Here is a 57,671-nt window from a genome sequence, read left to right as displayed (position 1 = left end):
AGGTATTGCGCTTTTGCCTGCTTTATTGGTATTGGTACTAACACCTGATTTTTTCTTGCCGTTACGTGATTTCTCAAATGACTACCATGCGACTTTAAATGGTGGGAACACCTTAAAGGCAATTTTTCGAATTCTTGATCAAGCAGAACCTAAAAAAATGGCAACATTCCCATTAAGTAAAACCTATGGCAAAGACGATTCAATTGCATTAGAAAAGGCCAGTGTTTCCTATCAAACTAATGAACAAAGAGAGAAAATTGAGACCCTAAAGGACCTCTCTTTTGAGTGGCAGGGTTATGGAAAGGTTGGGGTTGTTGGATTGTCAGGCTCGGGTAAGTCAACTCTCATCAAACTATTGGGTGGATTTTTAGAGCCTACTTCGGATGAAATGGTTACAGTCAATCATCAGTTTGTTGCAAACTTAGCGCAAAAAAGTTGGCAAGAGCAGCTTTTTTATTTGCCGCAAGATCCTTATATTTTTCATGCAAGTTTACGTGAGAATCTTTCTTTTTACGTACCAAACGCCTCAGAAGAAGAAATGATACAAGCGGTAGAGCATGCAGGATTGACAGAGTTGATTTCTGAACTTCCGAAAGGCTTAGATACGGTGATTGGAGAAGGAGGGCAAACACTTAGCGGGGGACAAACCCAAAGAGTTGCATTAGCCCGAATATTTTTAGACCAGTCTAGAAAAATTTTATTATTTGATGAACCAACTGCACATTTGGATATTGAAACAGAAGCAGAACTGAAAAAAACCATGCTGCCATTATTTTCTGAACATCTTGTCTTTTTTGCGACACATCGGCTGCATTGGATGAAAGAAATGGACTATATTTTAGTGATGGATCAAGGGAAGTTGGTCGAAGCTGGAACGTACGAAGAAGTCAGTCAAAATGATGGATTTTACCGCAAACTAGTAAATGGGATGAAAGGAGTAGATTGGGTTTGAAAACATCTAAATATTTGTTGTTGTCACGAAAGGATACCTGGGTTCGTCCTTACTTTAAAAAGTATAAAAAGTTACTCTTGTTAGTTTTATTTTTGGGCATGATGACCTTTTTTTGTGGGAGTGCTCTCATGTTTAACTCGGGCTATCTCATTAGTAAGTCAGCTACACATCCAGTTAATATTTTACTTGTATATGTTCCAATTGTCCTAACTAGAGCTTTTGGGATAGGTCGTCCAGCATTTAGATATGTAGAGCGTTTAGCCAGTCATAACTGGGTGCTTAAGATGACCTCTGATATTCGCTTGAAACTTTATCGTTCATTAGAATCAAAGGCAATGCAAGCGAGAGGAACATTTCAGTCTGGCGACGTTTTAGGGATACTTGCAGAAGACATTGAACATATTCAAAATTTATATTTGCGGACCATTTTTCCAACACTCATTGCTTGGTTACTATATGGCATCATTGTCGTGATATTTGGTGCTTTTTCCCTTGTATTTGCTGGAATAATGCTTTTACTTATTGGGGTCTTAGTCATTGTTTTCCCCCTTGTTTCAGTACTGATGAACCAAGCGAAGATTTATCGAAGAAAAGAAAAAAGACATGAGTTATACGGGAAATTGACTGATTCTATTTTAGGAGTAGGGGACTGGCAGTATAGTGGGCGTTACGAAGAGTTTTTGGACCATTATAATCAAGCTGAAAAAGAAGTCCGTGCCCAAGATGAACCACTAAATCAGGCTACACGAAGACTAAACACTTGTATTCAATTTATATTTGGCGGGGTAGTTATTGCACTATTTATTTGGGCAGGCATGTATTACTATCAAACAGGTCATGCAGGACTGAACTGGATTGCTGCTTTTGTTCTGGCTTTTTTTCCGTTGATGGACGCGTTTGCACCAATTGCAACTGCTGTGACAGAAATGCCAATGTATGAAGACTCAGCCAAAAGATTGGATGCGTTACCTAAACCAAAATCAACTTCCGGAGAAAACGAACGAAATTTCTGCTTAAAAGATACCACCATTCAATTAGAGAATGTTTCTTTTCAGTACGGTGCTCAAGCAAAATGGCTCTTACAAAATTTCAATTGGACGATTGAATCAGGTAAAACAACAGCTGTACTGGGCAAGAGTGGGACGGGGAAGACGACATTGTCCCAATTAATTCATGGTGATTTGTCTCCTACAACAGGTCGTGTGTTAATTGGAGGAACAAGTGTGGAAAAACTTGATACAAACATCCATCAATTGATCGGAGTTCTAAGTCAAAGTCCGCATCTTTTTGATACAACAATTATCAATAATGTTCGTTTAGGAAACATCAAAGCTTCAGACGAAGAAGTTTATGAAGCGATTGTTAGATCAGGGCTACAAGAACTTGTTGAGCGTTTGCCTGATGGAGTCCATACGATGGTAGAAGAAGGTGGGAAACGTTTTTCAGGTGGAGAACAACAGCGGATTGCGCTAGCAAGAATTCTACTACAAGATGTTCCGATTGTGATTATTGATGAGCCAACGATTGGCTTAGATCCTATTACGGAAAGAAAGCTGCTACAAACGGTTTTTGAAGTATTAAAAGAAAAAACAGTAATCTGGATTACGCATCACCTAGTAGGAATAGAAGCTGCAGATGAGGTTCTTTTCTTAGAAAATGGGAATATTGAGATGCATGGTGCGCCAAAAGAATTGAAAAAGACCAACAAGCGATTTCAACAGTTATACTTTTTAGATCAAGCAGAATAATAATGCCGAGAGTATGAAGTAAGCAGCCAAAAGTCTCTATTTTGCCTGTTGATCCTAAAAAAATCGCGTTTTTATGTAGAAATCCCCTTAGTTCGAATGAATTTGGTATACTAAAAGAAAAAACAGGAGGTGTTAGCGATGGCAAGTTATGTCGCTCCAATCCAAACAGCGTTAGTTGTTTTCCCTATTCTTTTATTTCTAGTTTTTGTGCCTGTTTTAATTTATCAGTATCGAAAAAATGGTGCTTTTTTGACGGTGAAAGCTGTTATTTTATACTCGTTTCTATTTTATCTGGTTTGTGCCTATTTTATGACGATATTACCTCTTCCAGATCGAGAGGCAGTGGCACAGTATACCAGAATGAAAATTCAGTTACAGCCGTTTCTGTTCATAAAAGAGTTCATGAGAGACTCTTATCTTAAAATTAATGACCCGCAGACTTACATGGCTAGCTTAAAGCAGTCGGTATTTTTACAGCCTGCGTTTAATGTCTTACTATTGTTTCCATTTGGTGTATATTTGCGGTATTATTTTCGGTGGTCGTTGAAACGTACGATGTTTGCTTCTTTTTTATTTTCCTTATTTTTCGAATTAACCCAGTTGTCTGGTCTATACGGAATATATCCAAGACCGTATCGATTGTTTGATGTAGATGATTTATTCTTAAATACATTAGGTGGAACTATAGGGTATTTAATGGCGCCACTCTGTACCTTTTTTCTGCCGACAATTGAGCAATTGCTGGAAAAGGAGCAAAAAAAAGGAACTTCCATTCCTTTTTTCAGGAGGTTAACAGCGCTAGGTGTGGATTATCTTGTGTTATTATTTTTTATGGGATTAACCGCCTTTTTTGCCAAAATTTTTCGACTAGGCAATGTGTTTGAAAGAGAGATTCTATGGACGATTAGTCTAAATTATGTTCTGTGGGTAATCCTCTATTTTGTTTGCTTTTCGTATTTTTATAAGGGCCAGACATTAGGTAAGGCTTTGGTAAAAGTTAAAGTCATAGCAGAATCGAGTCAACTGCAGTTTAAAGCCCTTTTAGTAAGGTATGGGCTCTTATATCTTGTTTTTTGGCCGCTGATGCTTACACCGTTTACTTTTTTATCTCCTTTTGTGAGTAGTTTGGAAAAAAGTGGAGCAAAACAAGCACAATGGTTAATCATTGTCTATGCAGGCATCTCTTTCGTGCTTTTTTTAGGTTTTCTTTGCATAGTATATGGAGCTTTACGACAAAAGCCACTTTTTTACGAACGCTGGAGTAAAACGAAGTTAGTCAGTCAATTTGAGTATGGAAGCAACCAAGAGAATGAAAAAATAAAAAGCCTTGAAAATTAAAAATTTTCAAGGCTTTTTATTTATGCATCAAAGTTGTAGTAAACATATTGATTTTTAGGAGCGGAGACTTTCTTGATTGCATCAACTTTTAATGTTGGAATACTTGCCTTAAAAGGCGCATAGTAATCGGTGCTAATCACACCTGAAACTTTGACCCACTCATTATTTTTGAATGGCGTAGTACTCGCACTAGTCGAATCAGTGTAGTTGAGTAGGCCAAATACACCAGAATCAGCTACACAGTGAATGACACCAAAGCGGAAAATAAAAATTTTATTTGTTTTTTCAACTGGATCGTTGTAAACAAACCCGGTGTAGTCAATGTGTTTTCCTTGGAATTCACTTGGATAATTGTAAATCAATTCCATGACATTTAAATAATTTGTATCTGTAATATGAATAGTAGAGGCATCTTTGTAATGTTTTAACTCTTTATCCATGCGTTTGCTGTAGTCACTTTGATTGAAATAAATGCTGGTGTTAGGCTTGAGGTATTGGGTATTGACTTCTGGATCTCCAACCGATTCTTTACTGATGGGAAAATGGAATCCTTTGGCAGAAACAATTGTAGCATCTAGGCTAACGGTTGGAAAAAGTAATCCGACAATAATCGGTAAAGTAAGTAGGCAGTAAACAAGTATTTTTTGCCCTTTTTTCTCCATCCCATGATGATGCTCACAGTGATCATCACAACAAGTATGTTTGTGAGGGTGTACATCATCTTGGCGTGTCCAGAGATAGAGTTGGATCAATGCTAGAGCTAATGATAGCACCATAGACAAAATGACTAAATACCGGTAGTGTGTATTAATATACTGATCAATTCTACCAGATATTTGTAGAGACATCATCAATTCAAAATAACCAGCTAATATTAGAAATCGTATCACGTTGTTCGTCTCCTTTCTCTAGACTAAGTAGGCAAAAATGGTTACAGCAATGGCAACAAATACAACAAATTTAAAGATGAATTTTCCTTGGAAATATTGACGCATCATCATCAGATTTTTGATATCAACCATTGGACCAAATACCAAAAAGGCAACAACTGGAGCCGTCCCAAATAAGCTAAGTAAAGAAGAACCAATAAAGGCATCTGCTTCTGAACAAAGTGAAAGTGTAAATGCAAGGACTAACATAATTAGGATACTAATGAGTTTGGTGGATCCTAGTTGTAGCATAAAAGAAGTCGGGAGATAGGTTTGCATGGCAGCTGCAAGAATGGAACCAAAAATGAGATAGCGACCGGTATCGAAAAACTCATCAATAGAGTGCGCAAAGAAAGAGAGCATCTTTTCTTTTTTAGAAACGGATGGTTCAGCATCAAAAGAATGCTCGTGCCAAGATTCTTTTAGAACAGGTCCCTTATGTAAATAAGCAATCCAGCTACTAATTAATAAAGAAACAAATAGACTACCGAGTATTCGTAATAATGCAAAACGAAAGGAGTTGCTAAAAGCAATAAAGGTTGAAAAGATCACAATTGGATTAATAATGGGAGCAGTCATCATGAAAGCAAACGCAGTATATGTGGGTACCCCTTTTCTCATAAACTGATTGACGATAGGGACAATGCCACATTCGCACGAAGGAAAGAAAAATCCAAGGAGCGACCCTACAATAATCGAAAGAAATTTATTTTTGGGTAAAATCTTTTTGACACGTGCAGGAGTAAGAAAAGTTTGCAGTGCCCCAGAAATTAGGCAACCTAATAAGACAAAAGGTAAGGCTTCGATAATAATTGATAAAAAAATAGTACTCATTTGAAGTACTGAACTAGGTAAAAAATTAAACATATGAGTCCTCTTCTCTTTTTAAAACTGAATTTAGCGTACGCTTTTTCTAAAAAAAAAGCAATTTAAATTCCTATTTTTAATGATTTTACAAGAATTAAAAGAGGGGAAAACAAAAGTCGCATATTCCAAGAAATGAGCAGGAATCTGGGGGAAGTTTTCTTCAAATTTGTGTTGATTCTAGCTTATTACTAAAAGAATTATTTTTGCTCTAACCGCTTATTCGGATACTAAGAGCCTGAGACATAACGTTGCGTTATATCTCAGGCTCTTTTTAATCTTGACGATTTAATAGATGTTTGGTGATTTCTGTTAGGATATCTCGTTCGGGCGTTTGCGGTAATTTTTTGATATCCGCCAAAGCTTTGTTGGTGAAACGATCGGCTATTTTTTGGGCAAGATCAATACCGTTATAGGTGTGAATATGTTGGACGAGCGTACGGAGCTCGTCTGGATTTAACGCTTGTTTTTTTTCAAGTAGAGGTAAAAAAACAGCACGATTTTCTTGCATCGCTAAAATCAAAGGTAACGTATAATTGCCTAATTGAACATCTTCTAAAACGGGTTTATGTAAGCTATCTTCACTGGAAGAGTAATCTAAAATGTCATCTAATATCTGAAAAGCCATTCCAATATTATGACCAATACGTTGACTAATGTGTTGGATGTAAATAGAACACTTTGAAAACTTCGCTCCTTCATAACAGCTTAATTGAAATAATTGAGCTGTTTTGCCTTTGATATGGCGGAGATACTGTTTTACGGTAATATCAGTATTGTATTGTAAATCCATCTGGTCAAGCTCCCCCACTAAAATCTTTCTCATATTGGAAGCATTTAACTCAATAACTGAGAAATCATCTGCTGCTTGTGCAAGTAACTGAAAATAAACTGTGAATAAAAAATCTCCTGCGTAGACAGCGATATCTTTTCCATAAAGAGCTTGGATAGAAGGTTTATCACGACGAAGTGGAGAATCATCGATAATGTCATCATGGATTAGCGTTGCTGCATGTAATATTTCTAATGAAGCTGCAAATTTATATCTTTTTTCACTAGAGGAAAGTGAACCAAAAGAAGAAAAAAGTAAAAAATAGGCGGGACGAAGCAACTTCCCTCCCGACTGAAAAAATAATTGTAAAGCGCTGGTCATTTCTTCATTGCGTATTTTAACAGCTTTGGTCATAACTTTTTGAGTTTCATTTAATTGTTTTTGTATCGTTGGATAATTGTTCCAAAGTGGGTGAATCGCCATAAGTGGCCTCCTACATTTATAATTACACTAATTACAATGTAGCGTAAAATAAAGAAAGTGTCAATGAATTAACTTTTTATAAAAATCGAGTATAATAGGAAAGGAATAAATTTAATAAGAAAGTTGTGTATATTAAAATGAATTGGAAAATTTTTGCGGAATTAGTAGAGTTTAAGGCCAAAGCAGCGAGTGTTTTTCCTTTTGTAATAGGGATGGCATATGCGTGGTTTCATTATAAACATATTGAGCTTATGAATATGTTTTTATTCTTTGTTGCGATGTTTTTATTTAATATGGCAGTGGATATCTTAGATAACTATATGGATTATCACCATGCAACAGAGGTACATGATTATAGGGAGAAAACAAATATTATCGGGCGTGAGGGTTTATCCCTACGACTTGTCCGCAACATGATCATTGGATTCATAGGTATTGCGGCAATATTGGGACTATATTTAACCATTAGAACAAATGGGATTGTTTTAATACTTGGGATAATCAGTTTCAGCGTTGGGATTTTCTACTCTTCAGGACCAAAACCATTGTCAGGTTTACCTGTGGGCGAAGTATTGTCAGGTGTGACGATGGGCTTTTTGATTCCGTTAATTTGTGTGTATTTAAATGTTTCTCATTTAGTCCAATTTAGTTTCAGTTTTTTTGGCAATATTTTTCTCATGTCCCTCCCAGCAGTTTTCGCGATTGCGAATCTAATGCTTGCTAATAATACATGTGATTTAGAAGAAGATGTACTAAATAAGCGGTTTACACTGGTTTACTATATGGGAAAACCAGCAGCGGTTCGTCTGTTTCAATTGCTTGCTATTTTACCGTTTATTACTACAACTTTTTCCGTATTTTTAGGGGTTGTCCCTAGACTACTATTATTTTTATGGGTGATTGCGCCTATTATTTGGAGAAATACAAAACAATATTCACAAAGGCAAATCAAATTAGAAACATTCCCACTTGCAATCAAAAACTTAATTTTGACGGTCTCTGTTTTTTCTGTTTTATTTGTTTTAGGCCTATTTATTTACTAATTAAAACCCATGAAGGAGGACTTTATAGTGAGAAGTGAAAAAGAAAAAATGTTAGCAGAGGGACTGTATAATCCTGGAGATGCAGAGCTTGTAAGCATACGAAAAAATGCCCGGAAGTTAGTGAGAGAAATTAATCAGACTCACGAAGATGAATATGAAAAGCGGGCTACTTTAGTTAAACAACTATTTGGAGGACACAAAAAAGCTGTCTATGTGGAGCCGCCTTTTCACTGTGATTACGGAGAAAATATCACGGTTGGTGACAACTTTTATGCCAATTTCGATTGCATTATGTTGGATGTTGCATCAATCACAATTGGCGACAATGTGATGTTTGGCCCAAGAGCAACGCTATGTACAGCGACTCATCCAATTGATGCAGCAGTTAGAAATAGTGATGTCGAACTCGCAAAGGCAATTCATATTGGCAACAATGTCTGGTTTGGTGCAAATGTTACGGTAAATCCTGGTGTTAGCATTGGCGATAATGTGGTAGTAGGTTCGGGAGCAGTGGTGACAAAAAATATCCCTAGTAACGTTGTTGCTGCTGGAAATCCATGTAAAATTTTGCGTGACATCACCTCAGAAGAACGAGCGTATTGGCAAAGGCAACACCAAGAGTATTTGGAAGAATGTAAATAATTTTTTTGTTTCGGGTTGTAGTATTTTTCTTCTCGTTGTATGATGTGTGAGGTATACAAAAATTCATCATCATCGGGGAAGGAGTATGTATTTGTGAATAAAAAAATTTTTTACAACGTAGTAAAAATTTTGTTGGGATCATTTATTTTTGCCATATCGATTAACGTGTTTTCGATTAGCAACAATTTAGGAGAAGGTGGCGTTACAGGGTTAACGATGCTGCTGTATTATGGATTCTCGTGGTCACCAGCCTTAACCAATATTTTGTTTAATTCGGTTTTATTAGTGATTGGATACAAGTTTTTAGGGAAGGACACCATTTACTATACATTGGTCTCAGTTTTTGGAATGTCATTCTTTTTAAAAATCACAAGTACATGGGCTTTTCATACCAATCAAACCATTATCGCAGCAATTAGTGCAGGATTTCTAATGGGCTTAGGTATGGGTGTTATCATGCGAGCTGGGGGAACAACAGCAGGTAGTGCTATTCTTGCTAAGTTGATGAATAAATATTTTGGTTGGAATACTAGTTATGCATTGCTTTTCTTTGATATTTTGGTTGTGGTGCCTTCCATTTTTATGATTGGATTAGAAAATATGTTGTTTACGATAGTTTCTTTATCTGTGTCAACATTTATTTTAAACTTTATCCTAGAAGGTTCCAACCCTAAAAAAGCAATCACGATTATTTCTGACAAACATGAAGAAATTGCTAGTAAAGTAACGAGAGAATTAGATCGTGGTATCACCGTCGTTCCAGGCTACGGCTATTATCAAGGGGCGGATAAAACGATTTTATATATTGTTGTGAGCAATCAACAGTTATTAGAGGTATACAAGATCATTAATGAGTTTGATGAGTATGCTTTTGTGATTGTAAATGAAGTACAACATGTTATAGGAGAAGGCTTTACACGCCAAATATATGAGGATTAGACAATTATTTTTTTAATAAAAAGGTGTTCTTCATTGTAGAATACTTTGACAAAAGACAAATTATGTTCTGAAAGATCCAATCATGACGAATTTGTCTTTTGTTTTACGTTCAAGCAAAAGTTCAGTTCGCGAGAATGAATCCTGTGTTGAACAATAGTATAGGGAAAGCAGGTGTCTGATGAAAATCACCGTTTATGTTGCAAGAGCCTTTAGTAAAAATCATAAAGGTGGGAACAAAGCAGGCGTGGTGCTAATGGAGCAAAAATTGAGCAATGCACAAAAATTAGCAATTGCGCAACAATTAGGCTATTCTGAAACAGCATTTTTATCAAAATCTGAACGGGCAGATTATCAATTAGCATATTTCACACCAAAAGAAGAAGTCGCTTTATGTGGACATGCGACAATTGCTACTTTTTCGATATTGAGGCAGCTCAACCAACTTTACAAAGATCACTATACGATTGAAACAAACAGTGGAATTCTTGAAATTAAAGTGGAAGATGACGTCATATTTATGGAGCAAAACAAACCAGCATTCTATGATGTACTCATGTTGAACGAGCTTATCCATTGTTTTGATAGCCAAGCGATAGATTCTAAGTATCCTATTCAAATTGTCTCTACGGGGCTCAAAGATATCTTAGTTCCTATAAAAAGTGAAGAGCAATTGCGGACTTTGCAGCCTAATTTTGAAGCAATCAAAGCGGTTAGTAAAAAATACAACGTGATAGGAATGCATCTATTTACTTTTAAAGAGGCACACATGTCCTGTAGAAACTTTGCTCCGTTATACGAGATTAATGAAGAAGCAGCGACTGGAACGTCGAATGCCGCACTAGCATGTTATCTTTATGAAAAGGGGTATGCGCAGCGAGAACTCTATGTATTTGAACAAGGAGAATCTTTAAACTCACCTTCTGAGATACTGGTGAAAGTCGCAACGGATGGTCAGAAAAAAATAAAAAATGTCTACGTTGGTGGTAAAGGAGATTACTGTGAAACTCAGAACTTGAATATCTGAACAATTTGTAGCCAAGAAAAAAACGTGTAACCCAAAAGCAAAAGGCTGCTTTTAGATTACACGCTAAATTTTTTAACTTTTTTAAAGGATGTTGCTCGAAGTTAGCTTAGAGTAGCCTCCTTTTTTTTATTTAGGTAGTATACGTAGAAGCTAAAGAGACAGATACCCAAAATAAAACCGATAGTCCCAAGTTTGAAGCCATTTGGTAAGAACCGTAGTTCAATCTTATGTTTACCGGGTGAAACAGGAATGGTAATAAATGCTTCTTTAAAGGATTTAATTGCCACTTTTTTTCCATCAACGTAAGCACTCCAGCCCTTGTCATACGGGATGGTTGTAAAGAGAACCGATTGATTTTTCTTTACAGTAACAGTTGCGGTTGCTTTACGTCCACTTGTTTTAAATGCAACACGCTTGTTTTGAATTTTTTCAGCAGCAGCTTGATAGTTGGCAACATCCATTAAGACAACCGGAGGATCAACGAAGCTAACTGCTGTAGAACCATAAAAAGTGATGGAAAAATTAACCACAGTATCTGCCGCATAGTAACCCAGATTATAATATTGACCCGTAATATTAATTTGGGTTTTCACACTTTGTCCATTTACGGTTATGGTTGCAGACGAACTTTCCAACTGGTTGTAATTAGAGGTAAACAGACTCATATAGGCTTGTTTACCAGCAGGCACGACAACGCTCCAGGATAAAGTCTTAGCTACATTTTTTTGTTGTTCAGCATACTGGACGGTATTGCTTGTTGGATGTGTAATCGTCGTGTTGGCTGAATTGACCAAGGTTGGTTTAACAAAAGAAAAATAGGTAAACGAACTATCCGAGAGTCGATTAAATAAATTGGTTTGTGAACCAAGGTTATCTGTTTTGGGTAACTTTGTTTTGTAAATATTCGTATCTGTTAGTGTACCCAGAGCAGCAGCATTTGTATTTTCATACATTTTATATTGCGTATTACTATAACTTTGGTAGTACCCGTATTTCAATGGATCTATTTTGGACAAATTATATTTGATGCCAAACAAGGAGTCCATCAGTAAGGTATTATTTTGATAGCGCAAATTTAGATTGGTTCCTTTTGAACGATAGCCTAAATCATTTAACAACGAAGAAGAGTTTCGATTACGAATGGATGAAAAGAGTGAGATACCGCTAAACCCATAGTTAATACTGTCATTAGGCGAGATTGGGTCAAGCGTCTCCATTCGATAAAATTCACTCGTGTCTTTCTTCTGTGTTTGAGAAACTGCATCCTGATACTCTTTATAAGGAGCAGAGTAAAGACTGCGTGAAGCATAATTCCAATCAGACAAAATACCATGAATCATGCTGTTGGTATTAAGGGTCGCCTCAGCACCCATTAGTAACAAAAGGACCATTGCTAAGCGTTTGAGTGGAATCTGCTGCCGTTGGTACAACACAATGGTGAGTAAATAAAAGGCTAAGAATAACAGTGTGAAATAAAAAGAGTTGTCTGTTACATAGGCATATTTTCCATCTTGAATGAATCCTTTCGCAAGCGTAAACAAAGCAGCAAGCAAAATGATAATACCGACTAAATACCCTTCATCTGTTGGGCGATACTTTTCAAATCCATAGCCTGCTAGCATAATCACTAAGAATGAGAATGTAAAACTAAAACGGAATAAAAACATATTTGGAGCATGCATTCCTTGCCAAAGTAGATTCAAAGGCTCAATATAAAAACTAATAAAGACAAAGAGCAAAATACAGCCATAAGCTACTTTTTCTTTCAGCGCAATTTTTTTCGTTACGAAAAAGTAAATGCAAAAAACTAGTGGGAAAAGTCCGGCATAAATAAAAGGAATGGAGCCGTATTTCGTTGTATCGAAAACGCCAATCATATTTTTTATAACCACATCCCAAAATCCCGTAGCTTCTGTTTTAAAGCGTACAATTTGAGTCAGTGCTTCTCCGTTTGAACGCAAATCCATCAGTGTCGGCAAAATCATAACCATCGAAGAAATACCTGCAAGAATGGAAGTAATGAAGTAAGGCAAAATATCTTTTTTGTATCTTGTCCAGTTTGTAAAAGTTCGAGCCAAAAAGTATAAGAATGAAAAAACACCAATCATAAAAGCCATGTAGAAATTAGAAATAAATAATAGCAAATAGGAAACAAATAAACAGATTGGCTTTTTCTTGTCCATTAGACGATTAATCCCTAAAATAATTAAAGGCAAATAAATAAAAGCATCCAACCACATGATTAATTCAGAATGAGCAGTAATAAAGGACATCAAAGAATAAGAAATGGCTAGTGAGACCTGAGTCCATTTTGGAATCTTGAACGTCTCTTTGGCATAAAACCAAAAAGCTAGGCTTGCTACGCCGATTTTAAGTAGAGTTAAGACGTACAATGCATCTGGAATGGCACTGTTTGGGAAAAAGAATACCAGTGGCGTGAATAACCCACCTAAATAATAAGCCATCAAAGAAAAATAGTTCAAACCTAAAGCGGCATTCCAAGTATAAAAAATACTTTGCTTTCCATGTAAAACATTATTGAAACTGGCGTGAAAATTAGAGAATTGTGCAAATGCATCGCTGGCTAAAATACTACGATCGCTGCCCCAATAAATTCCGATGCTAAGATAAATAGCAAACATCAAGACAATGGGGATGAAAAATGCAGCACCCATATAAATTTTTTCCCGCTTAAGAAAACGTGTTATTCGTTGTATCATGACTGAGACCTCTCTTTTTTTAAAACTTACTATAATAATAGCACAAAAATGTAAATGAAAAGCAGTGAACTTAACCTTGGGTTAAATCCACTGTTCAATTTTTGTATAACCTCTTCCGATATCTGCTAAATCATGCGAGTCAGATCCATAGACTAGAGGAATATTTAAGGAACGTGCTTTTTTTACTAATTCGGCTGGAGGATAAATGTCATTACAAAATTCTTTGTATAGACCTGCTGTATTTAAGTCTAAACTATACTGTTTTTCTGCAACTTTTAGCAAAATTTCCTCTATAATTTTTTGAGATGTAGGTGAAAATGAACTCTCTTCTTGGAAAAAATCTTGAAATTTTTGACACAAAGAAATATGTCCTAGACGCGTCGGTTTGAAAGGGCCTAAATCAGCTTCTAAGGAGCGTAAAACCATGTCATAATAAGCTTCCTGTGCTTTTTGAAACGACTGATAATAGCGTACAATACCTTCACTGTAATCCTCAGCAGAAAAATCGATACCACGCAAACCATCTATTCCAGGAAGAAAATGAACGGAAAGAATCCCATCATCTGTTTTTGGACCGTATTCGTTTAAAAAATCTTTAGTCCAATCAAGATGAGTATCAAAATAATCGACTTCAAAGCCAATATGTAAACAAAGATCGCTCTTGTATTTTTGCTTCAAACGAGCCATCTTATTTAGATAATGGTCCACATCATTGAACGCCATACCACCGGTAGTAAAGATTTCAGCAGGTCCTGCACCTTCTGAATAAATGCTTTTAGGTAGAGGGGCATGCTCGGTAATACTGTATTCTTGAAAACCTAGGGAAATTGCTTTTTGAATCAATAACTCTACATCATCAACTGTACCATGTGGGCAGTATTCAGTATGTGTATGCCCGTCTCTTTTTCTTAACAAAATGATTTGCACTCCCATTCTTTGATACGCTTAGGGTCTGATTTGCCCATTTCCGTATATAATATATTTGGTCGAGGTAAGAGCCTCTAGTCCCATTGGACCACGTGCATGGAGCTTTTGAGTACTAATGCCGATTTCTGCTCCAAAGCCAAACATAAAGCCATCTGTGAAACGAGTTGAAGCATTGGCATAGACGGCAGCGGCATCCACTTGTTGTAAAAACAATTGAGTGGCAAAATAGTTATCACTAATAATGGCCTCAGAATGTTTGGTGCCGTAGCGTTGGATGTGTTGCATCGCCTCATCTATTGAGTTTACCACTTTTATTGCTAATGTGTAATCTAAAAACTCTAGCTTAAAATCTAATTCAGTCGCAGGTAAAGCATGTTTTAAGTAAGTTAAGGCTGTTTCATCTGCACGAATCTCTACTTGATATTCAGCCAGTGCTTCTTCGAAAATCGGTAAAAAATCCGCAGCGACTTCTTTATGAATTAATAAAGTTTCGGCAGCGTTACAAACAGAAGGGCGTTGGCATTTTGCGTTAATCAGGATATCACGAGCCATCTCCATTTGCGCATCTTTGTCGACATAGATATGGCAGTTTCCGGTACCAGTTTCAATTACTGGAACGGTTGCTTGTTCGACAACGGCTTTGATTAGGCCAGCACCTCCACGAGGAATCAAGACGTCAAGATAGTCGTTTAAACACATCAACGCTTTGGTTGTTTCCCTAGAAGTGTCTTCAACAAATTGAATGAGGTCAGGAGAGAAAGAAGAGCGTTCAAGAACTTTTTTAAGCACCAAGACGAGTGCTTGATTCGAATAAAAGGCTTCTTTCCCACCTTTTAGAATCACGGCATTTCCCGCTTTGAAGCACAGACAAGCGGCATCAGTCGTCACGTTGGGCCTGGACTCGTAGATAATGCCTACCACGCCAAGAGGTACACGCTGCTTTCCAATTAGAAGCTCTTGTTCATTTTTCCACATTTTATCGACAGTACCGATTGGATCTTGAAGAGAGGCGATTTGTTCGATTCCGTTTGCCATTTCTTTGATTCTTTCTGTAGTTAGGGTCAACCGGTCCAACATTGTTGGGCTCATTCCACTTTTTTGGGCAGTGGTCAAATCTTTTTGATTGGCTGCAAGAATCAAAGAGGTTTGAGTGACAACTTCACATGCCATTTCATGTAGTAGCTGATTTTTTTCAGAAGTACTTGCTTGGGCAAGTGCGTAAGACGCCTTTTGTGCCTGCTGGCCAAGAGTAGATAGTTCCATAGAAAATCCTCCTTTTTATAGTCTCTGTGCTTGATTTACAAAGAGTGTTCCAATCGCTTTTCCAGATAAAATTTCAAAGATAATGAGTGGATTGTTCCCATTGGCTAACACCATTTGCTTGTTGTTCGCTAGTAGCTTTTCCGCAGCTTTTAATTTGCTTTGCATGCCACCTGTTCCAAATTTAGTTCCCGTCCCTTTTGAGCATTCGTAGCTAGCTGGCGTGATCTCATGGATTTCTGAAAATAACTGCGCCTGAGGGTTTTTAACAGGATTATCAGAGTAGAAACCGTCAATATCTGATAGCATGATAAGTAAATCAGCATGGCACAGTTGGGTGACTAGTGCTGAAAGTTGATCATTATCCCCAAATTTGGTTTGATGATCTAACTCATCAACTGCAACGGTATCATTCTCATTCACAATTGGGATACAATTCATTTTAATCAGTTGTTCAAGCGTGTTCTTTACATTTGTTCGGCTTTTAGGGTATTCAACGACGTCTCGCGTCAGCAGCAGTTGGCCAATGGTTTGATTGTACAGATGAAATCGTTGAGTATAAATATTCATGAGTTCAAGTTGCCCAATTGCTGCAACTGCTTGCTGTTCGGGAATTGAAACGGGTCGTTTGTCCAACTTTAAAGTATTCATCCCAACGCCAATTGCTCCAGAAGAAACCAATACAATTTCTTTTCCTTGATTTTTCAAGTCACTTAGGACAAATGCAAGCTGGTCAATAGCGTGTAAATTTACTTTTCCATTTGGATAGATTAGGGAACTAGTCCCAATTTTAATCACAATGCGTTGCGCATTTTTTAAATTTTGGCGCATGAAAATTCCCCGTTTCGTTAATAAGTATTCATATATTTGGGTTTATCATAGCGGAAAAAACTTTTTTCATCAAGTTTCTCTAAAGAAAAAGTCGTATCTTTACTTATTTATAGTAAAGATACGCTTAAAAATAGTTATTTTGTTTCAAAATCGTGGACAAATAGCCCACTTAGTAGCTTAGGTTCAAACCATGTTGACTTTGGAGGCATGATGAGTCCGTGATCTGCGACATTTAGCAAATCATCCATAGTTGTTGGAAATAAAGCAAATGCAAGCGTAAAGGTTTGATTGTCTACCAAACGCTCTAACTCATCTAATCCGCGAATTCCTCCAACAAAATCGATGCGTTTGTCGGTACGGATATCCTGAATGTCAAAGAAACGTTCAAATACCTCTTTCTGTAAAATGGTCACATCTAGCTGATCAATTATGTCTTTTGAGCTGGTTGGGTGTTTTGCTGTTAATCGATACCACTGATGATTCAAATAAAGCGCAAAATCGTGCTTAGTTTGTGGTTTGGCTTCCGCTTTTTTGACCTTCTTTAGGAAAAAATGTTGTTCTAATTGCTGAAGAAAATTTGGCGGAATTGGAACGTTTAACACTCGATTATAGTCCAAAATTTTTAATTGCTCTTTTGGGAAGAGGACAGATAAGAACACATTGAATTCAGCGTCAGACGGAGCATCGGGAAACTGTGCTTGTCTTTTTTGGCCGACTTTGACTGCAGATTCTGTCCGGTGATGACCATCTGCAATATAAAGCGCTGGGACATTACGGAATAAACGTTCGAGCTGGGTAATAGTCTCTGTTTGATCAACTAGCCAAACACGGTGGGTGACATTGTGAAAGCTAGTAAAATTGTAAATGGGAGAAAATTGATCTTTCCATTTACAGATGAGTTCATCAATTGCGTCTTGCGCCCGGTAAGTAAGAAAGATAGGACTTGTATTGGCATCACAAACATCACTATGGTTAATTCTGTCTTGTTCCTTTTCAGGGCGAGTATATTCATGTTTTTTGATTTGCCCCTCAAGATACTCTTCAATCGAAGTGCAACAAACAATCCCCGTTTGTACATGGCCAGACATTGTTAACTCATAAAGATAAAGAACAGGCTGGTCTTCTTTTTTTAGCCAGTGCTTTTTTTGGAACGCTGCTAAGTTTTTTCGAGCTTGTTCGTACACCGTGCAATCATAGGGTGATCGAGTTTCTGGCAAATCAATTTCTGCTTTGTCAATGTGCAAGTAGGAATATGGATTTTTTTCTCCGAGTGCTCTTGCTTCATTTGAGTCTAAGACATCATAAGGAAGAGAGGCTATTTTTTCTACCAATTTTTCCTCTGGACGAATGCCCTTGAAAGGTCTAATTTGTACCATATGCTGTGCTCCTTTTTAAGTTAAATTTTGAATCAGACGAGTAGAAAGGATGTGTTCGAGCTGTTGGATTTTCTTTTCAGCATGTTTTGCTTGTTCGTTGGTTACAGTTAAGTCTACCAAGGTGTAAGCAATTTCTTCACGGCTACGATTGATCAGGTTATCTATATTATACCCTAACTCAGCAACCACTGTAGAAATAGCCCCCAACATATTCGGGACATTTTGGTGGACAATAGCTAAGCGAAAAGGAGAGTGGAAAGATATCTCAACAGTTGGGAAATTCACACTGTGACGGATGTTCCCAGTTTCTAGAAAGTTCGCCAGCGTTGTAGCGGCCATGATGGCACAATTTGTTTCAGCTTCTTGTGTGGAGGCACCTAAATGAGGGAGCACTAAGATTTTTTCGTGATGCAATAGTTTTTCATCTGCAAAATCGGTGACATATTTTTGGAAGCCATCTTGTTCCAATATTTCAAGTAGTGCTTGGGCATCAACGAGTTCCCCACGGGCGAAGTTCAGTAAGACGGCATGAGATTGCAGCAAGCTTAATTCTTTTTTGCCAATTAGATGTTTGGTTTTTTCGGTTAAAGGCACATGAATCGTGATAAAATCAGCTGAGCTTAAGACCTCTTCAATGTTTAACGCTCTGTGAACATGACGAGAGATGCTCCAAGCCGTATCTACTGAGACAAAAGGATCATAGCCTACAACATCCATTCCCAAACGGTAGGCATCGTTTGCGACCATCGCCCCAATCGCACCTAATCCAATCACGCCTAGCTTTTTCCCTTCGAGCTCAGTTCCTGCGAATTGTTTTTTATGAGCCTCTGCTTGCTCTTCAGTATTAGGACCAGAAAGTGTCTGAACCCAGTTGGCGCCAGAAAGAATCGGACGGACAGCCAGAAATAAGTTTGCTAAAACTAACTCTTTTACGGCATTTGCATTTGCACCAGGTGTATTAAAAACTACGATGCCTTCTTTTGTACAACGATCAACGGGAATATTGTTTGTTCCAGCACCTGCGCGAGCAATTCCCTTAATGCTTTTAGAAAATTTGGTATCGTGTAGTTTTTGACTTCTTAAAAGAATCGCATCGGGATGCTGCGTTTGATTTAGCGTATAACAGTCCTCGGGTAAACGAGCCAGCCCTTCTTTTGCAATGGCATTAAATGTTTGAATATCATAGCTCATATACTTTGACCTCCTAAATGTTTTGCTTCGAAATTATGCATAAAGTCAATTAGTGCAGCTACCCCTTGCTCAGGGAAAGCATTATAAAGGCTAGCACGCATACCACCAACAGAACGATGACCTTTAAGATTTTCAAACCCAATCTTTGTTGCATCCGCAATGAATTTTTTGTCAAGTTCTTGATTGTTGGTTACAAAAGGAATATTCATAATAGAACGATCATTTGGCTCAACAGGCGAACAAAATAGTTTTGAGTTGTCAATTGCGGCGTAAAGTTTGGCTGCTTTTTCTTTATTTTGTTTTTCAATCGCTGCAATCCCCCCTAATTCGGTGAGCCATTCAAAGACTAGTTGTGCAATATAAATGGCAAAAGTCGGAGGAGTATTATATAGAGAGTGGCTTTCGGCCTGGATTTTGTAGTCTAGCATCGAGCTTAAAGCAGCTTCTTGATTGAGCAAATCATCTCGAATGATGACAACGGTCAAACCGGCAGGCCCAATATTTTTTTGAGCTCCTGCATAAATCATGCCAAAATCATTGATATTGTACTGTTTGGATAAAATGTCAGAAGACATATCTGCAATCAGTGGTACACTTCCAGTTTGAGGTAGCTTAGTATAAACAGTTCCCTCAATAGTATTATTCGTTGTGATATGGACGTAAGCAGCGTCTTTGGGAATTTCTATTTGATCTAAAGCAGGAATACAGTTAAAGTGCTGCTCTTCACTGCTTGCTATAGTTTTTACTGTAACTCCGGCTATTTTTTTTGCTTCGGAGATGGCTTTTTTAGACCAGGATCCAGTATTGATGTAACATGCTGTTTTGTTTTTTGCTAAGTTGAGCGGAATCATGGAAAATTGTAAGCTTGCCCCACCCTGTAAAAAAAGAACACGATAATTGCTAGGGATTCCCATTAATTGACGTAAAAGCTGTTCAGAATTTTCAATAATTTCTTCGAATAAGGAGGAACGATGGCTCAGCTCCATCACGGACATACCACTATCATGGTAGTTTAATAACTCTTGTTGTGCTTTTTTTAAAACAGGTTTTGGTAATACTGCTGGTCCAGCAGAAAAATTGTACACTTCTTTCATTATTTTTCTAGCCTCTCTTTCATTATTGCTAAAATTTTTAGCGGATTAACAAAAGTATAGCAGAATAGCAAGATTAAAAAAAGATTAAAAATAAAAAAGAAATTCCTTTGTTTCAATCTGTCATAAAGATGTCATAAGAAAATGTTGGTGAAATAATTATGTGAATTATCATGAAATTTTTATTAATAGAGTGCATTGACATTTCTAACGAAAGGAATATAATTACTCTGTTAGAATTTGATTGTGCTTTTTATTGCTCTTTTATGTGATAAAAAAGAGCAAATTTCTGCTTAAAAAAATGCAAGAAACTAAGCTGTTCTTTTTCTTTAATAAGCAGGTTCATTCGTAATGAAAATAAATCTAAGAAAATACATAGGCTTTTTATGAGCGAAAGGAAGAGAAAAGTGAAAAAAAGTAATCAAGATCACCATGTTGGAAAAGTGAAAATTGGTGGCTTGCTCATTGCGATGGGAGTTGTTTTTGGAGATATCGGAACGAGTCCACTATATGTAATGAAAGCAATTATTGAAGGAAACGGTGGGTTAGCTTATGTTTCCGAAGATTTTATCTTGGGCTCAGTCTCGTTAGTATTTTGGGTTCTGACATTGCTTACGACAATTAAATATGTTACCTTTGCGCTTCGAGCAGACAACCATGGTGAGGGCGGAATTTTCTCACTCTACACTCTGGTGCGCAAAATTAGTAAGTACCTCATTTATCCAGCTATGATCGGTGGAGCTGCACTGCTAGCAGATAGTATGCTCACGCCTGCGATGACGATTACATCAGCGGTCGAGGGGCTACAAGGGATTCCTTTATTTTTTGATCACTTTGGTTATAATCAAAATGTGATTATTGTGATTGCTCTTTTTATCATGCTAATTCTGTTTTCAATTCAACGTTTTGGTACAACGCTGATTGGGAAAGCCTTTGGTCCAATTATGTTGGGCTGGTTTACTTTTATTGCCGCAATGGGGATTTATCGCTTAAGCGGGGATCTTAGTATACTGAGAGCGTTGAATCCGTATTATGCGATTCATACATTGTTTAGTGATGACAATAAGAAGGGGCTGTTGATTTTAGGCAGTATTTTATTGGCTACGACTGGGGCTGAAGATTTGTATGCAGATCTAGGGCATGTGGGTCGAAAAAACATTCGTATCAGTTGGGCGTATGTTAAAGTCTGTTTATTACTCAATTACTTTGGTCAAGCCGCTTGGATTATCAGTGTTAGAAACCAAACTGTTTATCAAAACATGGAGCATTTGAATCCATTTTTCCAAATTATTCCTAAAAGTATTAGTTTATTTAGTGTAATTTTTGCAACCATTGCTGCAATAATTGCGTCACAAGCATTAATTTCTGGTTCATATACACTGGTTTCAGAAGCGATTAAGTTGAAACTGTTACCAAGATTGCGCATTTATTATCCAAGCAAAGTCAAAGGTCAGTTGTACATTCCCGTTGTTAACACTATTTTGATGTTAGGTAGCATGGGAATTGTGCTGTACTTTAGAACGAGTGCACATATGGAATCAGCATATGGCCTTGCGATTACGGTTACGATGATGATGACAACTACCTTGTTATTTTTCTATTTCAGATACAATCGGTCCACTGCCAAGTTTATCCCTTATTTGATGTTACTCTTCTTTGGTCCAATTGAAATTGCCTTTTTCGTTTCAAACTTGGCGAAACTTTTCCATGGCGGATATGTCGCAGTTTTGATCGCACTATTTATCTTTGGTATCATGCTAATTTGGGAGCGCGGCAGTAAAATCACTGAACAATTTACCGAACGGGTTTCGTTATATGATTATATGGGGCAACTCAATCGATTGACCAAGGACGAATCTATCCCTGTTTACCAAACGAACATTGTCTTTCTAACTAGTAATCTAAAAGGTCACCGTATCGGAAAAGAAATCATGTACTCAATTTTAGATAAACGTCCTAAAAGGGCGAAAGTATACTGGTTTGTGAATGTCCTTGTAACAGATGAGCCATATACCAGAGAGTATTATGTAGACATGATGGGGACAAACTATATTGTGAATGTTCAGCTTCATTTAGGTTTTAAGGTGGAGCAAGAAGTGAATGTCTTTTTGCGACAAATCGTAACAGAGTTAATGGAAGAAGGCAAATTACCCAAACAACCACAACGCTACTCCACAACACCCAATCGACAAGTGGGAGACTTCTGTTTTGTTTTGATTCGTGAAGAGCTCTCACGTGTGAAAGGGCTAAAAGTGATGGACAGATTGGTGATGCAAGCAAAATTAGCGATAAAAAAAATCACGGTCTCTCCGGCCAGATGGTTTGGTTTAGAATATAGCGACGTTAAAATTGAGCATGTGCCAATTACCTTGGGTAAAAAGGCTTGTCGCAAGTTGACTCAGGTTCAAGTAGATGAATTTACTGAGAGTGACGAAGAAGTTGAATAGATGAGTGTGCTGGCTCTTAAAAAACGTTTCGGAAAGAATCCAATTCCGGAGCGTTTTATTTTGTTACAACTAAATAATCAATAAAAATCGCAGATAGATATTTATTGATTCATATTTTTCATGTAAAATAAAAAGAAGCAAGCAAATGGAAAAGGAGCAAGCAAATGACACGCAAACGAGGATTTGAAAAGGTAACGAATTTTGAAAATATAACTTTACCACAAAGAGCAACTGAGCATGCTGCAGGATATGATTTTGAAGCAGCAGCAGAAACGGTTGTACCAAGTATTTGGAAAAACGGGGTGGCAACGGTCTTAAAAGCAGCTTTAAAAAAAGAAACGAGCCAATTAGAACAAATAGATGAAAAATCGGTTAAACCAACGCTTGTCCCAACTGGAGTTAAGGCCTATATGCAAGAGGATGAGTATCTCGAATTGTGTAATCGCTCAAGCAATCCCTTAAAACAATTTTTGCTAATGGCAAACGGAGTGGGCATTATTGATGCAGATTATTATGGAAATCCTGATAACGAGGGACATATCATGTTTCAGTTTATCAATTTTGGATTAAAAGACAAGGTGATAAAAAAAGGAGATAGAATTGGCCAAGGGATTTTTCATTCATTTTTAAAATCAGATCAGGATGTTTCGGGTAAAAAACGAACAGGTGGTTTTGGTTCATCAGGAAAATAAGTGTAGGCAAAGAAATCAACTGACAAAGATTTCTTTTTTTTCCGTATTTTATTAAAAAAGAAGATGCACCAAATCCAACTATTTTAAAAGGAAAAAATTCCGTTTTTTAAGAAAGTCTTTGTTTTTTATTCAACAGATTTTCTAATTATTGTGGTAAACTATTACTAATAAACTAAAGGAGAAAGTGCATGGCTAAAAAAGCGAAAACACAGTTTGTTTGTCAAGCATGTGGGTATGTCTCTCCTAAATATTTGGGGCGTTGTCCCAACTGTGGTGCTTGGAACCAAATTGTAGAAGAAAAAATCCAAACACAACCAGATCGACACAGTCGAGTAGACATAACAGGCAAGCGCACTTCGCCTACAAAATTAAATGAAGTAAAGTCTCAAAAAGAGCCACGTGTTAAGACGCAATTGGATGAATTAAATCGCGTGCTCGGTGGTGGCGTTGTTCCAGGATCCCTTGTTTTGATTGGGGGAGATCCAGGCATTGGAAAATCCACGTTGCTACTACAAGTTTCGCAACAACTAAATCAAACCGATGGAACGGTTTTGTATGTTTCGGGTGAAGAAAGTACGGAGCAAATCAAGATGCGTGCAGAACGTTTAAGTATGCAAGGAAATGATTTTTTTGTATACGCAGAAACAGACATGAGTGCTATTCGTCAAACTATTGAGGAGTTACGACCAGATTACGTGATTATTGATTCGATTCAAACCATGATGCAACCTGAAATTACAAGTGCAGCTGGCAGTGTGAGTCAAGTGAGGGAAACAACGGCCGAATTGATGCAGATAGCTAAGATGAACCAAATCGCGATTTTTATCGTAGGGCATGTTACAAAAGAAGGGGCGTTAGCTGGACCACGTATGCTCGAACACATGGTGGATACGGTACTTTATTTTGAAGGCGATCGTCATCACACCTTTCGGATCTTACGTGCGGTGAAAAATCGATTTGGCTCGACCAATGAGATTGGAATCTTTGAGATGAGAGAGCAGGGACTAGTTGAGGTTAAAAATCCTTCTGAAGCTTTTCTTGAAGAGCGCATTGAAGGTGCGACGGGTTCGGCAATTGTTGCCTCAATGGAAGGGACAAGACCAATTCTTGTGGAGATTCAAGCGTTGGTTACGCCGACAATGTTTGGAAATGCTAAGCGAACTTCTACAGGGCTAGATAATCACCGGGTTGCACTCATTATGGCGGTTCTAGAAAAACGCGCAGGTTTATTACTTCAAAATCAGGACGCCTATTTAAAAGCTGCTGGTGGAGTCAAACTGGACGAGCCAGCAATTGACTTGGCTTTGGCAATTTCTCTGGCCTCAAGCTACAAAGAAAAGGGAACTTCACCACAAGAATGTTTTGTAGGAGAAATTGGGTTGACCGGAGAGATACGACGAGTGAACCGGATTGAGCAAAGGGTGATGGAAGCCCAAAAGTTAGGCTTCAAGCGGATATATTTGCCAAAAAACAATTTATCTGGTTGGCATGCACCAAGTGGAATTGAGATTGTTGGCGTGTCAACAATTGGAGAAGCACTCAGAAAAATATTTCGTTAATGAAAGAAAGGGGTGGCAACTATGGAGAAACGAATAATTACAATTTTTTTTACAGTAGTCGGAATCAGTCTAGGTATTACCATCATGCCAGGAGTTTGGCAATTATTAGATGTGGGGCACATTCACTGGGTAAATAATTATTTAGTTGATGGGATACTTGGTGGCATGGTTTTTTACTTTTTATCAAAAATGATGGGTAGGTACATTGTCCGTTTGCGTCAAAAGGTTGAAAAGTATTTAAATGAAAAAAGTCCGATGTTCCTATTTTTCGGAAGTGTCGGAACGATTATTGGACTTGTTTTAGGTGCGCTTTTGTCGATTCCGTTTTATAATTTGCGTTGGCCATTATTGGATACCATTATTCCTGTATTTTTAATGATTATTTTTGGGTATCTCGGTTTTCGCATGGGAACAACCCGTATGGAAGATTGGAAAAAATTTATTGGGAATCGTACGAAAAAAAGTAGTGGAGAAGTTTTAGAGCGCAAGGTAACAGATAACTTTCGTAAATATAAAGTATTAGATACAAGTGTGATTATTGATGGTCGCATTTATGACATTGCCAAAACAGGTTTCTTAGAAGGCACGTTGCTGATTCCTAATTTTGTTTTGTACGAATTGCAGTACATTGCTGATTCTGGAGATAGCTTAAAGCGGGTACGTGGACGTAGAGGCTTGGATATCCTGAATGCGTTACAAAAAGAGGAAAATATATCTGTAGAGATGTACGAAGGCGATTTTGAAGAAATCACAGAAGTGGATAGTAAGCTGATTAAGTTAGCAAAGTTGCTTGATGGGATTGTTGTGACGAATGATTTTAATCTCAATAAAGTATGCGAATTTCAAAATGTTCCCGTATTAAATATCAATGCGTTGGCCAATGCAGTAAAACCAGTAGTTATTCCAGGTGAAACAATGCATGTTACGGTGGTGAAGTCTGGAACAGAGCGTCAGCAAGGAGTGGCCTATCTTGACGACGGAACAATGATTGTAGTGGAAGATGGACAGTATTATATGAACAAAGAACTAACCGTTGTCGTAACGAGTGCTTTGCAAACGGCAGCAGGACGAATGATTTTTGCTAAACCAGCACATGCACAAAAAGGGATTAAAGAATCTGAAGCTGGGAAAAAGAAAGAGTAAACTACTGGGAAAGTAGGGGGTATGAATGGGGTATGAGCTAATTTTATTAGCTGCTGGTCAAGGAAAGAGAATGTTTTCTACGAAAAATAAAATTTTATTAGAACTTATGGGAAAACCAGTCATCATTCACTGTATGGAAACCTTTTTAGCAGATGTCTATTGCCAAAATATTGTCTTAGTCGCACAAGAAGAAGAGCTAGAAGTCATGCAACAAATTGTTCAAAAATATTTGCCTGAACAACGAAACGTGGAAATTGTTTCAGGCGGAAAAGAACGTCAAGATAGTGTTTTTAAAGGACTAAACCATATAAAAGATGAGGCCCACTATGTATTGGTACATGATGGTGCGCGCCCCTTTGTCACACCGGCTATTTTAAGCTCAGTTTATCAAGCACTTGAAAAAAATCAAGCAGTGATTGCAGGGGTACCAGTAAAAGATACAATTAAGCGAGTATCCGGTATGAAAGTTGAAGAAACGGTACCAAGAGACGCCTTATGGCAAATTCAAACACCGCAAGCTTTCATTGGAAGAGAGCTAAAACAAGCGCACGAGCTTGCTAGAAAGCAGAGCTTTTTAGGAACAGATGATGCCTCCTTAATTGAAAAGTTTGGTCATCGACAAGTCAAGGTGGTAATGGCCGATTACGAAAATATCAAGCTGACAACGCCAGAAGATCTGTTAATTGGGGAAGCGATATTAAGAAAACGGATGGAGCAAGTAGAAAGGAAAGAAGTATGATTCGAATTGGTCAAGGTTTTGATGTACATCCGTTTGCTAAAGGACGTCAGCTTCACATTGGGGGTGTGCATGTTCCTTATGAAACTGGACTTTTAGGACACTCGGATGCAGATGTGTTATTGCATGCCATTATCGATGCGTTACTAGGGGCAGCAGGCTTGACAGATATTGGACATCTATTTCCCGATACAGATGAATTGTACCAAGGAGCAGATTCGGTTGGTCTACTCGCAAAAGTTATCGAAAAAATTGCTCAAGAAAGCTTTACTATTAGCAATATTGATTGTACAATTTTAGCGGAGAAGCCTAAAATGCAGCCATATTTACCCGCTATGAAACTTGTGATTGCAAATACCTGTCACATCCAACCAGAGCAAATTAATATTAAGGCAACCACTATGGAACAAATGGGGTTTATAGGTAGAGGGGAAGGCATCGGAGCACTTGCGGTTGCTTTGCTGGAAAAGTAAAAAAGAGAAAGAGGATTTAAAAATGACAAAAAAAGTACGCGTACGTTATGCACCCAGCCCAACTGGACATTTACATATTGGCAATGCTCGCACAGCATTGTTCAATTATCTTTATGCACGTCATCATGATGGAGACTTTATTATTAGAATTGAAGATACCGATCAAAAACGTAACATAAAAGATGGCGAAAAAAGTCAGTTAGAAAACCTTGCTTGGTTAGGGATAGATTGGGATGAATCGCCGCAAAAACCTGGTGAATTTGGTCCTTACCGTCAATCTGAGAGAAAAGAAATCTATATGCCTTTGATTGAGCAGTTATTGGCAAGCAATCTTGCGTATAAATGCTACGCGACTGAAGCAGAATTAGAAGCAGAACGAGAAGCTCAGAAAGCACGCGGAGAAATGCCACACTATGGTGGGATGTGTGCCAACTTAACTGCCGAACAACAAGCAGCCTATGAAGCAGAAGGCAGAGAATCTGTTGTTCGTTTCCGTGTCCCTAAAAATCAAGAGTTTACATTCGATGATTTGGTTAAAGGAAAAATCACGTTTGAATCTGAGAGTGTGGGTGGAGATTTTGTTATTTTAAAACGAGACGGTATGCCTACCTATAACTTTGCTGTCGCAGTTGATGACCATTTCATGGAAATCAGTCATGTGTTACGCGGGGATGATCACATTGCTAATACACCAAAACAATTGATGATCTATGAAGCATTTGGTTGGGAACCACCTGTCTTTGGGCATATGACGTTGATTATTAACAGTGAAACTGGGAAAAAACTAAGCAAACGAGATGAAACTATTTTACAGTTTATCGAGCAATATCGTGATTTAGGCTATTTACCAGAAGCAATGTTTAACTTTGTTTCTTTACTGGGTTGGTCACCAGTTGGAGAAGATGAAATTTTCTCACAAAATGAGCTTATTCAAATGTTTGATGCGGATCGCCTCAGCAAATCACCTGCTGCTTTTGACAGTAAGAAGTTAGAATGGATCAATAATCAATATATGAAAGCTTTACCAGTCGAAACGGTTACTAAAATGGCGGTACCTTATTTGGTAAAAGCTGGAAATATTGCAGAAAAAGATGTGATGACGCATTCGGATTGGTTAGAAAAAATTGTAGGCTTATATCAGCCACAAATGAGTTATGCAGAACAAATTATAGATTTAGCAAAATTATTCTTTACAGAACATCCTGTGTTGGATGATTCTTGTAAAGAAGTTCTTGCTGGTGAAACAGTACCCACTGTGTTAAACTGTTTTAAAGAAAAAATTGCTGAACTGGAAGATTTTTCAGAGTCAGCAATCAAAGCGACCATTAAAGAAGTTCAAAAAGAAACAGGCATTAAAGGCAAAAACTTGTTTATGCCCATTCGGGTAGCTGTGACGGGACAAATGCATGGACCTGAATTAGGTGAAACGATTGAATTACTTGGAAAAGAAAAAACGCTCGCACATTTAAGCGAAACAACTAAATAATACATGTAAGAAGAAGAAGTAAAACTATCACTTTTTTAGAGAGTCTATGGTTGGTGAAAATAGATATCAGTGATTTTTTGAAATGCCTCTTCAAGTGTTTTTTTACGAATACTTGAAAAAGTTAGTAGTGAAAAACGTTTATGAAGCGTTAATTCATAAAAAAGGTGAAGCACAACTTGCTTCATAAATAAAAGTGGAACCACGTAGAAACGTCTTTTGAAGCAATAGAGTATTGCTCAAAAGACGTTTTTTATTTACAGTGAAGGTTGAATAGGGGGGTAAAGAATAAAATGAGATGGAAAGAAGATATTCAAGCAGTCAGAGCTAACGATCCAGCAGCAAGGTCAACCCTTGAGATTGTTCTGACATACGCTGGTTTGCATGCGCTTTGGGCCCATCGTCTTTCGCATTTTCTTTACCGGCACCATTTCTATTTGATTGCAAGAATGCACGCACAGTTTTGGCGGTTTTTAACGGGAATTGAAATTCATCCTGGAGCAAAAATTGGACGCCGTGTCTTTATTGATCACGGAATGGGTGTTGTCATAGGAGAGACAGCTATCGTTGAAGATGATGTGGTATTGTTTCACGGGGTCACATTAGGTGGAACTGGAAAAGAAAAAGGAAAGAGACATCCTACAATTAAACAAGCAGCGATCATTTCGGCCCATGCTCAGATTTTAGGACCTGTTATAATAGGAGAAAAAGCTAAGATTGGTGCTTCGGCTGTCGTGTTGATAGATATTCCAGATGGAGCTACTGCTGTAGGGATTCCAGCAAAAGTTGTGAGAATAAATGGTGAAAAAGTAAAAAGGAGTCAAGTAAATGATTAAAATATATAATACGCTGACGAGAGAGAAAGAAGTGTTTCAACCAATTGAAACTGGGAAGGTTCGCATGTATGTCTGCGGACCGACCGTTTACAATTATATTCATATTGGAAATGGGCGTAGTGCGGTAGCTTTTGATACAATTCGCCGTTACTTGGAGTATCGAGGTTATGAAGTGAATTATGTCTCCAATTTTACGGATGTAGACGACAAAATTATTCAAAAAGCCAAAGAGTTAGATTTGACGCCAAAAGAAGTCGCAGAAAGGTTTATCCAAGCTTTTAAAGAGGATGTGGGGCAGTTAAATGTTCAACCAGCCACCTTAAATCCTCAAGCTGTAGACCACATTGAGGCGATTATCGATTTTATCCAAGTATTGATGGATAAAGGCTATGCTTATGCATCAGACGGAGATGTGTATTATCGAACTAGAGCTTTTGAAGGCTATGGAAAGTTGAGTCACCAAGCCATTGATGACTTAGAAGTGGGTGCGAGCAAACGTATTGGTGACGAACAAAATAGAAAAGAAGACCCACTTGACTTTGCATTATGGAAAGCAGCGAAAAAACAAGAAGTATCGTGGGATTCTCCATGGGGCAAAGGACGACCAGGCTGGCATATTGAATGTTCTGTGATGGCCACCAAGCATTTGGGGGAGACAATTGATATTCATGGGGGAGGACAAGATTTAGAATTTCCTCACCATGAAAATGAAATTGCACAAAGCGAAGCAAAAACGGGGCATCCATTTGCTCACTATTGGATGCATAACGGTTTTGTAACCGTTGGGGATGAAGGCGAAAAAATGAGTAAGTCATTAGGAAACTTTGTGACTGTTCATGAACTTGTGCAACAAATGGAACCTCAAATTTTACGCTTTTTCTTGGCAACAACACAGTATCGTCGTCCTATTAAATTTAGTGAAAGTTTGCTAAAAGAAGCGGAAACAAATTTGCAACGTTTGCGTACCGCTTACAACAATTTGAAATTTAGAGAAAAAGATGCCTATCCCCAATTAGATGATGATTTAGCAAATTTTGATCGCTTTTCTGATTTTGAAGATCGCTTTATTGAAGGGATGGATGATGATTTTAATGTCGCTAATGGGATAACAGTTGTTTATGATTTTGCAAAATGGATGAATCAATATGCAGAACAAGAACATGTTTCAATTCCAGTTTTAGAACAATTTTTCTTCTTATTTGAAAGTTGGCTTAAAATATTTGGGATTGAGCTAAATGAACCCACGTTATTGGATGAACAAATTGACCAGTTGTTAGAAGAGCGTATTCAAGCGAGAGTGGAAAAGGATTTTAAAAGAAGTGATGAGATTAGAGATTTGTTAAAAGAACAAGGGATAATACTGGAAGATACTGCGCAAGGAACTAGGTGGAGACGAGAAAAATGACAAAAGAAAGAGATTTCACACAGCTAAATGGGCTAGCTTTAGCGTATGTTGGAGATGCAGTCTATGAGGTTTATATTCGCGATTATCTAGTCCAAAAGGGGCAAACTAAACCAAATCGCTTGCATCATTTGGCTACCAATTTTGTGTCAGCTAAAGGTCAATGTTTCTTAATGCGTGCCTTGTTGGAAGAGAACGTATTGACCGAAAAAGAAGAAGAAATGTACCGCAGAGGAAGAAATGCAAAGAGTTTTACCTCTGCCAAAAATACAGATATTACGACATATAGAGTGGCGACTGGTTTCGAATCACTGATTGGTTATCTACATTTAACAAAGCAGAAAAACCGAGTGGATGAAATTGTTTCTTGGTGTATTCAAAAGATAGAGGAGAAACAGAATGAAAAAAAAGATGAGAAGTAATGTGAAAAAAAGTGAACAAGTAAAAGGAATGAACCAAAATAAAAAAAGTTACGATGCTAACCAGACTCAAACCAAAAGTATGAACCCAGAAGACTTTTGCTTTGGAAAGCATGCGGTCAAAGAAGCGTTGGAAAATGGACGTGGCAATAAACTCTTTATCCAAGAAGATTTGAAAAGTGAAAAAGTAGTAAATTTTAAGCAACTTGCAAAAGACTTTTCGGTCCCAGTAAAGTGGGTGCCAAAAAGTAAATTGGACCAACTATCTGATGGAGCGGTACACCAAGGATTTGTCTTAGGGATTACGCCATATGAATACCTCAGTCTAGATGAACTGATTGAACAAGGCTTTCAAAAATCAGAAGACCCATTTTTCCTGATTTTAGATAGTATTGAAGACCCACACAATTTTGGTTCGATACTGAGAACCGCTGATGCCACAAAGGTAAGTGGCGTGATTATCCCTAAACATCGAGCAGTAGGCATCACCTCTGTCGTGGCAAAAACCTCTACAGGAGCGGTCGAACATATTCCGGTGGCTAGAGTGACAAATCTAGTCCAAGCAGTTGCCAAACTAAAAGAGCATCAATTTTGGATATATGGAACCGATATGTCAGGTAGCGATTACCGGACATGGAATACAAAAGGAGCGCTTGCTTTAGTGATTGGCAATGAAGGCAAGGGAATCAGTCCATTATTAAAAAAAGAAATGGATGAACTGCTAACAATTCCTATGGGGGGACATGTTCAAAGTTTGAATGCCAGTGTTGCGGCAGGGTTGCTAATGTATGAGGTGTTCAGGATGCGTCATCCTCAATGAAACTAGAAAAGAGGGATGGAGATGAAACAACAGTTATTGATTGTAGATGGGTATAACATGATCGGAGCTTGGCCGGATTTAGTGAAGTTGAAGAATCAAGACAACCTAGAAGATGCAAGAGATCTGTTGCTCTCACATCTTGCAAATTACGCCAAATATGAAGGAATAGAAGTGATTGTAGTTTTTGATGCACAGTTTGTTCCGGGAATTCAAAAGTCTTATGAAAAATATCAATTACAAGTGATTTTTACTAAAAAAGATGAAACAGCAGATAGTTATATTGAAAAGCTAGCGGGTGAACGGAATAATCGCTTGACACAAGTGACCGTTGCAACCAGTGATCTGGCCGAACAATGGATGGTTTTCTCTAAAGGGGCTCTGCGTACCTCAGCAAACGAATTCTATAAAACAATCAAAAAAGTCAAGAAAAACATTGATAAAGCAGCGGAAGATTTTAAGTATCAACAATATCGAAGAAATTCTCCGTGGGATGCAGAACAACTTTACAAATTAGAAAACTTACGTGATGATTTATCTCATTAGTAAACGTATCGAAAAAGACTATTCTGGCAAGGACTTGAAAGCTAAACTAAGCTTAGGAGGACGAGAACAGAAAGTGAGTACGATATGGATGAGAGAAGATTGGAACAAGCAATCAAGGAGGTGAAAGCTGGTAATAACCAGCTTTTTCCTCTCATTTTTTTCAAATATAGACCGATTATATTAAAAACTGCTAAACGGTATTTCCTCTATGATTTTGATATTGAAGATTGGCTACAAGAAGGGAGGATTATTTGTTATCAATCGCTTAAAAAATATGACGCCACGAAAAAAGTGACATTTGGAGCTTTTTTCAAAGTTAATTTTGAGCGACACATTTTTAGTTTGTTAAGAAAACAAAACGCCTATAAACGTAAGTTATCTTATCAAGCAGTTTCACTTGAAGAAACGGTAGAGAATTTAGGCGATGGAATCTATTCAAGAGAGTTGCTGCAGACAACGCCTCCTACACAACAACTTGAGCTTAGAGAGCATTTGCAAGGCTTCTTCCAACAGCTTTCACAGTTTGAACAAGGGGTTTTTACGGAGTACACGAGCGGTATGGGGATTGAATGGATTGCCCAAAAGAAAAAGTGTAGTATAAAAAAAGTTAAAAATGCATTAGATCGGATCAAACGTAAACTAAAAGAGCATATCTCTTAAAAAGTAAACGTTCTCGTCCTCTACACACCTGATAGTGAAATTTATAGTGCCAAAATAGAAAAATAAAATAAGAAATTAGAAAAATAAGTTGAGTTTTCATCCATACTATGATAAAATTGACGATTCTTTTTGTTTATGTTATACTCCTTTTATAAGGAGTGGATATGATGGCTGTTACTCTAGCTACGATTAAGCAAACATTAGAAGGTCATGTCGGTAGTAAAATTACGCTGACTGCTCAAACAGGTAGAAAGCGACAAACTGAAAGACACGGTGTACTAACAGAGACCTATCCAGCAGTTTTTATTGTCGATTTAGATCAGGAAGAGAACGCTTTTGAGCGGGTTTCTTATAGCTATACAGACATCTTAACTCATGCAGTAGAAATTGAGTTTTTTGAATGATTGGATGAAATACGAAGCCTTGTATTGGGCTTTTTATTTTGGATCTTAACAGTGTAAGCGTATTCCTGGTTATTGAAAGGAAGAGAAAAATATGAGCTTTTTTGGGTTTAAAGGGCTAGATCAACTAACGGATGTTGAGTTAAGCGTTTATCAGTATATGATCAATAATGACAGCATCATTCCATTTATGCGTGTGAGGGAAATAGCGCTTCATACTCATACTTCTCCATCATCTGTGATGCGCTTGATAAAGAAAATGGGCTATAATAGTTTTCCAGAATTTAAATTGTCTTTTAGAAATGAATTACTTGAACAAAGAACAAAGAAGAAAAATGATTTTGAAAGTAGGCTTCAGGTGTTGACACCAACACTTTTCCCTAGTCGTATAGAAGAAAAAATTAAAGAAGTTGCAGAGACGGTTATGTTTGGCGAGCATATTGTCTTTCTTGGTATGGGTGCATCAGGTTCCATTGCAGCCTATGCGGCACGGAGGTTGGCAAGTATTGGAATCAATGCGTTTGAAGTTCAAGATCCAACCTACCCACTTGCGACTAGACTAAGAGAAGAAAAGCGAACGGTTTTGATTGTTTTATCAGTTTCTGGACAAACCCGTGAATTGATTGAGCTGGTTAATGAGTTTTATCAAGATAAAAAAAGTTTGATTGTAATCATCACGTCCAACCCGATGAGCCCACTTGCACATCTTTCTCAAACGGTTCTTTCCTATAATCTTGAGAAAGAGCGGTTGCATGTATATTACGATCATACCAGTCAAATTCCTTGTGTTTTCTTAATTGAAAGTATCTTGCAGGAAGTACGTGAATTGCAAGAAATAGTCAATGAATAAAGGAAGGAAATCCGTGCTTAGATAGAGGCTAAAAGAGTAAAACTTGAAAAAAAATGGTTGATTCAGTACAATGAAAAAAAAGAAAAGAGGGGCAGAAAATGCACATTTTTATTGATGGTGACGGGTGCCCTGTAAAAGATGCAGTGATAGAAATTGCAAAGAAAAACCAAGTGCCAGTTAAGATTGTCACGAGTTTTTCGCACTTTACGACGAAAGATCTGTCTGAACAAGTGTCCTTTATTTATGTAGACGATGGTCAAGATGCGGCTGATTATCGGATTATAAAAGAGATTCAAGCAGGAGATATTTTGGTGACACAAGATTATGGGCTAGCTGCGTTGGCGCTCTCAAAGAAGAGCGTGGTCCTACATCAGACAGGTTTTGAGTACTCAGCAGACAATATGGATATTTTGCTTGAAAGTCGCTATTTTGGAGCAATGCAACGAAAACAAGGGAAAAAGACCAAGGGACCAAAGGCTTTTACAGAAAAAGATAGAGAAAACTTCAAGCGATTATTAAGAACAAAAATCCACGGAAAAATGCATAAATGAGAAAGGAAAAGAAAGATGTACCAAGTGATGGTTGTTTGTCTAGGAAATATTTGTCGTTCACCAATGGCAGAGGGAATAATGAAACAAATGCTAAAGCAAAATGGATTAGAGCATAAAATAGCGGTTAGTTCTGCCGCAACGAGTGCTTGGGAACAGGGAAATCCGCCCCATATAGGAACTCAAAATATTTTAAAACGAGAAAATATTTCTACAAAAGGAATGGTCTCAAAGCAAATTACGGCTCAAGATTTTCAAGAGTCAGATTTGATTTTAGGAATGGATCAACAAAATGTAGCGGATTTGCTGAATAGGGCACCAGATGGAACAAAAAAGAAAATTCATTTATTTTTAGAAAATGGAACAAAAACCGCTAAAGAGGTACCAGATCCTTACTATACTGGAGACTTCGAGTTAACGTATCAACTCATTCAACAAGGCTGCAAGTATTGGTTAGAAAAGATTTGTATTAAATAAACAGCTCCAAACAAGCGTTGACAAAAAACTTGTTTGGAGCTGTTTATTTTTATTTGTAGGTATTAGTTGCAATATTAAATGCCTCTTTTGCTTCTTCGCTCGCCTCTTTTGTACTTGAAGCAGAAACAAGCTCTCCTTGGACAATCAAACGTTTATCGCCGGTTGTGTCGCAGGTGACTAGTGTCACAAGTTTTTTGCCGGCCACGTCCTCAATGACTTGGACTTGGTCTGGCGTGACATATTCTTTCATCGTAATCTTGTAAGTATAGACGTTGCTTAAATCTGTTAAATAGATAAGTGAGCCTACATTAACGTTAACAAGTGGTGAAAAAAGTAAACTCTCGTTGATCATGTGGTGACTGGCAAGAGCGTAGTTGCCTGAGCCCATCACCTGCTCCTCCTTCATTGTACCTGCACCAACTGCTAAAGAATAATTGGAAACTCCTTTGATGATAGGCAAATTAAGTTGGACGCTTGGGACAGCAATCCCTCCTAAAATAGCCAATTGATCTTGGTTTAATCGTGCCTGAATAATGGTATCAAAGTCTAGAGATTTCACTTGTTCAAAATTAAAATCCGCTTTTTTTTGTTCGTTTTTCTTGATTTTTTTTGGCGTCATATGTTCGATTCGATTGGTTGCGGTTGTTTGTTTGACAATTTGATTTTTTATTTGTTCGTTGAAGATAAGTACTAGCCCAACAATTAAAAGAATAACTAATAAGAAGTTTGTGAGCCAATTTTTCCATCTTTTTTTCGATTGATTTTCTTTGGACCTACGTTTTTTGTGAATAATAAACCCCTCCTGTGATTGGTTAAAAATCTTGCATTTTCATTTTAGCAAAAATAAAACAAAAAAGAAATGATAAGAAGATTACATAAGCATTTCTAAAAAATAAAAAAAGTGTAATATGTAACATAAATTTAAAAAAATTTTTGACACTTTTTTTATATAATGAGGTAAAATAAAGAGTGAATGAAAGAAAGGGGGGGAACTGGTGTCGGATTACATATATATCCATTTAGATAACATGACGAATGCAGTTCTTTCAGATGGACTAACGAATCTTGATTTTAGCCATTCTATCGTACAACGTCCCAAAAATTTGTTGCTGCTTGATCCAAATTGCGAAGAAGGAGAATATGAGCCACATACTGGCTTGAAAATCATTCGTGAACCTGAAGAAATTGAACAGTATTTTCTCTATATCAGTAAAAAAAGAGAACCACAAATTAAGTGGATTGATTTTAATGAATTAGCACTAGTAAAACAGTTAACCCCAATGGAAATTTCAGAGCTGCTTTACTTTGGACATATGAGAACACAATTACATTCTCCATTTTTTTATAAATTACAAAATAATTATGTTTTTTTTGAAACAGATCGGTTAACCAAAGTTTACTATCGTCATTTAGAGGAGTTCTACTTGACAATTGGTGGGAAGATAACCAGGCTGGTACTCGAAAAACTAAACAATAAAAAATCTTTTTTTAAAAGAGCGATTCCAGTAGAACCTGTTCCATTGGAAATTGTAAAGGAGCTTCATGCTGTTTTTCAAGAAGGAATTGTTCTGAGCTTTAAGCAAGAAGAGATTGTGAATAAAACGTATACCATTCCAATCTATGTTGTAGAAGATCGATTGCGTGAAGCAAGAGAGCAGAGATATACGGAAGAGATGAAAATTGCTTCTTTAGTTTATAATACAAGTAAAAAAACCTGGCATTTTTTTGAAGATGAATTAAACTAGTCGCTAGTAACAAAAGGTTGGGGGAGCTTCTCCAACCTTTTGTTCGTTTACGAAAACTAAAGGAAGTGAAGTCAGAGCGGAAAATCACTTATTTTTGTTCGTTTTTATGTAAACTCTAAAATAGAAATAGAGTTTTTGGCAAAAATACAGTATAATAATGTCGTGTAACTTGAAAGAAGTGCTATTTTAAGGGGGCGAAAATGATTTGAAAATCATTTTAATTTACGGAGGAAAAAGTGCAGAACATAAAGTGTCACTTTTATCTGCTTTTTCAATACTACAAGCCGTTTACTATGAATATTATCAAGTGCAACTGGTTCAAATTACGCAAGCAGGAATTTGGCGAAAAGGACCAGTTTTGACAGATATTCCTAAAGATAAAACTATTTTAGATTTGACAGAGGCTAATTCTCAGGTGATTACACCAGCTGACATCAAAGAAGAAAATAGTATTGTGATGCCGATTTTACATGGACCCAACGGAGAAGATGGGACGGTCCAAGGGTTGTTTGAAATGTTAGATATGCCTTATGTCGGTTGTGGCGTTTTAGCCAGTGCATGTGGCATGGACAAGATTATGACGAAACACATCCTGCAACAAGTGGGGGTACCTCAAGTTCCTTATGTGTCAGTTGTCAAAACGAAATGGAAAGAGCAACCACAAGAAATTTTTGAAAAATGTGAAGGAACGCTATTATATCCAATGTTTGTCAAGCCTGCTAATTTAGGTTCTAGTGTTGGAATCAGTAAAGCAGAAAATCGCGAAGAATTACAGTGTGCGATTGAAGAAGCTTTTGGATTTGATCGTCGAGTGTTAGTCGAGCAAGGGATAGAAGCGCGTGAGATTGAGGTTGCTGTTTTGGGCAATGAAGAGGTGCGGACGACCGTTCCAGGAGAAATTGTGAAGACTGTCTCTTTTTATGACTACGATGCAAAATACCTTAATAATGATGTTGATTTACAAATTCCTGCCGACATTCCAGAAGAAATTCAGCAAAAAGCACGTGAATATGCAGAAAAAGCTTATTTGACATTAGATGGAAGTGGCCTTAGTCGTTGTGATTTCTTTTTAACGAGTAATAATGAATTATTCCTAAACGAAATCAATACAATGCCAGGCTTTACACCTTTTAGTATGTATCCATTGCTGTGGCAAGAAATGGGGCTTCAATATGGCGACTTACTAGAAGAGTTAATCCAGTTAGGTTTGATGCGTTATAAGCAGAGAAAAAGTTTGAGAATGCAATAATTAGATGCAGGTCAAAAGCTGAACAAGATCGTTCAGCTTTTACTTTGTTAAAGAAGGAGAAACTATGCAATTAACATACCATGAAATTGCATCCGTTGTGCATGCAAAAAATAATTGGGAAAAATGGCCTGATTTTACTATTTCTAGTATTGAGTTTGATAGTCGTTTGCTTAAAGAAGGGGCATTGTTTGTACCGTTAAAAGGTATACGTGATGGCCATGATTTTGTCGAAAACGCGCTACAGCAAGGAGCGAGCGCGACCCTTTGGGCAAGGGGAAATGTACCAGAAGAATTTCCCACTTTAGTTGTGGAGGACACGCTGCTAGCACTGCAAGAACTAGCTCGCTACTATCTGAAAAAAATGAATCCCAAGGTAGTGGCCATCACTGGAAGCAATGGGAAAACCACAACAAAAGATATGACTGAAGCCATTTTAAAACAAAAATACCATACCTATAAAACTCAAGGAAACTATAATAATCATATTGGACTCCCGTATACTATTTTACACATGCCAAATGAAACTGAGGTTTTGGTATTGGAGATGGGCATGGATCATGCAGGAGAAATATCATTTCTTGCTAAAATGGGTAAGCCTGAAATTGCGGCAATCACCTTGATTGGAGAGTCACATATTGAGAATTTTGGCTCTCGTAAAGGAATTGCGCAAGCAAAAATGGAAATCACAGAAGGGTTACAAGCAGGGGGAGAACTGATAATTCCTGCAGATGAACCATTGCTAACCTCATTTGTAAAAGAAATTGACCCAAGTATAAAGGTGACAACATTTGGGCTTTACGGGGCCAGTGATTGCTATGTGACGTCTATTGAAGAAGAAAAAGAAAGAACAAGCTTTACGGTGAATCTCTATCCAGACATGGCGTTTCAAATCCCTGTTTTGGGTAGCTACAATGCCCGAAATGCTCTAGTTGCGATTGAGATTGGTCGACACTTTGACTTGGATCTCACTCAAATACAAAGAGGTCTTAGTACTATGAAGTTGACTCAAAATCGAACGGAATGGAAAAAAGCCCAAAATGGAGCTGACATACTCAGTGATGTTTATAATGCCAATCCAACAGCGATGGGCTTGGTTTTGGATACTTTCTCAAAATTGGAAAATAAGGGAAAGAAACTCGCAGTATTGGGAGATATGTTAGAGTTAGGGGATGCGTCTGCCGCGTTACATCAACAAATGAAAAACCATTTAGATCCTGAAAAAATTCAGGAAATCTATTTATTTGGTCCTGAAATGAAAAATCTTTTTGAGGAACTAAAAAAAGTATATAAAAACGAGTCAATTCACTATTATTCATTTGCTCAAAAAAACCAGTTAATTCAGGACTTACAAGCTTCTTTAGCGCCCCAAGATATGGTGGTTTTAAAAGCAAGTAATGGGATGAAATTAGAGGAAATCGTGCAAAAAATCAGCTGAAATTGACAAAAATTAAGAGGTATCATTTGTAAGAATGCATAAAATATGATAAAATTTGACGGATGTGGACTTGAACGTATGTGAAATGTTGAAATATAAATTCGAGAAGATAGACGTCACAAGTTAGAAACAAAAAAATTAGGAGGATATCATTTGAAATTTGAAGAATTAGGACTTTCTGAAGATCTACTAAAAGCAATTAAACGTTCTGGCTTTGAAGAAACTACCCCAATCCAAGCAGGAACGATTACGCTAGCGTTAGAAGGAAAAGATGTTATTGGACAAGCACAAACTGGAACAGGGAAAACGGCGGCATTTGGATTGCCAATGTTGGAAAAAATTGACACAAAGAATCGTGTTACTCAAGGTTTGGTCATTGCGCCAACTAGAGAACTTGCGATTCAAACGCAAGAAGAGTTATTCCGTTTAGGAAAAGATAAAAAAATTCGTGTACAAGCAGTTTACGGTGGGGCAGATATTGGCAGACAAATCCGCGCGCTAAAAGATCATCCACACATTATTGTTGGAACTCCAGGCCGTATGTTGGACCATATTAACCGTCGCACCTTAAAACTAGATACAGTGGAAACACTTGTCTTAGATGAAGCAGATGAAATGCTTAATATGGGCTTTTTGGATGATATTGAAGCAATCATTGCTAAAGTACCTGACCAAAGACAAACCTTACTTTTTTCTGCTACAATGCCAAACAGCATCAAGCAAATTGGTGTGAAATTTATGAAAAATCCGGAACATGTCCAAATCAAGTCTAAAGAAATGACAGCAAGTTTAATCGATCAATACTACGTTCGTTGTAAAGATTACGAAAAATTTGATATTATGACTCGTTTGTTTGATGTTCAAACGCCGGAATTAACGATTATTTTTGGACGTACGAAACGTCGTGTAGATGAACTTGCAAAAGGGCTTGAAATGCGCGGATATAAAGCAGAAGGAATCCATGGAGACTTGTCTCAACAAAAACGGATGAGCGTCTTACGTGCATTCAAAAGTGGCAAACTTGATATTTTAGTCGCAACAGATGTTGCCGCTCGTGGATTAGATATTTCTGGTGTTACGCATGTGTACAACTACGATATTCCACAAGACCCAGAAAGCTATGTTCACCGTATTGGGAGAACTGGCCGTGCTGGAAAAGGCGGACTGTCTGTAACATTTGTTACACCAAATGAAATGGGCTACCTTCATGTGATTGAAGAGCTTACGAAAAAACGGATGAGTCCAATGCGTCCGCCAACCGAAAAAGAAGCCTTTAAAGGTCAAATAACTGCAGCTGTTGAAAAAATTGATCAAGACATTGTAGAAGGTGAAAGTGATCTTGACAAATATAAAGAAACCGCTAGTGCTTTACTTGAAAAGTATTCTGCTGAGGATTTAGCAGCATTATTACTTAAGAGCATCGCCAAAACGGCTTCAGATGTTCCTGTAAATATTACGCCAGAGCGTCCATTGCCATCGACTGGGAAAAAAGGACAACGTAATAACCGTAGCAGCAACAATCGTTATGGACAACGTAACAATCGTGGCGATAGCCGTGGCGGCAATAGCAAAAATAATTACAGTAAAAATCGTAATTATCAAAAGAAAAATAAACCCAAAGACAAGAGTCGTGGATTTGTAATTCGTACGAACACAAAAGGATAAGGACAAATAGTTAACTAATAGTAATTTCCTTTTTGTAAAAGCCAGATGAAAATTCTGGCTTTTTTCGTATGTTTAGTTTGAAAATAAATTAAAAAAGGAATGTTTTTTTATATAATAATGTTGTATAATATTATCATATACGAGAAAGAAAGCTGTTTCATTGAGCGAGGTGGGAAAATGATCTATGGAATTGGAATTGATATTGTTGAATTAGAGCGGATTAAAAATATTATTGTAGAAAAACCTGCTATGATTCAAAAAATATTAACTAAAAAGGAACTCGAAAAATTTGACACATTATCTGAAAAAAGAAAAGTGGAGTATTTAGCGGGAAGATTCTCCTGTAAAGAAGCTTTCTCAAAGGCTTACGGAACAGGTCTTGGAAAGTTGGGACTCCGTGATATTGAAATACTTTCAGGGGAATCTGGCAAGCCTGTTGTGACACAATCACCATTTGAAGGCAAGGTGCATGTGTCAATTTCTCATACAGACCAATTAGCGACAGCCCAGATTATTTTAGAAAAATAAAGCTTAGCGGCTTTGTTTTTTACATTTTTTGTTTTAAAAAGGTATGTAAAAAATAAAGAGAGAGGGGGAAAGAAATGATTAAGAGAGGGGATATTTTTTTTGCAGATCTTTCACCAGTTGTAGGATCAGAACAAGGAGGGACGAGACCAGTGTTAGTTATCCAAAATAATTTGGGCAATCACTTTAGTCCTACGGTTATTATCGCAGCAATTACCGCCAAAACATTTAAAAATAAACTGCCCACACATATTCGCATTAGCTCGAATAAATCGGGCATCACAAAGGATTCGGTTGTATTGCTTGAACAAATTCGAACCATCGATAAATCAAGACTGCGAGAAAAAATTTGTCAGCTAGATACAGAAAATATGAACCAGGTCAATCAAGCGATTTGCGTTAGTTTGGGGCTCTATTTATCAGAAACGAAAAAGAAGATTACATAAGAAAAAAGACTGGTACCTAAACATACAGGGGTATGCTTAGGTACCAGCCTTTTTTCTATTCATTATCTAGCCGCGAACTACGCACGTGCGATTCTTTGGTGTAAAATACTAACTTTCAGAATATCCTTTATCGCAATCATGCGCAACGTTTGGGAGGGTAAGGAACGTAATATAATCTGTGCAGGGCTATTTTTATTCCTGTACACAAAGCCGGCGACAGTTTCAAACTCAGGTAGGGCACTATTGGTGAGGCGTAACTGAATAACCACAAGTTCTTTGTTTCGAATTGCAACATCCAGCTGTCGACAAATCTTTTCCTTTTTCTCTTTATCTTTGAGAGAATCATCAAAAAAGGCAGCAAGAATTTTTTGCGAAGATAAAGAAACTTGCTTCGTAAACCTTTTTATATTAGCAGATTTATCTTGCTTTTCCTCCATCACCATCACCTCTAATTTCATTATAGGATCTTTTTTGGTAAAAATCAACTGCTTCAATCGAGTGTTATTGTATCTTAAAAAACGATTTTTTTCAACAAAAATAAAATGAAGCGTATTTTGCGTATTAATACATGACAGGGAAAAAGCTTTTTAAGTAATTCAAATTTTGGTATACTAGACTTGAGTAAAGGAGTGGGATTATGCCACAAGAATTTTCGTATGAGATTGTCGAAGAAATAGCGGTTTTATCGACAAATCCTAAAGAATGGACGAAAGAACTGAATTTGGTTAGTTGGAATGGTCGGCCGCCTAAGTTCGACTTAAGAGACTGGGCACCAGGACATGAAAAAATGGGTAAAGGGATTACTTTAACGAACGAAGAATTTGAAGAACTTGTTAAAACAATAAAAGAAATGTAGTTTTTTTCCCTGTCAACTTTTTGGATAAAAATAAAAGAAAGCTTATAAGCCTATAAAAAAACTTGCAAAAAGACTTGAACAAGTGCAGAATATAGAATAAACTATCTTATGATACTGTACTGAAAGGAAGACACCATGTCAGAAAGAGGATTACTAATTGTATTATCTGGACCCTCAGGTGTAGGGAAGGGAACTGTTAGAAAAGCAATATTTGAAAGTGAAGATAATGATTTTCAGTATTCTATTTCAATGACGACACGAAAGAAAAGAGTCGGAGAAATAGAAGGAGTGGATTACTTTTTCCGTACACGCGAAGAGTTTGAAGCTTTGATTGAGGCCGGTGAGATGTTGGAGTATGCGGAGTATGTCAACAATTATTACGGAACGCCTCTTTCGTATGTGAACAAAACTTTGGATGAGGGAAAAGATGTTTTCCTTGAGATTGAAGTGCAAGGTGCCATGCAAGTAAAAGAAAAAGTCCCAGATGGTGTGTTTATTTTTCTTACGCCGCCTGACTTGACGGAGCTAAAGTCTAGAATACTCGGTCGAGGAACTGATGACTTGGCAGTTGTAGAAAAAAGAATGCGTATAGCACGTGAAGAAATTGAAATGATGAGCAATTATGATTACGCAGTGGTCAATGACAAAGTTGAGTTCGCTGTAAAAAGAATAAAAGAAATTATTTCAAGTGAGCACTACCGAGTAAACCGGGTAATAGACAAATACAAAGAAATGTTAAAGGGGATGTAGCACTATGATGTTAAAACCATCAATTGACTCATTATTAGAAAGAGTAGATTCTAAATATTCTTTAGTGATTTTAGCAAGCAAGCGAGCACATGAATTGGATTTGGGTGCAACTCCTATGTTAGAAGAATTTGAATCTGTGAAAAGTGTGGGCCAAGGTTTAGAGGAGATTGAGGCTGGGGACGTAATTGTAGATCCAAATCCTGAACTAAAACGTGCACTACACAAACGAAAAGAAGAAGAGCGCAAGTTAGCGCAAGAAAAAGAGAAAAAAGAATTAGAAGAAAAAATTCAACAAGAAAAATAATAAATAAACAGAACTAGCCTAGTACTAGTTCTGTTTTTTCCATTTTGGGGAGTTAATCGTTCTAGGAAATGAAGACAAATGCTCTGTAATTTAGTAAAATAAAGAAAATTGATCAAAATGAAAGCGAGGAGAATAAAAGTGGACTATTTAGCGAATATTATTGTTGATGTACCAACAATGCAAACGGACATTCCTTATTCTTATCTCGTTTCAAAAGCGTTGGGGAAAAATATTCAACCAGGTATGCGTGTAGCAGTCCCCTTTGGCAATGGAAATCGCAAAGTACAAGGTTTTGTTGTGAGCATTGAAGAGCGAAGTGACGATACAATAGTTGACCATTTAAAAGAAATCGATACTGTATTTGATTTAACACCAGTTTTGAATGAAGAACTATTGATACTTGCTGAAGAAATGAAGCGACGGACGTTTTCGTTTAAGATTACTTGTCTTCAAACCATGCTTCCAAGTGTCATGAAAGCATCGTACCAAAAATGGATCAGAGTAGTTGATGAGATTCCAGAAGAAATAAATGCACGAGTTTTTCACTATTTGGATGAGGTTTCGTTTGATGAAGTAGAAAAATCAAATTATTTACCAGAAGTTATGAGACTCAAGCAAGAAGAAAAAGTCGAAATTCGTTACGAAGTGAAGTCAAAAAATCGTGTGAAAACGATTCAGGCGTTTGCTACATCCTTGACGTTTGAACGCCTCGAAGAAGAACGAATGATGTTGCGAAAGTCTGCCAAAAAGAAAAACCAATTGCTCCTCTACCTACAGTCGTTAGACGGCAAGTCTTGTACGATTAAAGAGGCAACAGAAAAACTAGGCATATCTCGCCAGACAATAAAAGAAGGGGAAAAGCAGGGCTGGTTGACGATTACAGAGCAAGAAATTTACCGTGATCCATACAAAGAACGTTTCTTTGAACGGACAGTACCACTGAAATTGACGCCTCAGCAAGAACTTGCCTACCAAAAAACTAGGCGGGCAATGGATGAAGAGCAAGCGACGACATTCTTGCTTGAAGGAATCACAGGTAGTGGGAAAACAGAAGTATATTTACAAAGTATTGCTCATGCCTTAGAAAAGGGAAAGTCTGCAATTTTACTTGTGCCGGAGATTTCTTTAACGCCGCAGATGGTCCAACGTTTCAAAGGGCGTTTTGGGGATGAGGTTGCAGTGTTACATAGCGGACTTTCACAAGGAGAAAAATATGACGAATGGCGTAAGATAGAGCGGAAAGATGCACGGGTGGTGGTTGGCGCGCGCTCTGCCATTTTCGCTCCAATAGAAAACTTAGGGATTATCATCATTGACGAGGAACATGAAACTAGTTATAAGCAAGAAGAAACCCCAAGGTATCATGCAAGAGACCTAGCTATTTGGCGTTCTAAGTATCACCACTGTCCAGTGGTCCTAGGAAGTGCCACCCCCTCGTTGGAATCGCGTGCTCGAGCGCAAAAAGGAGTTTACGAGTTGCTAGTACTCAATGAGCGGGCAAGTGCCCAAGCTACACTCCCAGAGGTAGAGATAATTGATATGCGAAAAGAGTATCGGCAACAAACGGGAGGGACATTTTCCACTAAATTATTAGAGCAGATTCAGCTTAGATTGGATAAAAAAGAACAGACGGTATTGATGCTTAATCGAAGGGGCTATTCTTCTTTTTTGATGTGTCGAGATTGTGGATATGTACTCCCATGTCCAAATTGCGATATTTCGCTAACACTGCATATGGATACTAAAAAAATGAAGTGCCATTATTGTGGTCATGAAGAACACATCCCGCATACTTGTCCTGTCTGCAATAGCAAAAAAATTCGGTATTATGGCACAGGGACACAAAAGGTAGAAGAAGAACTAAAGAAAAATTTCCCAACAAGCAATATTATCAGAATGGATGTAGATACAACTAGAAAAAAAGGGGCACACGAAAGACTATTACAGAAATTTGGTAATCAAGAAGCGGATATCTTGCTAGGGACTCAAATGATTGCTAAAGGACTTGATTTTCCTAATGTGACATTAGTTGGTGTGTTAAACGCAGATACAGCTCTTAATTTACCTGATTTTAGAGCAAGTGAAAAGACATTCCAATTGTTAACTCAGGTAAGTGGGCGTGCTGGTCGGGCAGACAAAAAAGGTGAAGTGATCGTTCAAACATTTAATCCGAAGCATTACGCAATTCAATTTGCCCAGGATCAAGATTATGAAGGGTTTTACAAAAGAGAAATGCAAATCAGACATCAAGGAAATTATCCGCCTTACTTTTTCACCGTTCAAATCATTACCAATCATGAAGATGAGACTGTAGCAGCAAAAAAAATGTTTCAAATTGTTCAACAGCTAAAGCAAATACTCTCTCCACAAAGTATTCTGCTTGGCCCTACGCCAAAAGCTGTGCTACGCGTGAATAATCGGTATTTTTATCAAACAGTGATCAAATATAAGCACGAGCCCCAATTAGAGGCAGCGCTACGAGCTATTTTGGAAGAGGCGCAGCTTGAAGTTCGACACGGACTGCGTTTGTCAATTGACGTTGAACCGATGAATTTTATATAAAGAAATAGAAAGAGGGAAAACATGCGTTATCCAGTTGTGCTATATCCAGATAAAATATTAAAACAACAAACCCGGCCGGTGGTAGAAATTACCGATGAAATGATTCAATTATTGGATGACTTGTATGAAACAATGCTTGCTCATGATGGGATTGGTATTGCAGCTCCCCAAATCGGAAAAAACTTGCGGATTGCAATTGTGGCTCTTGGAGATGAGGAAGAGGGAGAAGAAGTGGAGATTTTTGAATTGATCAATCCTCAAATCATCCAAAAAAAAGGTTCTTCAGTGGATGTTGAAGGATGTCTTAGTCTGCCAAAAGTTTATGGAACAGTGGAGCGAGCAGAGGAAGTAACCGTTCGTTATATCAATCGTGAAGGCCACGAAATGGAAGTGGATGCCTATGGATATCTTGCTCGAGCGTTTCAGCATGAGATTGATCACCTGAACGGGGAAGTTTTTGTAGATAAAATAATTGAAAGAATTGCACCAGAAGAATTGGATGCATTTATGGAGGAACATATAGATGACTAGAGTAGTATTTATGGGCACACCAGAGTTTTCTGTCCCTATTTTAGAAGGGTTGCTTGCACAAAACTATGAAGTAGTTGCAGTTGTCACACAACCAGATCGACCAGTTGGAAGAAAAAAAGTCTTAACAGCGCCTCCTGTAAAAATAGCAGCAGTTGCACATGGATTGGAAGTGTTGCAGCCAGAAAAAATCAGTGGGTCAGTCGAAATGCTGCGAGTAATGGAGTTTGAACCAGATATTATTGTTACCGCTGCCTTTGGGCAATTTTTACCTGAAAAACTGATTCAAAGTGCAAAGCATGGTGTGATTAATGTTCATGCTTCGTTGTTGCCCAAGTACCGAGGAGGTGCACCGGTACATTACGCGATTATTAATGGAGAAAAAGAAACGGGTGTAACCATCATGCAAACTATCAAGAAAATGGATGCAGGTGCTATCTACCTTCAACGGGCAATTCCAATTACAGATAAAGATGATGTAGGCGAGATGTTTAAAAAATTAAGTATACTAGGAAAAGAGCTCCTGCTTGAAGCTCTGCCAGATATTTTATCTGGTAGATTGCAAGCAACTCCGCAAAATGAAGCAGAAGTTTCTTTTTCGCCAAATATTAAGCGGGAAGAAGAAGCCATTGATTGGCAAAAAAATGCGGGGCAGATTGATTGCCAAGTTCGGGGGATGCGGCCCTTCCCAGGAGCTTTTACCATGTATCAAGGAAAAAGGATGAAACTTTGGGACGTCGCTGTTGTTTTAGAGAAGACAGAGGCAAAGCCAGGGACGATTGTTGCCATCCACAAGAAAGATTTTTGGATTGCAGCTGGCAATCAAACAATTGTTCAAATCAACCAACTGCAACCAGCAGGAAAAGGTAAACTATCAGCAGTAGACTTTCTAAACGGAATTGGCAAAGAGATGAGTATTGGAGATAAAGTAGAATAATGGCAAAAAAAATTAAAGCATCAATGAAAAGAAATCCTCGATTTTCAGCACTCATGATTTTAGTGCAAATTGAAACCAATCAAGCGTATTCAAACTTGCTGGTTCACCGAGAAATGGAAAAAATGAGTGTCAGCGGTAAAGACAAAGGCTTACTTACAGAGATTGTCTATGGAACAATTAGTCGAAAACTATACTTAGACTTTTGCTTAGCTCCTTTTATCGCAAAAGCTAAAAAAGTAGATACCTGGGTGAAGACGTTATTAGAGTTGTCCGTATACCAACTGCTTTTCCTGGACCGAGTGCCCGATCATGCTGTTTTAAATGACGCTGTAGAAATTGCTAAGGCGAGAGGAAATGAAGGAATCGGTAAGTTTGTCAACGGAGTGCTTCGAAATATTCAAAGAAAAGGTGTTCCTTCAACTGAGACAGTTGCTGATCCACTCGAACGCTTGGTTCTTGAAATTAGCATGCCAAGATGGTTAGTCGAAACATTATTAGAGCAGCTTTCCATGGAAGAAGTCAAACAGTTGGGACTTTCTTTATTTACACCGAGTCGTGTTAGTGCTAGAGTAAATCCTAAATATATATCCTTAGACTCAGCAGTAGCAGAACTATTAGAAGAAGGAATAGAAGTGAACAGAAGTAGTGTTTCGCCTTATGGAGTCATTGGGGAAAAAGGCTTTTTGGCTGGAAGTCAGTTGTTTGAGTTTGGGTATTTAACCATTCAAGATGAAAGCTCAATGCTTGTTGCCCCTGCAATGCAGTTAGAACCTCAGCATCAAGTGCTAGACGCCTGTGCAGCACCAGGAGGGAAAACCACACATATTGCGACTTATCTAGATCCTTCAAAAGGTGGAAAAGTCACTTCTTTAGACATTCATGAAAAAAAATTAACGTTAATCAAAGAAAATGCGGAACGGTTACATGTGGAGGACGTTGTGGAGACACAATTACTTGATGCGCGTAAAGTCAACGAAACTTTTGCAGATGAGACTTTTGATCGTATCTTGGTAGATGCTCCTTGTTCAGGATTAGGTTTGCTGAGAAGAAAACCTGATATTAAATATAGCAAAGCGAAAAAAGACTTGGCTGCTTTACAAAAAATCCAAAGCGAAATTCTTGAAAGTGTTGCATCGAAGCTTAAAGTTTCAGGGATTTTAACCTATAGTACTTGTACCATTACGATGGAAGAAAATGATGAAGTTGTCGAACTTTTCTTGAAAAATCATCCAGAATATGAAAAAATAGAAGTTCTAGGGAGCGAAACGGTTCCTTTGTCAGTGGAAAATCAGACAGTTAAGATTTTTCCTCAGCAATATAATACAGATGGATTCTTTATTTGTTGTTTAAAACGCAACGCAAAATAGATTAAGAACAAAGTAAAGAGGTGCAAAGATGCAGATTAAATTTCTTACAGATGTTGGAAAAAAAAGAAAAAATAATCAAGATGCTGTAGGTGTATTTGCGAACCAACACCAAATTCCTTTTGCTGTTATAGCAGATGGAATGGGGGGGCACCAGGCGGGAGATGTTGCCAGTGCCATGACTGTAAGTGACTTGGGGAAAGCTTGGGAAAAAAATACTTTGGATAGTCGTGAAGAGATTGTCCAATGGTTACTCAAAATAATTCAATCAGAGAATGAAAAAATTTTTCACAGAGGTGAAGAAGAGGAAAAACTAGCAGGAATGGGAACAACTATTGTTGCAGCAGTATTTATAGAGGAAACACTGATTCTAGCTCATGTTGGAGATAGTCGGTGCTATTTACTTCGGAATTCTGTGTTGAAGCAAATAACCGAGGATCATTCTCTAGTCAATGAGCTTGTCAAAACTGGAGAAATAACGCAAGATATGGCAGTACATCATCCTAGAAAAAATGTATTAGTCCGCTCACTAGGTTTGCCAACCATTGTCGAGATTGATGTTTTGGAGCTTGAGCTACTAGTGCATGATCAAATCTTACTGTGTACAGATGGACTAACGAATATGTTGGATGATCAAAGGATAAAAACCATTATTCTAGAAAAAATAGACATAAAAGAACGCTTGGAACAGTTAGTCAATGAAGCAAATGAAGCTGGTGGAAAGGACAATATTACGGTCTTATTAGCGGAAAATGAAATGCAAGCGGAGGAGGGAACCCATGGTTGAAATTGGAAGAAAACTTAGTGGACGTTATAAAATACTTGGAAACATCGGTAGCGGTGGTATGGCAAATGTCTATTTAGCGCACGACTTAATTTTAGATCGCGATGTGGCGGTGAAAGTTCTTCGCTTTGATTTTCAAAGCGATCAAGGAGCAATCAGACGTTTCCAACGGGAGGCGCTTGCAGCGACAGAGCTTGTACATCCTAATATTGTAGCTGTATATGATGTTGGAGAAGAAGAGGGTATGCAGTATTTGGTGATGGAATACGTCAAAGGAACCGATTTAAAAAAATATATTGCCGCCCACTCGCCACTTTCTAATGAAAGAATCGTTTCAATTATGGAACAAGTATTGTCGGCAATTTCATTAGCGCACAGCCATCGGATTATTCATCGGGATTTAAAACCACAAAATATTTTGGTTGATGAAGACAATACCGTGAAAATTACTGATTTCGGTATTGCTATTGCCCTTTCTGAGACGTCCATTACACAAACCAATACGTTGCTAGGTTCTGTTCATTATTTATCCCCAGAACAAGCACGTGGAAGTATGGCAACAAGACAATCAGATATTTATGCATTGGGGATTATTTTGTACGAATTAATTACCGGAAAAGTTCCGTTTGAAGGCGAGTCGGCTGTTTCGATTGCTTTAAAGCATTTTCAAAGTGAAGTGCCTTCTGTTAGGGATTTTAGACCCACTATTCCACAACCACTAGAAAATGTTGTATTACATGCGACTGCTAAAGAAGCAAGTGATCGATATGTTTCTGCGGATGAGATGTTATCGGACATTAGTACTTGTTTAGCACCAGAAAGAGCTGGGGAGCCGATTTTTGAGCCAAGTTCTATGTTAGATGAAACAAAAGTTATCCCCGCTCTTTCGGATGAAGAGCTTGCAACAGGCGGTGATGAGCCAGCAGTAGAAGTATCAGAAGCTGCTAAAGAGCAACCAGAAGAAAACAACAACAAAAAAAAGAAAAGTAAACGAAAGATCTGGCTGATTGTCGCGGCGGTATTAGCAATTTTGGTTGGTACAGGTACTTTTTTTGCAATGACGGCGCCTAAGACAGTGACGATACCAAGTGTAGTCAATTTAACGCAAGAAGAAGCGACAGAAAAGCTGGAAGAAAAAGGTTTGAAAGTCTCGACCAAAACGGAAAAAGTTTCGAGTGATAAAGTTGAAAAAGATAACGTTGTTCAAACAGATCCTGCTAAAGGGACTCCTGTTAAAGAAGGGGCTACAATCACGCTTTATATTAGTACGGGTGCAAAGAAAGTCAATATGCCAGATGTAAAAGATCAAACTTACCAAGAAGCGGTAAATACGTTGACGGAAAGTGGTATTAAAAAGACAAATATTCGTAAAGTTGAAAAGTACAGTGATACAGTTGAAAGTGGAAATGTGATCAAACAAACACCCGCAAGTAATAAAAGTATTGCTGCTGATGAAACAATCGTGGAACTTACGGTCAGCAAGGGAGCAAAAACAGTTAGTCTTAGAAGTTTGATGTATATGACAAAAGCAGAGGTTCAAGACTACTTTGATCAAGAGGGGTTGATCTTAATTGACCAATACACTTACTCGGATACGATTGCTCAAGGAAGTGTGATTGCTCAAGATCCAGTTGCAAGAACCCAGGTGAAAAAAGGTGATTCGATTACAGTAGTTTTCTCAAGTGGGCCAGAACCTAAACCCTCTACAACTGAAACGAGTCAAAGTACAACAGAGAGTACCACAAGTCCGAGTACAACGACGACCTCTGCTACAACGACCTCAAGTACAGCCAACTCTTCTGAGACAACAACGACATCCACCGGACCTCACTAAAAAATCAATCAAAAAAATAGTAATAAAGATATCGGGGTGTGAAATAAAAGTTTTTATTTTTGTTTCACGCTCTTTTTGTCTTTGACAAATATTGTACTTGAAAATTTTGTCTATATTAAGTACAGTTAAAGAAAAAGGAGAGGTGAGTGCGTGACTACTGGACAGATTAGAAAAGCTTTAAGTGGGTTTTATTATGTTTATTTTGAGGGAGAAACCTACCAAACAAGAGCGAGAGGAAACTTTCGTAATCGAAAAATTACCCCTTTGGTGGGGGATCAAGTGATTTTTGAAAGTCAAAATAGTACGGATGGTTACTTACTTGAAATTTTACCTCGAACGAATGAGCTGGTCCGCCCACCTGTGGCAAATGTGGATCAGGGAATTGTCGTGATGAGTGCGATAGAACCAAAATTTTCAAAAAATTTATTAGATCGCTTTTTAGTCACCTTAGAATATGAGCAAATTCAACCCATTATCTATGTGTCGAAAGTAGACAAGCTAGACGAGACTGCTTATCAAGAGATTGTAACAATTAAAAAAAGTTACGAAAAAATAGGGTATCCTGTCATTGTGCCAGATTTTCAGACAGCAGAACAAGACCTTACGGAAATCATCCGTTATTTTCCTAATCGTTTGAGTGTGTTTATGGGACAATCTGGTGCAGGAAAATCGACTTTGTTAAATAAGATTGCCCCTGAGTTAAATCTTGAAACAGCGATGATTTCCAAACATTTAGGACGTGGGAAACATACGACTCGCCACGTTGAATTGTTACCACTCTATGACGGGTTAGTAGCAGATACTCCAGGGTTTAGCTCAATTGATTTTTTAGAGATGACAGCAACCGAACTGCCTAAGCAGTTTCCAGAGTTTGTCGCAGCTGCACCAGCGTGTAAATTTAGAGAGTGTTCTCATCGGCATGAACCGCACTGCGAAGTGCAACGCCAAGTGGAACAAGGAGAAATTACTAAAAGCCGATACGATAACTATTTGTTGTTTTTAGAAGAAATTGAGCAGAGAAAACCAATCTATAGAAAAAAATAAACGACAAAGGGATGGGTAGAAATGAAATTAGCTCCGTCGATTTTAAGTGCAGATTTTGCATATTTAGCTCGAGATATTCAAATTGTGGAGGATGCTGGAGTAAGCTATTTGCACATTGACGTTATGGATGGACATTTTGTTCCAAATATCACATTTGGACCAAGTGTTGTAGCAGCCATTCGTCCGATAACCAAATTGGTTTTAGATGTTCACTTGATGATTGAAAAACCTGAAAACTATGTTGAAGACTTTGCTCAAGCGGGAGCTGATATTATTACAGTTCACGCAGAAAGTACAAAACACTTACACAGGGTCATTCAGATGATTCAAGCATGTGGTGTGAAAGCTGGGGTCGTCATCAACCCAGCTACGCCAATTCAATCCATCCAACAGGTGCTCTCAATGGTTGATTTGGTTCTGATTATGACGGTTAATCCCGGATTCGGTGGACAACGTTTCTTGCCAGAAATGTTAGAAAAGATTCGTGATTGTAAACGTTTAAGAGATGAACAAGGATATCAATATGAGATTGAAGTCGATGGTGGGATTATTCCGGAAACGGCTAGTTTATGCAAAAATGCGGGTGCGGATGTGTTTGTTGCGGGTTCTTATATCTATAACAGTGATGTACCAGCAAAGCAAATACAAGCGCTAAATGAGGCATTAAGATGAAGGAGCAAGCAAGACGAGTGATTGTAGTTGCGGGTGGACCGACTGATTTGTGGCCAAAGAATGCATTGGAGCTGATTAAGTCTAGTGAGACAGTGACTATAGGGGTTGACCGAGGAGCGCTTCATCTAATAGAACAAGGAATCGTTCCTGCAATCGCGATTGGAGATTTTGACTCTTTATCAGAAACTGAATTAAAGCGAGTGGAGTCTTGTGTGGAGAATATTCACTATTCAATACCAGAAAAGGATGACACAGATATGCAACTGGGAGTATTGGCTGCAATGGAGTTTTATCCACAAGCAGAAATGATTTTACTTGGGGCGACTGGCGGGCGTATGGATCATTTTTTATCCAACTTGTGGCTTGCTTTGGAACCACGATTTCAAAAAGTACTAGCGCAAATTTCTTTGCTTGATTGTCAAAATACCATTCGCTATTTTTCACCGGGAACCTATACAATTAAAAAAGAGGGCGATAAAAAATATCTTGCGTTTGTGTGCTTTGCACCCGTAAATGGCTTAACCTTGTATGATGCAAAATATACACTGAAGCAAACGGATGTGACACGACCAATTTCTTATTCGAGCAACGAATTTGTTGGAGATAGTACCACGTTTTCTTTTTCATCGGGCTGTGTCGCGGTGATTCAAAGCAAAGATTGATTGAGTTGATAAATTTATTTTTTAGTTCAGCAAAATAAAAGACAGCTACCTCCAGCAGAGGCAGCTGTCTTTTATTTATTTAAGCATTACGCACGCTCAATTTTACCTGATTTCAAAGCACGAGTTGAAACCCACACTTTCTTTGGTTTACCATCTACTAAGATACGAACTTTTTGTAGATTAGCTTTCCAAGAACGTTTTGATGCGTTCATTGCGTGAGAGCGTGAATTACCGCTTTTTGATTTACGACCAGTAATATAACATTCTTTTGCCATGTTTCTTCCTCCTTTGCTTTGAAATTGAGCGTTTTATATCCGACTCATACTTAAAATAATTTATCATAGCTACGAAGAATTTGCAAGAAAAATTTTTTCAATTCAATAGATATCTTTCTGTTTTTTAAAAAAAAATAAGCGACAAAATAACAAAAAAATTTTTTTCGTTCTAGAAAATCATTCATAAAAGGAAAAGAAAATAGGATTTTTCTTTTATTTAAAGTAGTGCTATGATAAAATGATGTATGAAATTGGGTTACTATGACCAAAAGGAGGAATTATCAATGGCTGTAAAAATCAAAACAAAAGCCGGTACGATTGAAATTTCTAATGATGTAATCGCGACAGTTGTTGGAGGTGCCACAACAGATATTTATGGTATCGTAGGCATGGCAAGCAAAAACCAAATTAGAGATAATTTAAATGAATTATTACGTAAAGAAAATTACGCCAAAGGTGTGGTTGTACGCCAAGAAGAAAATGGTGTTGCAATTGATGTGTATACAGTAGTAAGTTATGGGACAAAAATTTCTGAAGTGTGTCGCAACGTTCAAGAAAAAGTCAAATATAATCTTGAGACTTTGCTCGGTGTCACTGCAAATTCTGTTAATGTATTTGTTCAAGGGGTTCGTGTATTACCAGATTAAATCAAAAAGTAGCGTGTAGGTTGCAAGGATTAGGTGCAATCATTTCTTAAGGAGGATTATTTAATTGAAAGTAACAGCAATCAAGGGGAGTCAGTTCCAAGCGATGGTCCAAGCTGGTGCGAACCGTTTGAATCAAAATGCAGAATATGTAAATTCTTTAAACGTATTCCCAGTACCTGATGGAGATACTGGAACAAACATGAATTTATCCATGACGAGTGGGGCAAAAGCTGTAGGTAGTGCGACAACAGATAGTGTTGGAGAGCTTACAGCTATTTTGTCGAAGGGATTATTAATGGGGGCACGAGGCAACTCTGGGGTTATTCTTTCTCAGTTATTCCGTGGCTTTTCAAAAGATTTAGCAAATGAAAAAGTACTGAGCGCAGCACAACTTGCGCAAGCTTTTACGCATGGTGTAGAAACAGCATACAAAGCAGTGATGAAACCAGTTGAAGGAACCATTTTAACGGTTGCAAGAGAAGGTGCACGTGCTGGTGAGAAAAAGGCGAGCGAGACACAGGATTGCGTAGCAGTCATGGAAGCGGTCGTAAAGGGTGCTAAACGAGCATTGGACAAAACACCAGATTTACTCCCAGTTTTAAAAGAAGTAGGGGTTGTAGATAGTGGCGGACAAGGTTTGCTATTTATTTATGAAGGCTTTTTAGAGGTGTTATCTGGTAAGGTATCAGAGACGCCTGTCTACCAACCAAGTGCAGCGCAAATGGATGAAATGGTCAATGCAGAACATCATCGCAGTGTCCAAGGTCAAATGTCTACCAAAGATATCAAGTTTGGCTATTGTACTGAAATCATGGTGAAAATTGGTGAAGGTCCAACAGTAGATAGTAAGTTCGATTACGACACCTTTAGGAATTATTTAAATGAGCTTGGAGATTCCTTGTTAGTAGTAGCAGATGATGAAATCATCAAAGTGCATGTACATACAGAACATCCAGGAGAAGTCATGAATTATGGGCAGAAGTTTGGCTCTTTAGTTAAGATAAAAGTGGACAACATGCGTGTACAGCATGAAACAATCTTGGAACATGATGCAGATGTTAGTCAAACAAAAACACAAGAACGCGTTCCTTATGCTGTGATTGCGATTGCAGCTGGGAAAGGAACACAAGAGTTATTTAAGAGTTTAGGTGCAAGCTATATTATTAGTGGTGGCCAAACAATGAATCCAAGCACAGAGGATATTGTTAAAGCAATTGAAGAGGTTCATGCGGATAATGTTATTATTTTACCAAATAATAAAAATATCTTTATGGCTGCAGATCAAGCAGCCGAAGTAAGTGATGTGGCAGTAGTTGTGGTCCCATCCAAAACAATCTCCCAAGGCATGACAGCCATGTTGTCATTTAATCCACAACAATCGCTGGAAGAAAATCAAGTAGCCATGACTGCTATGTTGGAAGAGGTAGTGAGTGGTCAGCTTACTACAGCCGTTCGAGATACGACTATTGACTCTATTGAGATTAAAAAAGATGAATTTATCGGAATGATTGATGGAAAAATTGTCGTTTCAACGCCCAATCGCCTAAAAACAGCATCTGAAACTATTAAAAAAATGTTGAACGATGACAGTGAGATTTTGACCATCTTGATTGGTGAAGAAGGCAATTTAAAAGAGGCAGAAAAATTAGCGACTGAAATGAACGAGCTAGACGATGAATTAGAAGTTGAAATTCATCAAGGGGATCAACCAGTCTATCCTTATCTATTCTCGGTAGAATAAAGAGCTCATAGGGGATTTAAATATTCA

At 37.8% G+C, this 57,671-nt stretch carries 57 protein-coding genes and 1 other annotated feature (1 of these 58 running past the window's edge); of the genes, 44 read left to right on the top strand and 13 right to left on the bottom strand.

The window, feature by feature from the left end; translation table 11 throughout:
* The 3 genes from cydD to CBF30_RS10300 all read left to right on the top strand — a co-directional run.
* Positions 1-952 carry the 3' portion of a thiol reductant ABC exporter subunit CydD gene (gene cydD / locus CBF30_RS10310; protein WP_126826348.1) on the top strand. It extends 797 nt beyond the left edge of the window, so 952 of the gene's 1,749 nt are visible here — the last part of the coding sequence; its start codon lies beyond the left edge, outside the window; the stop codon is at positions 950-952.
* Positions 949-2,700: a thiol reductant ABC exporter subunit CydC gene (cydC, locus tag CBF30_RS10305; protein WP_126826345.1), complete on the top strand. Its 1,752-nt coding sequence runs from the start codon at positions 949-951 to the stop codon at positions 2,698-2,700. Before cydD ends, cydC begins: the two co-directional genes overlap by 4 nt.
* 138 nt (positions 2,701-2,838) lie before the next feature.
* The gene (locus CBF30_RS10300) at positions 2,839-4,038 is read left to right on the top strand and encodes a VanZ family protein (protein WP_126826342.1); all 1,200 of its coding nucleotides are present in this window, start codon (positions 2,839-2,841) and stop codon (positions 4,036-4,038) included.
* A 20-nt stretch (positions 4,039-4,058) separates the two neighbouring features.
* Here the strand turns inward: CBF30_RS10300 and CBF30_RS10295 are convergent, their stop codons facing one another.
* The 3 genes from CBF30_RS10295 to CBF30_RS10285 form a co-directional block, all read right to left on the bottom strand.
* Complete coding sequence (locus CBF30_RS10295; RefSeq protein WP_126826339.1) at positions 4,059-4,928, bottom strand: TIGR03943 family putative permease subunit; 870 nt, start codon at positions 4,926-4,928, stop codon at positions 4,059-4,061.
* A gap of 18 nt (positions 4,929-4,946) precedes the next feature.
* Positions 4,947-5,834, bottom strand: coding sequence for a permease (locus tag CBF30_RS10290; protein WP_126826336.1), 888 nt, complete (start codon positions 5,832-5,834; stop codon positions 4,947-4,949).
* Between the two features lie 271 nt (positions 5,835-6,105).
* A complete protein-coding gene (locus tag CBF30_RS10285; RefSeq protein WP_126826333.1) occupies positions 6,106-7,086 on the bottom strand; it encodes a polyprenyl synthetase family protein in 981 nt (326 codons plus the stop codon).
* A 137-nt stretch (positions 7,087-7,223) separates the two neighbouring features.
* Between CBF30_RS10285 and CBF30_RS10280 the strand changes: the two genes are divergently transcribed.
* The 4 genes from CBF30_RS10280 to CBF30_RS10265 all read left to right on the top strand — a co-directional run bounded on the left by CBF30_RS10280 (position 7,224) and on the right by CBF30_RS10265 (position 10,734).
* Positions 7,224-8,129 carry a 1,4-dihydroxy-2-naphthoate polyprenyltransferase gene (locus CBF30_RS10280; RefSeq protein WP_126826331.1) on the top strand — a complete coding sequence of 302 codons (906 nt, stop codon included), beginning with the start codon at positions 7,224-7,226 and terminating at the stop codon, positions 8,127-8,129.
* A 27-nt stretch (positions 8,130-8,156) separates the two neighbouring features.
* On the top strand, positions 8,157-8,771 hold the full coding sequence (locus CBF30_RS10275; RefSeq protein ID WP_126826328.1) for a sugar O-acetyltransferase: 615 nt from the start codon (positions 8,157-8,159) through the stop codon (positions 8,769-8,771).
* Between the two features lie 93 nt (positions 8,772-8,864).
* A complete protein-coding gene (locus CBF30_RS10270; protein WP_126826325.1) occupies positions 8,865-9,710 on the top strand; it encodes a YitT family protein in 846 nt (281 codons plus the stop codon).
* Between the two features lie 178 nt (positions 9,711-9,888).
* Positions 9,889-10,734 carry a PhzF family phenazine biosynthesis protein gene (locus CBF30_RS10265; RefSeq protein ID WP_126826322.1) on the top strand — a complete coding sequence of 282 codons (846 nt, stop codon included), beginning with the start codon at positions 9,889-9,891 and terminating at the stop codon, positions 10,732-10,734.
* Between the two features lie 101 nt (positions 10,735-10,835).
* Here CBF30_RS10265 and CBF30_RS10260 read toward each other — a convergent pair whose 3' ends face one another.
* The 7 genes from CBF30_RS10260 to serC form a co-directional block, all read right to left on the bottom strand.
* Complete coding sequence (locus CBF30_RS10260) at positions 10,836-13,454, bottom strand: YfhO family protein (RefSeq protein ID WP_126826319.1); 2,619 nt, start codon at positions 13,452-13,454, stop codon at positions 10,836-10,838.
* Positions 13,455-13,535: 81 nt separating this feature from the next.
* Positions 13,536-14,369: a histidinol-phosphatase HisJ gene (gene hisJ / locus CBF30_RS10255; RefSeq protein WP_245975064.1), complete on the bottom strand. Its 834-nt coding sequence runs from the start codon at positions 14,367-14,369 to the stop codon at positions 13,536-13,538.
* A 30-nt stretch (positions 14,370-14,399) separates the two neighbouring features.
* Positions 14,400-15,644 (bottom strand): glutamate-5-semialdehyde dehydrogenase, encoded by a 1,245-nt coding sequence (locus tag CBF30_RS10250; RefSeq protein WP_126826313.1) that lies wholly within the window; start codon positions 15,642-15,644, stop codon positions 14,400-14,402.
* Between the two features lie 15 nt (positions 15,645-15,659).
* A complete protein-coding gene (proB, locus tag CBF30_RS10245) occupies positions 15,660-16,472 on the bottom strand; it encodes a glutamate 5-kinase (RefSeq protein WP_126826310.1) in 813 nt (270 codons plus the stop codon).
* Between the two features lie 134 nt (positions 16,473-16,606).
* Positions 16,607-17,848 (bottom strand): DUF1015 domain-containing protein, encoded by a 1,242-nt coding sequence (locus CBF30_RS10240; RefSeq protein ID WP_126826306.1) that lies wholly within the window; start codon positions 17,846-17,848, stop codon positions 16,607-16,609.
* Between the two features lie 15 nt (positions 17,849-17,863).
* Entirely contained in the window at positions 17,864-19,039 is a 1,176-nt protein-coding gene (locus CBF30_RS10235) for a 3-phosphoglycerate dehydrogenase family protein (protein WP_126826303.1), read from the bottom strand.
* Positions 19,036-20,133, bottom strand: a complete 1,098-nt coding sequence (gene serC / locus CBF30_RS10230; RefSeq protein WP_126826300.1) for a 3-phosphoserine/phosphohydroxythreonine transaminase — start codon at positions 20,131-20,133, stop codon at positions 19,036-19,038. Before serC ends, CBF30_RS10235 begins: the two co-directional genes overlap by 4 nt.
* A gap of 383 nt (positions 20,134-20,516) precedes the next feature.
* Between serC and CBF30_RS10225 the strand changes: the two genes are divergently transcribed.
* The 17 genes from CBF30_RS10225 (at position 20,517) to CBF30_RS10145 (ending at position 35,619) form a co-directional block, all read left to right on the top strand.
* On the top strand, positions 20,517-22,577 hold the full coding sequence (locus CBF30_RS10225) for a KUP/HAK/KT family potassium transporter (protein ID WP_126826297.1): 2,061 nt from the start codon (positions 20,517-20,519) through the stop codon (positions 22,575-22,577).
* A gap of 164 nt (positions 22,578-22,741) precedes the next feature.
* Positions 22,742-23,269 carry a dCTP deaminase/dUTPase family protein gene (locus CBF30_RS10220; RefSeq protein ID WP_126826294.1) on the top strand — a complete coding sequence of 176 codons (528 nt, stop codon included), beginning with the start codon at positions 22,742-22,744 and terminating at the stop codon, positions 23,267-23,269.
* A 188-nt stretch (positions 23,270-23,457) separates the two neighbouring features.
* Positions 23,458-24,828 (top strand): DNA repair protein RadA, encoded by a 1,371-nt coding sequence (gene radA / locus CBF30_RS10215; RefSeq protein ID WP_126826290.1) that lies wholly within the window; start codon positions 23,458-23,460, stop codon positions 24,826-24,828.
* 21 nt (positions 24,829-24,849) lie between these two features.
* Complete coding sequence (locus CBF30_RS10210) at positions 24,850-25,971, top strand: PIN/TRAM domain-containing protein (protein ID WP_126826287.1); 1,122 nt, start codon at positions 24,850-24,852, stop codon at positions 25,969-25,971.
* Between the two features lie 25 nt (positions 25,972-25,996).
* Complete coding sequence (gene ispD / locus CBF30_RS10205) at positions 25,997-26,710, top strand: 2-C-methyl-D-erythritol 4-phosphate cytidylyltransferase (protein ID WP_126826283.1); 714 nt, start codon at positions 25,997-25,999, stop codon at positions 26,708-26,710.
* Positions 26,707-27,180, top strand: coding sequence for a 2-C-methyl-D-erythritol 2,4-cyclodiphosphate synthase (gene ispF / locus CBF30_RS10200; protein WP_126826279.1), 474 nt, complete (start codon positions 26,707-26,709; stop codon positions 27,178-27,180). The genes ispD and ispF overlap by 4 nt, the downstream gene beginning before the upstream one ends.
* A 22-nt stretch (positions 27,181-27,202) precedes the next feature.
* Complete coding sequence (gene gltX, locus CBF30_RS10195) at positions 27,203-28,666, top strand: glutamate--tRNA ligase (RefSeq protein WP_126826276.1); 1,464 nt, start codon at positions 27,203-27,205, stop codon at positions 28,664-28,666.
* Positions 28,663-28,886: a binding site (T-box leader), on the top strand. Its footprint overlaps the gene before it by 4 nt.
* A 70-nt stretch (positions 28,887-28,956) precedes the next feature.
* Entirely contained in the window at positions 28,957-29,499 is a 543-nt protein-coding gene (gene epsC, locus CBF30_RS10190; RefSeq protein ID WP_126826273.1) for a serine O-acetyltransferase EpsC, read from the top strand.
* Positions 29,492-30,904, top strand: a complete 1,413-nt coding sequence (gene cysS, locus CBF30_RS10185) for a cysteine--tRNA ligase (RefSeq protein ID WP_126826270.1) — start codon at positions 29,492-29,494, stop codon at positions 30,902-30,904. The genes epsC and cysS overlap by 8 nt, the downstream gene beginning before the upstream one ends.
* On the top strand, positions 30,901-31,323 hold the full coding sequence (locus CBF30_RS10180; RefSeq protein WP_126826267.1) for a Mini-ribonuclease 3: 423 nt from the start codon (positions 30,901-30,903) through the stop codon (positions 31,321-31,323). Before cysS ends, CBF30_RS10180 begins: the two co-directional genes overlap by 4 nt.
* Positions 31,301-32,140: a 23S rRNA (guanosine(2251)-2'-O)-methyltransferase RlmB gene (gene rlmB / locus CBF30_RS10175; protein WP_126826263.1), complete on the top strand. Its 840-nt coding sequence runs from the start codon at positions 31,301-31,303 to the stop codon at positions 32,138-32,140. The genes CBF30_RS10180 and rlmB overlap by 23 nt, the downstream gene beginning before the upstream one ends.
* 21 nt (positions 32,141-32,161) lie before the next feature.
* Positions 32,162-32,683: an NYN domain-containing protein gene (locus tag CBF30_RS10170; protein WP_126826260.1), complete on the top strand. Its 522-nt coding sequence runs from the start codon at positions 32,162-32,164 to the stop codon at positions 32,681-32,683.
* 84 nt (positions 32,684-32,767) lie between these two features.
* Positions 32,768-33,343, top strand: a complete 576-nt coding sequence (locus CBF30_RS10165) for a sigma-70 family RNA polymerase sigma factor (RefSeq protein WP_126826257.1) — start codon at positions 32,768-32,770, stop codon at positions 33,341-33,343.
* A gap of 167 nt (positions 33,344-33,510) precedes the next feature.
* Positions 33,511-33,747 carry a Veg family protein gene (locus tag CBF30_RS10160; RefSeq protein WP_126826254.1) on the top strand — a complete coding sequence of 79 codons (237 nt, stop codon included), beginning with the start codon at positions 33,511-33,513 and terminating at the stop codon, positions 33,745-33,747.
* A 91-nt stretch (positions 33,748-33,838) separates the two neighbouring features.
* Entirely contained in the window at positions 33,839-34,594 is a 756-nt protein-coding gene (locus CBF30_RS10155) for a MurR/RpiR family transcriptional regulator (RefSeq protein ID WP_126826250.1), read from the top strand.
* Positions 34,595-34,692: 98 nt separating this feature from the next.
* A complete protein-coding gene (locus CBF30_RS10150) occupies positions 34,693-35,145 on the top strand; it encodes a YaiI/YqxD family protein (RefSeq protein ID WP_126826247.1) in 453 nt (150 codons plus the stop codon).
* Between the two features lie 15 nt (positions 35,146-35,160).
* A complete protein-coding gene (locus tag CBF30_RS10145; RefSeq protein WP_126826243.1) occupies positions 35,161-35,619 on the top strand; it encodes a low molecular weight protein-tyrosine-phosphatase in 459 nt (152 codons plus the stop codon).
* A gap of 49 nt (positions 35,620-35,668) precedes the next feature.
* Here the strand turns inward: CBF30_RS10145 and CBF30_RS10140 are convergent, their stop codons facing one another.
* Positions 35,669-36,238 carry a class A sortase gene (locus CBF30_RS10140; RefSeq protein WP_245975063.1) on the bottom strand — a complete coding sequence of 190 codons (570 nt, stop codon included), beginning with the start codon at positions 36,236-36,238 and terminating at the stop codon, positions 35,669-35,671.
* Between the two features lie 376 nt (positions 36,239-36,614).
* Between CBF30_RS10140 and CBF30_RS10135 the strand changes: the two genes are divergently transcribed.
* From CBF30_RS10135 to CBF30_RS10110, 6 genes are all read left to right on the top strand, one after another.
* Complete coding sequence (locus tag CBF30_RS10135) at positions 36,615-37,364, top strand: hypothetical protein (protein WP_126826237.1); 750 nt, start codon at positions 36,615-36,617, stop codon at positions 37,362-37,364.
* 205 nt (positions 37,365-37,569) lie between these two features.
* Positions 37,570-38,613: a D-alanine--D-alanine ligase gene (locus tag CBF30_RS10130; protein WP_126826233.1), complete on the top strand. Its 1,044-nt coding sequence runs from the start codon at positions 37,570-37,572 to the stop codon at positions 38,611-38,613.
* Between the two features lie 64 nt (positions 38,614-38,677).
* Positions 38,678-40,048 carry a UDP-N-acetylmuramoyl-tripeptide--D-alanyl-D-alanine ligase gene (locus tag CBF30_RS10125; protein ID WP_126826230.1) on the top strand — a complete coding sequence of 457 codons (1,371 nt, stop codon included), beginning with the start codon at positions 38,678-38,680 and terminating at the stop codon, positions 40,046-40,048.
* A gap of 153 nt (positions 40,049-40,201) precedes the next feature.
* Positions 40,202-41,713: a degradosome RNA helicase CshA gene (gene cshA / locus CBF30_RS10120; RefSeq protein WP_126826227.1), complete on the top strand. Its 1,512-nt coding sequence runs from the start codon at positions 40,202-40,204 to the stop codon at positions 41,711-41,713.
* A gap of 177 nt (positions 41,714-41,890) precedes the next feature.
* A complete protein-coding gene (acpS, locus tag CBF30_RS10115) occupies positions 41,891-42,241 on the top strand; it encodes a holo-ACP synthase (RefSeq protein WP_126826224.1) in 351 nt (116 codons plus the stop codon).
* Positions 42,242-42,315: 74 nt separating this feature from the next.
* Positions 42,316-42,684 (top strand): type II toxin-antitoxin system PemK/MazF family toxin, encoded by a 369-nt coding sequence (locus CBF30_RS10110; RefSeq protein WP_126826221.1) that lies wholly within the window; start codon positions 42,316-42,318, stop codon positions 42,682-42,684.
* A 77-nt stretch (positions 42,685-42,761) separates the two neighbouring features.
* On the opposite strand, the gene CBF30_RS10105 is transcribed toward CBF30_RS10110, so the two are convergent.
* Positions 42,762-43,121 carry a hypothetical protein gene (locus CBF30_RS10105; protein WP_126826218.1) on the bottom strand — a complete coding sequence of 120 codons (360 nt, stop codon included), beginning with the start codon at positions 43,119-43,121 and terminating at the stop codon, positions 42,762-42,764.
* Positions 43,122-43,321: 200 nt separating this feature from the next.
* Between CBF30_RS10105 and CBF30_RS10100 the strand changes: the two genes are divergently transcribed.
* The 12 genes from CBF30_RS10100 to CBF30_RS10045 all read left to right on the top strand — a co-directional run bounded on the left by CBF30_RS10100 (position 43,322) and on the right by CBF30_RS10045 (position 54,981).
* Positions 43,322-43,540 (top strand): YdbC family protein, encoded by a 219-nt coding sequence (locus CBF30_RS10100; protein WP_126826215.1) that lies wholly within the window; start codon positions 43,322-43,324, stop codon positions 43,538-43,540.
* A 135-nt stretch (positions 43,541-43,675) separates the two neighbouring features.
* Positions 43,676-44,290 carry a guanylate kinase gene (gene gmk / locus CBF30_RS10095; RefSeq protein WP_126826212.1) on the top strand — a complete coding sequence of 205 codons (615 nt, stop codon included), beginning with the start codon at positions 43,676-43,678 and terminating at the stop codon, positions 44,288-44,290.
* A 4-nt stretch (positions 44,291-44,294) separates the two neighbouring features.
* Positions 44,295-44,594 carry a DNA-directed RNA polymerase subunit omega gene (rpoZ, locus tag CBF30_RS10090; protein WP_126826209.1) on the top strand — a complete coding sequence of 100 codons (300 nt, stop codon included), beginning with the start codon at positions 44,295-44,297 and terminating at the stop codon, positions 44,592-44,594.
* 138 nt (positions 44,595-44,732) lie between these two features.
* On the top strand, positions 44,733-47,156 hold the full coding sequence (gene priA / locus CBF30_RS10085; RefSeq protein WP_126826206.1) for a primosomal protein N': 2,424 nt from the start codon (positions 44,733-44,735) through the stop codon (positions 47,154-47,156).
* Between the two features lie 21 nt (positions 47,157-47,177).
* Positions 47,178-47,687 carry a peptide deformylase gene (def, locus tag CBF30_RS10080; RefSeq protein ID WP_126826203.1) on the top strand — a complete coding sequence of 170 codons (510 nt, stop codon included), beginning with the start codon at positions 47,178-47,180 and terminating at the stop codon, positions 47,685-47,687.
* On the top strand, positions 47,680-48,621 hold the full coding sequence (gene fmt / locus CBF30_RS10075) for a methionyl-tRNA formyltransferase (RefSeq protein ID WP_126826200.1): 942 nt from the start codon (positions 47,680-47,682) through the stop codon (positions 48,619-48,621). Before def ends, fmt begins: the two co-directional genes overlap by 8 nt.
* A complete protein-coding gene (rsmB, locus tag CBF30_RS10070; protein WP_126826197.1) occupies positions 48,621-49,988 on the top strand; it encodes a 16S rRNA (cytosine(967)-C(5))-methyltransferase RsmB in 1,368 nt (455 codons plus the stop codon). Before fmt ends, rsmB begins: the two co-directional genes overlap by 1 nt.
* A gap of 28 nt (positions 49,989-50,016) precedes the next feature.
* Positions 50,017-50,772, top strand: coding sequence for a Stp1/IreP family PP2C-type Ser/Thr phosphatase (locus tag CBF30_RS10065; protein ID WP_126826194.1), 756 nt, complete (start codon positions 50,017-50,019; stop codon positions 50,770-50,772).
* Positions 50,765-52,603: a Stk1 family PASTA domain-containing Ser/Thr kinase gene (pknB, locus tag CBF30_RS10060; RefSeq protein WP_126826189.1), complete on the top strand. Its 1,839-nt coding sequence runs from the start codon at positions 50,765-50,767 to the stop codon at positions 52,601-52,603. Before CBF30_RS10065 ends, pknB begins: the two co-directional genes overlap by 8 nt.
* 150 nt (positions 52,604-52,753) lie before the next feature.
* Entirely contained in the window at positions 52,754-53,647 is an 894-nt protein-coding gene (gene rsgA, locus CBF30_RS10055) for a ribosome small subunit-dependent GTPase A (protein WP_126826186.1), read from the top strand.
* A gap of 21 nt (positions 53,648-53,668) precedes the next feature.
* A complete protein-coding gene (gene rpe, locus CBF30_RS10050) occupies positions 53,669-54,319 on the top strand; it encodes a ribulose-phosphate 3-epimerase (RefSeq protein ID WP_126826184.1) in 651 nt (216 codons plus the stop codon).
* The gene (locus CBF30_RS10045; protein ID WP_126826181.1) at positions 54,316-54,981 is read left to right on the top strand and encodes a thiamine diphosphokinase; all 666 of its coding nucleotides are present in this window, start codon (positions 54,316-54,318) and stop codon (positions 54,979-54,981) included. Before rpe ends, CBF30_RS10045 begins: the two co-directional genes overlap by 4 nt.
* An 86-nt stretch (positions 54,982-55,067) precedes the next feature.
* Here CBF30_RS10045 and rpmB read toward each other — a convergent pair whose 3' ends face one another.
* A complete protein-coding gene (gene rpmB / locus CBF30_RS10040; protein ID WP_126826178.1) occupies positions 55,068-55,256 on the bottom strand; it encodes a 50S ribosomal protein L28 in 189 nt (62 codons plus the stop codon).
* Between the two features lie 284 nt (positions 55,257-55,540).
* On the opposite strand from rpmB, the gene CBF30_RS10035 reads away from it, so the two are divergent.
* Both CBF30_RS10035 and CBF30_RS10030 read left to right on the top strand, forming a co-directional pair.
* Positions 55,541-55,903: an Asp23/Gls24 family envelope stress response protein gene (locus CBF30_RS10035; protein WP_126826175.1), complete on the top strand. Its 363-nt coding sequence runs from the start codon at positions 55,541-55,543 to the stop codon at positions 55,901-55,903.
* A gap of 64 nt (positions 55,904-55,967) precedes the next feature.
* Positions 55,968-57,644 carry a DAK2 domain-containing protein gene (locus CBF30_RS10030; protein WP_170169006.1) on the top strand — a complete coding sequence of 559 codons (1,677 nt, stop codon included), beginning with the start codon at positions 55,968-55,970 and terminating at the stop codon, positions 57,642-57,644.
* Positions 57,645-57,671 lie beyond the last annotated feature (27 nt).

This window comes from Vagococcus entomophilus (assembly GCF_003987595.1).
Classification (GTDB): Bacteria; Bacillota; Bacilli; order Lactobacillales; family Vagococcaceae; genus Vagococcus_E; species Vagococcus_E entomophilus.
The sequence above is the reverse complement of the archived record's forward strand: the minus strand, read 5'-3'. Positions and strand labels throughout refer to the sequence as shown.

Coding starts and splice junctions, on each gene's coding strand:
- CBF30_RS10300 (WP_126826342.1), top strand. CDS start 2,839: ATGGCAAGTTATGTCGCTCCAATCCAAACAGCGTTAGTTGTTTTCCCT.
- CBF30_RS10290 (WP_126826336.1), bottom strand. CDS start 5,834: ATGTTTAATTTTTTACCTAGTTCAGTACTTCAAATGAGTACTATTTTT.
- CBF30_RS10285 (WP_126826333.1), bottom strand. CDS start 7,086: ATGGCGATTCACCCACTTTGGAACAATTATCCAACGATACAAAAACAA.
- CBF30_RS10280 (WP_126826331.1), top strand. CDS start 7,224: ATGAATTGGAAAATTTTTGCGGAATTAGTAGAGTTTAAGGCCAAAGCA.
- CBF30_RS10265 (WP_126826322.1), top strand. CDS start 9,889: ATGAAAATCACCGTTTATGTTGCAAGAGCCTTTAGTAAAAATCATAAA.
- CBF30_RS10260 (WP_126826319.1), bottom strand. CDS start 13,454: ATGATACAACGAATAACACGTTTTCTTAAGCGGGAAAAAATTTATATG.
- CBF30_RS10250 (WP_126826313.1), bottom strand. CDS start 15,644: ATGGAACTATCTACTCTTGGCCAGCAGGCACAAAAGGCGTCTTACGCA.
- proB (WP_126826310.1), bottom strand. CDS start 16,472: ATGCGCCAAAATTTAAAAAATGCGCAACGCATTGTGATTAAAATTGGG.
- CBF30_RS10240 (WP_126826306.1), bottom strand. CDS start 17,848: ATGGTACAAATTAGACCTTTCAAGGGCATTCGTCCAGAGGAAAAATTG.
- CBF30_RS10235 (WP_126826303.1), bottom strand. CDS start 19,039: ATGAGCTATGATATTCAAACATTTAATGCCATTGCAAAAGAAGGGCTG.
- serC (WP_126826300.1), bottom strand. CDS start 20,133: ATGAAAGAAGTGTACAATTTTTCTGCTGGACCAGCAGTATTACCAAAA.
- CBF30_RS10225 (WP_126826297.1), top strand. CDS start 20,517: ATGAGCGAAAGGAAGAGAAAAGTGAAAAAAAGTAATCAAGATCACCAT.
- CBF30_RS10220 (WP_126826294.1), top strand. CDS start 22,742: ATGACACGCAAACGAGGATTTGAAAAGGTAACGAATTTTGAAAATATA.
- radA (WP_126826290.1), top strand. CDS start 23,458: ATGGCTAAAAAAGCGAAAACACAGTTTGTTTGTCAAGCATGTGGGTAT.
- CBF30_RS10210 (WP_126826287.1), top strand. CDS start 24,850: ATGGAGAAACGAATAATTACAATTTTTTTTACAGTAGTCGGAATCAGT.
- ispD (WP_126826283.1), top strand. CDS start 25,997: ATGGGGTATGAGCTAATTTTATTAGCTGCTGGTCAAGGAAAGAGAATG.
- ispF (WP_126826279.1), top strand. CDS start 26,707: ATGATTCGAATTGGTCAAGGTTTTGATGTACATCCGTTTGCTAAAGGA.
- gltX (WP_126826276.1), top strand. CDS start 27,203: ATGACAAAAAAAGTACGCGTACGTTATGCACCCAGCCCAACTGGACAT.
- epsC (WP_126826273.1), top strand. CDS start 28,957: ATGAGATGGAAAGAAGATATTCAAGCAGTCAGAGCTAACGATCCAGCA.
- cysS (WP_126826270.1), top strand. CDS start 29,492: ATGATTAAAATATATAATACGCTGACGAGAGAGAAAGAAGTGTTTCAA.
- CBF30_RS10180 (WP_126826267.1), top strand. CDS start 30,901: ATGACAAAAGAAAGAGATTTCACACAGCTAAATGGGCTAGCTTTAGCG.
- rlmB (WP_126826263.1), top strand. CDS start 31,301: ATGAAAAAAAAGATGAGAAGTAATGTGAAAAAAAGTGAACAAGTAAAA.
- CBF30_RS10170 (WP_126826260.1), top strand. CDS start 32,162: ATGAAACAACAGTTATTGATTGTAGATGGGTATAACATGATCGGAGCT.
- CBF30_RS10165 (WP_126826257.1), top strand. CDS start 32,768: ATGGATGAGAGAAGATTGGAACAAGCAATCAAGGAGGTGAAAGCTGGT.
- CBF30_RS10160 (WP_126826254.1), top strand. CDS start 33,511: ATGGCTGTTACTCTAGCTACGATTAAGCAAACATTAGAAGGTCATGTC.
- CBF30_RS10155 (WP_126826250.1), top strand. CDS start 33,839: ATGAGCTTTTTTGGGTTTAAAGGGCTAGATCAACTAACGGATGTTGAG.
- CBF30_RS10150 (WP_126826247.1), top strand. CDS start 34,693: ATGCACATTTTTATTGATGGTGACGGGTGCCCTGTAAAAGATGCAGTG.
- CBF30_RS10145 (WP_126826243.1), top strand. CDS start 35,161: ATGTACCAAGTGATGGTTGTTTGTCTAGGAAATATTTGTCGTTCACCA.
- CBF30_RS10140 (WP_245975063.1), bottom strand. CDS start 36,238: ATGACGCCAAAAAAAATCAAGAAAAACGAACAAAAAAAAGCGGATTTT.
- CBF30_RS10125 (WP_126826230.1), top strand. CDS start 38,678: ATGCAATTAACATACCATGAAATTGCATCCGTTGTGCATGCAAAAAAT.
- acpS (WP_126826224.1), top strand. CDS start 41,891: ATGATCTATGGAATTGGAATTGATATTGTTGAATTAGAGCGGATTAAA.
- CBF30_RS10110 (WP_126826221.1), top strand. CDS start 42,316: ATGATTAAGAGAGGGGATATTTTTTTTGCAGATCTTTCACCAGTTGTA.
- CBF30_RS10105 (WP_126826218.1), bottom strand. CDS start 43,121: ATGGAGGAAAAGCAAGATAAATCTGCTAATATAAAAAGGTTTACGAAG.
- CBF30_RS10100 (WP_126826215.1), top strand. CDS start 43,322: ATGCCACAAGAATTTTCGTATGAGATTGTCGAAGAAATAGCGGTTTTA.
- gmk (WP_126826212.1), top strand. CDS start 43,676: ATGTCAGAAAGAGGATTACTAATTGTATTATCTGGACCCTCAGGTGTA.
- rpoZ (WP_126826209.1), top strand. CDS start 44,295: ATGATGTTAAAACCATCAATTGACTCATTATTAGAAAGAGTAGATTCT.
- def (WP_126826203.1), top strand. CDS start 47,178: ATGCGTTATCCAGTTGTGCTATATCCAGATAAAATATTAAAACAACAA.
- fmt (WP_126826200.1), top strand. CDS start 47,680: ATGACTAGAGTAGTATTTATGGGCACACCAGAGTTTTCTGTCCCTATT.
- rsmB (WP_126826197.1), top strand. CDS start 48,621: ATGGCAAAAAAAATTAAAGCATCAATGAAAAGAAATCCTCGATTTTCA.
- CBF30_RS10065 (WP_126826194.1), top strand. CDS start 50,017: ATGCAGATTAAATTTCTTACAGATGTTGGAAAAAAAAGAAAAAATAAT.
- pknB (WP_126826189.1), top strand. CDS start 50,765: ATGGTTGAAATTGGAAGAAAACTTAGTGGACGTTATAAAATACTTGGA.
- rpe (WP_126826184.1), top strand. CDS start 53,669: ATGAAATTAGCTCCGTCGATTTTAAGTGCAGATTTTGCATATTTAGCT.
- CBF30_RS10045 (WP_126826181.1), top strand. CDS start 54,316: ATGAAGGAGCAAGCAAGACGAGTGATTGTAGTTGCGGGTGGACCGACT.
- rpmB (WP_126826178.1), bottom strand. CDS start 55,256: ATGGCAAAAGAATGTTATATTACTGGTCGTAAATCAAAAAGCGGTAAT.
- CBF30_RS10035 (WP_126826175.1), top strand. CDS start 55,541: ATGGCTGTAAAAATCAAAACAAAAGCCGGTACGATTGAAATTTCTAAT.